Annotated in this window: 44 protein-coding genes (1 of these 44 running past the window's edge); 24 read left to right on the forward strand and 20 right to left on the reverse strand. The window is 53.0% G+C overall.

Annotation, left to right across the window (positions count from 1 at the left end):
* Positions 1-337: 337 nt before the first annotated feature.
* Entirely contained in the window at positions 338-1690 is a 1353-nt protein-coding gene (locus FUA23_RS15010; RefSeq protein WP_147931574.1) for a peptidoglycan-binding domain-containing protein, read from the reverse strand.
* A gap of 325 nt (positions 1691-2015) precedes the next feature.
* Here FUA23_RS15010 and FUA23_RS15015 point away from each other — a divergent pair, with 325 nt between their 5' ends.
* Positions 2016-3086 carry an App1 family protein gene (locus FUA23_RS15015; RefSeq protein ID WP_147931575.1) on the forward strand — a complete coding sequence of 357 codons (1071 nt, stop codon included), beginning with the start codon at positions 2016-2018 and terminating at the stop codon, positions 3084-3086.
* Between the two features lie 145 nt (positions 3087-3231).
* Here the strand turns inward: FUA23_RS15015 and treS are convergent, their stop codons facing one another.
* Positions 3232-6522, reverse strand: coding sequence for a maltose alpha-D-glucosyltransferase (gene treS / locus FUA23_RS15020; RefSeq protein ID WP_147931576.1), 3291 nt, complete (start codon positions 6520-6522; stop codon positions 3232-3234).
* 404 nt (positions 6523-6926) lie between these two features.
* Here treS and FUA23_RS15025 point away from each other — a divergent pair, with 404 nt between their 5' ends.
* Positions 6927-7754, forward strand: coding sequence for a hypothetical protein (locus FUA23_RS15025; protein WP_147931577.1), 828 nt, complete (start codon positions 6927-6929; stop codon positions 7752-7754).
* A gap of 189 nt (positions 7755-7943) precedes the next feature.
* Entirely contained in the window at positions 7944-10847 is a 2904-nt protein-coding gene (locus tag FUA23_RS15030) for a CHAT domain-containing tetratricopeptide repeat protein (protein WP_147931578.1), read from the forward strand.
* On the opposite strand, the gene ribA is transcribed toward FUA23_RS15030, so the two are convergent.
* Positions 10840-11472, reverse strand: coding sequence for a GTP cyclohydrolase II (gene ribA / locus FUA23_RS15035; RefSeq protein ID WP_147931579.1), 633 nt, complete (start codon positions 11470-11472; stop codon positions 10840-10842). The genes FUA23_RS15030 and ribA overlap by 8 nt on opposite strands.
* 178 nt (positions 11473-11650) lie before the next feature.
* On the opposite strand from ribA, the gene FUA23_RS15040 reads away from it, so the two are divergent.
* The gene (locus tag FUA23_RS15040) at positions 11651-12172 is read left to right on the forward strand and encodes a C40 family peptidase (protein WP_147931580.1); all 522 of its coding nucleotides are present in this window, start codon (positions 11651-11653) and stop codon (positions 12170-12172) included.
* On the opposite strand, the gene FUA23_RS15045 is transcribed toward FUA23_RS15040, so the two are convergent.
* On the reverse strand, positions 12169-12660 hold the full coding sequence (locus FUA23_RS15045) for a DUF4174 domain-containing protein (RefSeq protein ID WP_147931581.1): 492 nt from the start codon (positions 12658-12660) through the stop codon (positions 12169-12171). The genes FUA23_RS15040 and FUA23_RS15045 overlap by 4 nt on opposite strands.
* Before the next feature lie 178 nt (positions 12661-12838).
* Here FUA23_RS15045 and FUA23_RS15050 point away from each other — a divergent pair, with 178 nt between their 5' ends.
* Both FUA23_RS15050 and FUA23_RS15055 read left to right on the forward strand, forming a co-directional pair.
* Complete coding sequence (locus FUA23_RS15050; protein ID WP_187271075.1) at positions 12839-13390, forward strand: class I SAM-dependent methyltransferase; 552 nt, start codon at positions 12839-12841, stop codon at positions 13388-13390.
* 369 nt (positions 13391-13759) lie between these two features.
* Positions 13760-16594: a TolB-like translocation protein gene (locus tag FUA23_RS15055; RefSeq protein WP_147931583.1), complete on the forward strand. Its 2835-nt coding sequence runs from the start codon at positions 13760-13762 to the stop codon at positions 16592-16594.
* Here FUA23_RS15055 and FUA23_RS15060 read toward each other — a convergent pair whose 3' ends face one another.
* The 8 genes from FUA23_RS15060 to FUA23_RS15095 all read right to left on the reverse strand — a co-directional run bounded on the left by FUA23_RS15060 (position 16595) and on the right by FUA23_RS15095 (position 25918).
* Complete coding sequence (locus FUA23_RS15060) at positions 16595-17314, reverse strand: LytR/AlgR family response regulator transcription factor (protein ID WP_246144246.1); 720 nt, start codon at positions 17312-17314, stop codon at positions 16595-16597.
* A 28-nt stretch (positions 17315-17342) separates the two neighbouring features.
* The gene (locus tag FUA23_RS15065; protein ID WP_147931585.1) at positions 17343-18518 is read right to left on the reverse strand and encodes a metallophosphoesterase; all 1176 of its coding nucleotides are present in this window, start codon (positions 18516-18518) and stop codon (positions 17343-17345) included.
* A gap of 88 nt (positions 18519-18606) precedes the next feature.
* Positions 18607-20181 (reverse strand): sensor histidine kinase, encoded by a 1575-nt coding sequence (locus tag FUA23_RS15070; protein WP_187271077.1) that lies wholly within the window; start codon positions 20179-20181, stop codon positions 18607-18609.
* Positions 20182-20323: 142 nt separating this feature from the next.
* Positions 20324-21127: a hypothetical protein gene (locus FUA23_RS15075; protein ID WP_147931587.1), complete on the reverse strand. Its 804-nt coding sequence runs from the start codon at positions 21125-21127 to the stop codon at positions 20324-20326.
* A 96-nt stretch (positions 21128-21223) separates the two neighbouring features.
* Entirely contained in the window at positions 21224-22477 is a 1254-nt protein-coding gene (odhB, locus tag FUA23_RS15080) for a 2-oxoglutarate dehydrogenase complex dihydrolipoyllysine-residue succinyltransferase (protein WP_147931588.1), read from the reverse strand.
* 1676 nt (positions 22478-24153) lie between these two features.
* Positions 24154-24906, reverse strand: coding sequence for a hypothetical protein (locus FUA23_RS15085; protein WP_147931589.1), 753 nt, complete (start codon positions 24904-24906; stop codon positions 24154-24156).
* 95 nt (positions 24907-25001) lie between these two features.
* A complete protein-coding gene (locus tag FUA23_RS15090) occupies positions 25002-25379 on the reverse strand; it encodes an SET domain-containing protein-lysine N-methyltransferase (RefSeq protein WP_147931590.1) in 378 nt (125 codons plus the stop codon).
* A 53-nt stretch (positions 25380-25432) separates the two neighbouring features.
* Entirely contained in the window at positions 25433-25918 is a 486-nt protein-coding gene (locus FUA23_RS15095; RefSeq protein ID WP_147931591.1) for a regulatory protein RecX, read from the reverse strand.
* A 96-nt stretch (positions 25919-26014) separates the two neighbouring features.
* Here FUA23_RS15095 and FUA23_RS15100 point away from each other — a divergent pair, with 96 nt between their 5' ends.
* Together FUA23_RS15100 and FUA23_RS15105 are read left to right on the forward strand one after the other, a co-directional pair.
* Entirely contained in the window at positions 26015-26839 is an 825-nt protein-coding gene (locus FUA23_RS15100; protein WP_147931592.1) for a mechanosensitive ion channel family protein, read from the forward strand.
* A gap of 232 nt (positions 26840-27071) precedes the next feature.
* Entirely contained in the window at positions 27072-27890 is an 819-nt protein-coding gene (locus FUA23_RS15105; protein WP_147931593.1) for a mechanosensitive ion channel family protein, read from the forward strand.
* A 59-nt stretch (positions 27891-27949) separates the two neighbouring features.
* Here the strand turns inward: FUA23_RS15105 and FUA23_RS15110 are convergent, their stop codons facing one another.
* Positions 27950-28663, reverse strand: coding sequence for a pseudouridine synthase (locus tag FUA23_RS15110; protein WP_246144247.1), 714 nt, complete (start codon positions 28661-28663; stop codon positions 27950-27952).
* A gap of 319 nt (positions 28664-28982) precedes the next feature.
* Between FUA23_RS15110 and FUA23_RS15115 the strand changes: the two genes are divergently transcribed.
* Both FUA23_RS15115 and FUA23_RS15120 read left to right on the forward strand, forming a co-directional pair.
* A complete protein-coding gene (locus FUA23_RS15115; protein ID WP_147931595.1) occupies positions 28983-32186 on the forward strand; it encodes a DUF7619 domain-containing protein in 3204 nt (1067 codons plus the stop codon).
* A 92-nt stretch (positions 32187-32278) separates the two neighbouring features.
* Positions 32279-32623, forward strand: a complete 345-nt coding sequence (locus FUA23_RS15120) for a hypothetical protein (protein ID WP_147931596.1) — start codon at positions 32279-32281, stop codon at positions 32621-32623.
* On the opposite strand, the gene FUA23_RS15125 is transcribed toward FUA23_RS15120, so the two are convergent.
* Positions 32620-33696 carry a Fic family protein gene (locus tag FUA23_RS15125; RefSeq protein ID WP_147931597.1) on the reverse strand — a complete coding sequence of 359 codons (1077 nt, stop codon included), beginning with the start codon at positions 33694-33696 and terminating at the stop codon, positions 32620-32622. The two genes, FUA23_RS15120 and FUA23_RS15125, sit on opposite strands and share 4 nt — an antisense overlap.
* A gap of 184 nt (positions 33697-33880) precedes the next feature.
* On the opposite strand from FUA23_RS15125, the gene FUA23_RS15130 reads away from it, so the two are divergent.
* Both FUA23_RS15130 and FUA23_RS15135 read left to right on the forward strand, forming a co-directional pair.
* On the forward strand, positions 33881-35389 hold the full coding sequence (locus FUA23_RS15130) for a M20/M25/M40 family metallo-hydrolase (RefSeq protein WP_147931598.1): 1509 nt from the start codon (positions 33881-33883) through the stop codon (positions 35387-35389).
* A gap of 60 nt (positions 35390-35449) precedes the next feature.
* Complete coding sequence (locus FUA23_RS15135) at positions 35450-36502, forward strand: MBL fold metallo-hydrolase (protein WP_147931599.1); 1053 nt, start codon at positions 35450-35452, stop codon at positions 36500-36502.
* A 75-nt stretch (positions 36503-36577) separates the two neighbouring features.
* On the opposite strand, the gene FUA23_RS15140 is transcribed toward FUA23_RS15135, so the two are convergent.
* Entirely contained in the window at positions 36578-38401 is a 1824-nt protein-coding gene (locus FUA23_RS15140; RefSeq protein WP_147931600.1) for an aminopeptidase P family protein, read from the reverse strand.
* 283 nt (positions 38402-38684) lie between these two features.
* On the opposite strand from FUA23_RS15140, the gene FUA23_RS15145 reads away from it, so the two are divergent.
* On the forward strand, positions 38685-39020 hold the full coding sequence (locus tag FUA23_RS15145) for a monothiol bacilliredoxin BrxC family protein (RefSeq protein WP_147931601.1): 336 nt from the start codon (positions 38685-38687) through the stop codon (positions 39018-39020).
* 128 nt (positions 39021-39148) lie between these two features.
* Positions 39149-39958 carry a nucleoside phosphorylase gene (locus FUA23_RS15150; RefSeq protein ID WP_246144249.1) on the forward strand — a complete coding sequence of 270 codons (810 nt, stop codon included), beginning with the start codon at positions 39149-39151 and terminating at the stop codon, positions 39956-39958.
* Between the two features lie 21 nt (positions 39959-39979).
* Here FUA23_RS15150 and FUA23_RS15155 read toward each other — a convergent pair whose 3' ends face one another.
* On the reverse strand, positions 39980-40819 hold the full coding sequence (locus FUA23_RS15155; protein ID WP_147931603.1) for a hypothetical protein: 840 nt from the start codon (positions 40817-40819) through the stop codon (positions 39980-39982).
* Between the two features lie 786 nt (positions 40820-41605).
* Between FUA23_RS15155 and FUA23_RS15160 the strand changes: the two genes are divergently transcribed.
* The 3 genes from FUA23_RS15160 to FUA23_RS15170 all read left to right on the forward strand — a co-directional run bounded on the left by FUA23_RS15160 (position 41606) and on the right by FUA23_RS15170 (position 44217).
* On the forward strand, positions 41606-42058 hold the full coding sequence (locus tag FUA23_RS15160) for a hypothetical protein (RefSeq protein WP_147931604.1): 453 nt from the start codon (positions 41606-41608) through the stop codon (positions 42056-42058).
* A 98-nt stretch (positions 42059-42156) separates the two neighbouring features.
* Positions 42157-42942: a hypothetical protein gene (locus FUA23_RS15165; RefSeq protein ID WP_147931605.1), complete on the forward strand. Its 786-nt coding sequence runs from the start codon at positions 42157-42159 to the stop codon at positions 42940-42942.
* Positions 42943-43065: 123 nt separating this feature from the next.
* Positions 43066-44217 carry a Gfo/Idh/MocA family protein gene (locus FUA23_RS15170; protein ID WP_147931606.1) on the forward strand — a complete coding sequence of 384 codons (1152 nt, stop codon included), beginning with the start codon at positions 43066-43068 and terminating at the stop codon, positions 44215-44217.
* A gap of 129 nt (positions 44218-44346) precedes the next feature.
* Here FUA23_RS15170 and FUA23_RS15175 read toward each other — a convergent pair whose 3' ends face one another.
* The 3 genes from FUA23_RS15175 to FUA23_RS15185 all read right to left on the reverse strand — a co-directional run bounded on the left by FUA23_RS15175 (position 44347) and on the right by FUA23_RS15185 (position 48021).
* A complete protein-coding gene (locus FUA23_RS15175) occupies positions 44347-44772 on the reverse strand; it encodes a Dabb family protein (protein WP_147931607.1) in 426 nt (141 codons plus the stop codon).
* A 209-nt stretch (positions 44773-44981) separates the two neighbouring features.
* The gene (gene htpG, locus FUA23_RS15180; RefSeq protein ID WP_147931608.1) at positions 44982-46868 is read right to left on the reverse strand and encodes a molecular chaperone HtpG; all 1887 of its coding nucleotides are present in this window, start codon (positions 46866-46868) and stop codon (positions 44982-44984) included.
* 136 nt (positions 46869-47004) lie between these two features.
* A complete protein-coding gene (locus tag FUA23_RS15185) occupies positions 47005-48021 on the reverse strand; it encodes a glycosyltransferase (RefSeq protein WP_147931609.1) in 1017 nt (338 codons plus the stop codon).
* Positions 48022-48113: 92 nt separating this feature from the next.
* Here FUA23_RS15185 and FUA23_RS15190 point away from each other — a divergent pair, with 92 nt between their 5' ends.
* From FUA23_RS15190 to def, 7 genes are all read left to right on the forward strand, one after another.
* On the forward strand, positions 48114-48902 hold the full coding sequence (locus tag FUA23_RS15190; RefSeq protein WP_147931610.1) for a DUF1206 domain-containing protein: 789 nt from the start codon (positions 48114-48116) through the stop codon (positions 48900-48902).
* A gap of 216 nt (positions 48903-49118) precedes the next feature.
* On the forward strand, positions 49119-49781 hold the full coding sequence (locus FUA23_RS15195; RefSeq protein ID WP_187271079.1) for a TetR/AcrR family transcriptional regulator: 663 nt from the start codon (positions 49119-49121) through the stop codon (positions 49779-49781).
* Positions 49782-49888: 107 nt separating this feature from the next.
* Entirely contained in the window at positions 49889-51226 is a 1338-nt protein-coding gene (locus tag FUA23_RS15200; protein WP_147931612.1) for a TolC family protein, read from the forward strand.
* A gap of 124 nt (positions 51227-51350) precedes the next feature.
* Positions 51351-52523 (forward strand): efflux RND transporter periplasmic adaptor subunit, encoded by a 1173-nt coding sequence (locus FUA23_RS15205; RefSeq protein WP_147931613.1) that lies wholly within the window; start codon positions 51351-51353, stop codon positions 52521-52523.
* 181 nt (positions 52524-52704) lie between these two features.
* Positions 52705-56205: an efflux RND transporter permease subunit gene (locus FUA23_RS15210; protein ID WP_147931614.1), complete on the forward strand. Its 3501-nt coding sequence runs from the start codon at positions 52705-52707 to the stop codon at positions 56203-56205.
* A gap of 180 nt (positions 56206-56385) precedes the next feature.
* A complete protein-coding gene (ruvX, locus tag FUA23_RS15215) occupies positions 56386-56781 on the forward strand; it encodes a Holliday junction resolvase RuvX (RefSeq protein ID WP_262713712.1) in 396 nt (131 codons plus the stop codon).
* 48 nt (positions 56782-56829) lie between these two features.
* Positions 56830-57384 (forward strand): peptide deformylase, encoded by a 555-nt coding sequence (def, locus tag FUA23_RS15220; protein ID WP_147931616.1) that lies wholly within the window; start codon positions 56830-56832, stop codon positions 57382-57384.
* A 68-nt stretch (positions 57385-57452) separates the two neighbouring features.
* Here the strand turns inward: def and FUA23_RS15225 are convergent, their stop codons facing one another.
* Positions 57453-57671 carry the 3' end of a DUF2461 domain-containing protein gene (locus FUA23_RS15225; protein ID WP_147931617.1) on the reverse strand. Its footprint extends 474 nt past the window's final position, so 219 of the gene's 693 nt are visible here — the last part of the coding sequence; its start codon lies off the right edge, out of view; its stop codon occupies positions 57453-57455.

Here is a 57671-nt window from a genome sequence, read left to right on the forward strand (position 1 = left end):
GAGTATCAATTTACACGCTGATGGACCCAGTAAAGCTGGTGTTAAGCATAAACGAATGCGAGCGATGTGGTCCGATAAGGCCCGTGATAAAGTTTTTCTAGATAGTATGCGTTAGCCCTGCCCCCGGCCCCTCTCCTCGGGAGAGGGGAGACGAGACAGGTGGCAAATTCGTGATAATAGTGCATTTGGTGATACACGCTGGAAACCTCACCCCAACCCCTTTCCCGACACGCTTCGCCTCAGGCTTAGTGGAGAGGAGCTATCCGGAAGAAAACGCTCTGCGTTTAATGGTGAAAAAACGCCGAAGAGGCTAACAGGCAGATAACAGGCCCTATGCTTAAAGGAACCGGTCAAGCTGTGCCCCAACAAGGTTTTGCAGCATGGCGCTGGAGAGGTCCCGCGCGTCGGTAGCCGAGAGGCCTTTGTCCATGTAGTAGTCCTCAAGACGGACCTGAGACTGCTGATAGGTGAGGCGGAAAGCACTGAAGATTTGAGCGTGCAGAGGATCCTCGGTAGCCCATTCTTCGAGGTTGGTCCAGATGGTAGTAACCCAGTTGTTGATGCGACTGACGGCAACGGGAGTGAGTGCCTGGGTAGCATTGGTCAGTTCACTGCGCTGTTGTACGAGTTGGCGGGCGCGGGCGTCGTTGGCCATCCCCGCCGAGAGGTCTTCCACGACAGCCAGTAGCGTACTCACTTCGGGCCACTTGCTGATTCTTTCGGTGTTTCCTGCCGGGGCCAAAGCCATTTCGCTCAGTTTGCGGTACTTGCGGATTTCGGGCATGTCGTCCCAGGCCGCTTCGTAGGCAGCGGTTGTGCCGGGGCCGTAGTAGCCATCGATGCTGCCCGCGTAGTAACCCTTCTCTTTGAGGACGCGCTGCAGTTCTGCGGAGCTGTGGCGTTTCGTTTTGCCGTCGATGGCGGGCAGGTTGAGGGTGGGGGAGGAGGCCGGACTCGGCAGACCGGTTGTGGCCGCCGGAGTAGCCGTTGTTGTCGGCGTTGCGGCGGGGGTAGCCGGAGCGGGTGCCGGAGAATAAGCTACGGGTGCGGGAGTGGCCTTACTTCCGTAGGTAGCAGGGCTTGCTGTTGGTTCCGGCGTCTCGGGAACGGGGGCTTTAGCCGTAAGGTCGATCGGGATCAACGGTTTCTTGATTCCGGTCTCGAACTGATTGATGGGAATGAGGCGAACGTTATTGATCGTTTTTACAAATGCATCGCTGTAACCAAGTTCACGGATAGCGGGCAGGAAGCTTGCGGCCGTTCGTGCATCCGGGTAGATGCCGGTTACGATTTTATTCACCCCGTCTACCGACTCGACGAACAACTGGCCGGCACGCTCCAGGGTGGGCCAATCGATAGAGCGGTCTCCTGAATGCAGCGCGATCTGAATCACCGTAACCTGCTGGCCGGTGCTAAGCGGCAGGGCCAGAGCCTGGGCGTTGCGGAAGCCGTTGTTGTTCAGGGACGCTGCGGTAGCGTTGGCTTTTGCTACATCGGAGTACTGGCCAACGTACACATCAACGGTATTATCGGCGCCTGCTGCGCCGTAGACGAAGCCCTGGCCACGCAGGCTCGTAAAGTCATCGGCTTTCACGTCGCGGAAAGTCCCGACTTTGATGGTGTACAGGTTCTGAGCAATCAGAGATCCGGTAAACCCGAACATGAGAAGGAGAAGGAGAAGTCTTTGCATGGTATCAGTTGTAAAGTTCTGGTAGGTGAACGCTTCTTGTAACGTTTGGGGTTGGGGTGTAGTATTTTTAAGCCAATTAGCTGTACTGTCTGAGGAGTCGGATGGGCGCAAACCCGATTGTCGCATAACTCCCTCCCAGCCTCCCCACACCGCGGTACTTGGGAGAAGCAATCGCGACAATCTGGTTTGCGCCCGAATCACATTGCAGCGATTAGATGTTTTTTGTGGCAAAGAAATTTAGACTTCTATCCTTACATCTGATATACTGCCAGTTCATTGTATAAGCCCAACCAAACCCCACCCTCCACCGGCCCGTTATCCCAATATGCCCCTGAAAAACAAAATAAGCTCCCTCGGAAAAATCCTTCATCGCGAATGGGATGAAGTTGTAGATCGCCTCGGTTGGGGCAACGACAAACCCGTCTCGATTGCAAACTACACCGGTTTCGGCCGCGAAGACTACCTCTACCTCACCGGTCGCGTACTGCGCGACCGGGGCATCCGCCGGGAGGAACGGGACAGCCTGTTGGACAACGTTGTCAACAATTTTAAACGTTTCAACAGCCGCGAAATTCCTGGCGCAGAGGTAACCATCACCTGGGGCGAGCACGAGTTTCAGCGGACGACCGACAGCGAAGGCTACTTCCACGTCGAGCACCACTGCCCGCCGGACGAGCACGTCCACAGCGACCACGACTTCTGGCAGGAGGCGGAGATCAGGGTGACCAGCATACCGGGAGAGGAAATCTCCGAGGTTGTCTCACACTCCGCAGTTGTAGTGCCCCAAATCGCCGAGTTCGGCGTCATCAGCGACATCGATGATACCATCCTGCAAACTGACGTCACCAGCCGGCTGAAGTTGAAAACGATGGTACACACCCTGCTGAAGAATGCCGGCAAACGCCGGGCTTTCGACGGCGTATCCGATTTCTACCAGGCACTCTCTCTCGGTCCCGACGGAGAAGGCTACAACCCGCTGTTCTACGTCTCCAATTCCCCCTGGAACCTGTTCGACCTGCTGCTCGATTTTCTGGACCTCAACCGTTTCCCCCGCGGACCGGTGTTGCTGCGCGACTTCGGCCTGCCGGCCGAAGACACCATCGCCAACTACAAAACGCACAAGGCGGACATGGTGAACAAGATCCTGTCCACCTATCCCAGCATGCCGTTCATCCTACTGGGGGATTCCGGAGAGCACGATACCGATATTTACCTGGAAGCCGCCAGGAACAATCCCGGCCGTATTCTGGCCATTTACATCCGCGACGTGATGCACGAAAGACGAGCACAGCGAATTGAGAGCCTGATCGAGGGCATTAGCGATATCGAAGTGCGTCTGGTGGCGACTTACGCTGAGGCTGCGGAGCATGCACGCAGCAACGGGTGGATTGTGTAACGAATGCTTATAGCCTCGCGCTTCAGCAGTTTGAAATTACAAGGGCGCGACCACCCGCAAACTTTCTTTGCACCTGCGGCCGCGCCCCTGTTTCTTTCTCCTTCAGTAAACATCCCTCGGTTAAAATGGGACTGTTTTGCCCGGGTTAATACTCCAGGAGTTCCAGCAGGCCACGGAGTGGCACTGTCACCTGGCCGGGACGGTAATTGAGATCGTACCGAAGCTCTTGCAGCGCTTTCTCGATCCGGAAAGTATCGATGAGGACTTCAAGATCGGCTTCATCGTCGGGCAGGAGGCGTGTTCCTTCGGTTGCCTTGCGGTAAGCGGTAAGGAACTCGGCCGAGAGGTAACGGTTGGCGGTGCGGAGCCAGTCCTCGAGGTGTTCAGCGGTTTCTTCGCGCACGCCGGGCGCGATGTCTTCGTAGACGAGACCGCCAGCGTAGCTGATGCTGCGCATCAGGTTCGCGATGTCCTTGGCCGGGCTGCGGCGCAGCCGCCGCTGACTGTAGCTACGGTCGGGGTCGCCATCGAAGTTCTGGATGATGAAGTTCTCGTCGGCCAGAGCAACCTGCATCAGGGTAAAGTCACCGTGAATGCGGATTTTGTCCGATTCTATTTTATGGTCGAAGACGCGTTTAAGTAACTCATGGATTCGACCTTCGAGCGCTACTACGGCTTCGCCGAGTCCGGTAGCGTCTTCGTCCAGCTCAGGCAGGGTCTTTTTCAGGAGGTCGATAGTCGCCCGAACGTCACCTTTCAGTCCGGCGTAAACGCTGCGCTGATAGTGGAGGCTGAGGGCTTCCTTTTTGAAGTTCTTCTCGGTTCCGTCCTTCACGATGAGGTGGTAAGACGCCAGCGTGCGGCCAAGCTCTGCCATTTTAGTGATGAACAACGAGCCCAGAAGATCCTGAATGGTTTCGGGCATGTCCTGGTACATGATGTTGTCAGTGACGGATACTTCATCGGGTTTTGCCTGTGGGGCATCCTGATTGGGCTGCTGCAGGCGGGTGATCACTTCTTCAGCAAACCTTTGGATATTATTTTGGACGTAATCCCATGCGCTTCCGTTGCTTTCGTAGCGTTTTTCAAAGATGCCTAGGGTCGCGTACATACTTTTACGCGGGGAGAAGTGTAGTGTTCCCACCACTTCAGGCGCGTTTCTGTAACCGCGGTTAGTAAGCAGTTTTTTGACCTCCAGGTCAGGAACGATTTCAGCGTCCACCCTGCGGTAGAACTTGATATTGTAATCTTTACTTTGCAACAGCATGTACTCCGTTCCGGAATTCACGAGGTTGGCGTCCTGGGCGCCGATGGTGGTGATGCTGTCCTGGGCAATGAAGTCTACTCCTTTCAGCTCCCCGAAGTCTTTGAGGCCGGCAACGAGTCCCCGGCGATACTCTTCATCGTAGAGTGCGTCGAGCAAGACAACTTTTGTGTCACCAACTTCTACCATGGCCAGTACTTCCTCCCGCGGAGCATAGTCTACTTCTTCGCGGAAATTGTGGAAAGCCAGTGGCAGCTGAACCAGTTCCGGCAAGCCCTCGAGGTAGGAGAGCTCCATTAACAACCAGCCGAAGTGGCGCTCGCCGTTGGTTTGCATGCGGTAATCGAAAATTTTGACGGCTTCGAGTTGCTCGGAGCGGGCTCCCACCCAGGCTGCGGAATGCAGGTACGCGGGCAGTACTGTTTTCTCGAGGGTACGCAGGTTTCCTTTGCTGAAAAAGTCATCCAATTCACCCGTCACGAGGTTGGGGGTTGTGAGGTCCCGCCTGTCGATGCCTCCGCGGTTGGCTGATTCGATCTGTAGCCAGTAATAACCGTGGCCGGCCAGCGTGATCTGGTAAAGGTCGCGTCCGATGTCGTTGAAGTACGTCCGGCCAAAGGCTTCCTGTACCTTGCTGCCTTCAAATTCGCTGAGGTCGAGTTGGGCCGATTGGGGGTGGCGGCTCAGGTTGATGACTACTACAACTTTTTCTTCTTCGTACTCGCGCGTGAAGGCAAGGATGCGGCCATTGTCCGGTTTGATCCATTTGATAATGCCACGACCGAAGACCTGGAAGTTTTTGCGCTTCGCGAGTAGCTTTTTGGTCCAGTTCAGCAGGCTGTTGGGGTTCTGCTGTTGCCGCTTCACGTTTACCCACCGGTAACTGTACTCAGTGTCACGGATTACGGGCATGTAAAGGCTGTGGGGGTTAGCATCGCTGAAGCCAGCATTTTCGTTGCCGTTCCACTGCATTGGCGTCCGTACGCCGTCACGGTCTTTGAGGTAAATGTTGTCGCCCATCCCGATTTCGTCTCCGTAGTAGAGAACTGGAGTACCCGGCAGGCTCATCAGCAGGACGTTGAGGAGCTTGATCTTGTCGAGGTCGTTGTCCATCAGTGGTGCCAGCCGGCGGCGGATGCCGACGTTGATGCGGGCCGTTTTGTCGGCGGCGTAGACGTTGTTCATAAAGTCGCGCTCCTCTTCGGTCACCATCTCGAGGGTCAGCTCATCGTGGTTGCGCAGGAAGGTGGCCCACTGGCAGTTTTCGGGTATTTCGGGGGTTTGGTCGAAGATGTCAGTGATGGGGTGGCGATCTTCCAGCTTCACGCTCATATACATACGGGGCATGAGGGGGAAGTGGTAGTTCATGTGGCACTCGTCGCCGTCGCCGAAGTAGCTGGCGCTGTCTTCGGGCCACATATTGGCTTCGGCGAGGAAGAGTACGTTGTCGTAGTTGTCGTCTACGTGTTTGCGTAGTTTTTTGAGGTAAGCGTGAGTTTCGGGCAGGTTCTCTCCGTTGGTACCTTCGCGTTCGAAGAGGTAGGGGATGGCATCGAGGCGGAAGCCATCGATGCCCATATTCATCCAGAAATCGAGGATTTCGATGATTTCGCGCTGTACGTCGGGGCTGTCGTAGTTCAGGTCGGGCTGGTGACTGAAGAAGCGGTGCCAGTAGAATTGCTTCGCCACGGGGTCCCAGGTCCAGTTGCTGGTTTCGGTGTCGGTGAAGATGATGCGGACATCGGGCCATTTTTCATCGGTGTCTGACCAGACATAGTAATCGCGTTCGGGAGTCCCGGGCGCGGCGTTGCGGGCGCGTTGGAACCATTCGTGCTGATCGGAAGTGTGGTTGATGACGAGCTCGGTAATGACCTTGAGGCCACGATCGTGGGCGGCTTCCAGGAAGCGCTTGAAGTCATCTACGTTACCGTAGCGTTCGGCTACGCTGTAGTAATCCTGAATGTCGTAACCATCATCACGCAGCGGGCTGGGGTAAAAGGGAAGCAGCCAGATGGCGGTTACACCAAGCTCTTCCAGGTAGTCGAGTTTTTGTTCCAGGCCTGCGAAATCACCAATTCCGTCGCCGTTACTATCGTAGAAGCCCTTGATGTTGAGTTCGTAAATGATGGCATCCTTGTACCATAGTGGTTCGCGACGGTAATTATTGGTCATAACTCGGATTTGCTTGAAAGAGATTAAACTGCCGTAAAAACGTGAAAGGAAGGCAGATGTGCAACTCAAGACGAAAATGATTGCTTTTTTTGTTTGCTGGGCACAGGCAACTATAGCATTGATCCAGGAAGGCTTTCCGGGCGCGGCCGCAGGTGCCGGGTGACGTTTTTGGAGTACGCACAGGCAAGCAGGGGAAGAAGCTCCGGCGCTACACTAACGGACAGTTTTGATTTGCCACTTCACCCTCCGCCCTCTCCGGCAAGGTTTGCTTCGAAGTGTGCTCCGGTGCAAAACGTTGGCTATTTTGTGGCGAGCGTTTTGGTCGGCCCGGGATGGCCAGCCGTGATCCCAAAAGCTGATGTTTATCAGGCCACCTTTCGCGTAATACCCGTAAAGAACAGACAATGGAATTTCAACTGAAGCCGATACTGTCCGAGATAAAGGAATTGTATTCGAAACCAGCATCCCCCGAACGGTTCAAAGAATATATTTCTAAACTTCAGGGAGGTACGAAAGGGGATCTGGCTTTGCCCATCTCAGGGTTCAACCCGATGGCTAAAAGTCACGTACTCGAAAAGATTACCGAATTAGAGCAGTTGGACGCCGAAGGCCTAATGGAGGAGGTAATCGCTGAATTCAACGAATCAATAAAGTCGGAAACCTGGCCGTCGTCCGGGCCTTTCTCTGTTTCTGCGCACCGTAACGGTGCGGGGAAGCAACCGGTCAAATCCGGTTTGCGGCGATCAAAAGATGAAGTGTTCATCGTCGTGCTCAACCTGGCGGATGACCTGAAGGGTGGGTGGACAAATCACTATTCAACGGATTTTGACAGTAAATTCAAACTGAATGCACTCGTGAGTCGGAATTTTTGTGCCCCCTACTTTTGGACGAGTGAATCTTATTCGAAAGCTACGATCAGAAAGAGAACGCGGGAGTACTTAAGCAGAACGCTTTACCGACTCAATAACCCGCAACCGAAGACCCTTACTGAGCATCTGGTGCAGGAGGTTTTCGTAGCTGGAAGGGCAGGAGAAGCGCATAAAAGTTGCAACGAAGCGGGTGTTTCGGGGACAGAGGCCTTTTACCTGAAGAACAAGGATTCGGATGAATACGGTAAGATCTTCAACTTCTTCTACGGCGACGAAGGCGCCGCTAGTTTGGGGCTCAGAACCTATGGAATCGGAAAATGCGATGGGTACGACTACGCAAAACTGGTTTCACGTAGAACTTAAGCAGCGCCCTGAGATGGGAATGCAGTGGCTTCTACGCTGCTCAAGACCTCTCCGCTCTGCCGGTTAAAGGACTCAGCTTCGATGAATTGAGGATCCGTCCATTGTTTTCTAAAAGCTACCCTTGCACCTGCGGCCGCGCCCCGGGATCGAAAAAAACCTACCTTAGAGGTATCATCCTTACCTCTGTATATGCTCGCTTTACGTCTGTTCGCCTGCTCGTTTTTGCTATTTGCGTCCTTTTTTCTGACCGCACAGCCGGCGGACAGCGGAAAAGAAGAGCACCTTGCTGACTCCGCCCGGGTAGCTGGGTTTCAGCGGGCGCTTGCCTGGTATAAGCAAGATAGCTTTGCGATGAGCCGGGCGGTGGTCGACTCTTTGGCTCACGACGCAGCGGGTAACCTGATCGTGGACAGCCTTTCGGGCCTGGCTTATCATTTGGCGGGGATGAGTTATTACCAGACGTACGATGATATCAATGCTGTCCCGCAATACATCCGGGCTATCCGTATCCGTGATGCGTGTTTCGGAGCGCCTCACATAGATCAGGCGCATACGCGCTACAACCTGGCGAACTCGCTGCAATGGTTGGGGCGGCCCGATACGGCGACTTATCTGTTGCGCGAAGCCATCGATATCTATGATCAACTGCCCCAAAAAGACACGACCAACTGGCTGCGCAGTCTGAAGCTACTCGGTGTGATCGCGCAGGAAAATAACGACCGGGAACTGACCCGGAATACCATTTTAGCGATGGTCAGTCTTCTGGAAGAGTTCAGCCGGCCTACTCCCATAGATCAGTACCAGATGTACTATGATGCCGCTGATGCATTTGAGTATTTGGGGCAGCGGGAAGATGCTATTCTGTACGCCGGGAAAGCCGCTGCTGCTGCCCGGCTACTGGCCAGCCCCAGCCAGGAAGCAGACGCTGTAAACATCGCAGGGAATAACCATCGGAAAACGGGTGCGTACCCGGCTGCCCGCAAGGCGCACCTTCGTGCGCTGGAGTTACTTGGTAAGGAGGCGGAAAAGCCTTCGTCTTTTCACATCACTTACAATCACCTCGCTCAGGTAGCGCTCGCCGAAGGAAAGCATCAGGAAGCTCTGGATTTCCTGACGGCGGCTGCCGCTTACCCCTCTAACCCGGAGTTCCCGGCAATGGCCGCCGACTGGCCACTGTTGAAGGCGGCTGTGCTGGAAGCGATGGGTAATGACGACGCAGCACTGAATCAGTATGAGGCAGGAATGAAAGCATTGGCGGGAAACGGAGTGCAGGGCAACGAAGGTGCTCTGAGGATGGTTCCTGACAGTATAATCGACCTCCATTTTGCAATCAACCTCTATACCCGCCGGGCAGACCTTCACGCCCGTAACGGGCGTTTCGAAGCCGCGCTCGCTGACATGGAAGAAACTTTTCTGTTGCAGGATCGCCAGCGCGAAGGGGTGTCTTCCGACGGAAGCCGCTACGCCCTCAGCGCCGAAGTGTGGCCCTGGTACGACCGGGCAATCGGCCTGCACTACGACCTCTACAAAAAAGACGGAAGCGAAAGCCACCTCTGGCAGGCTTTTCGCCTCAGCGAAAGCGCCCGTGCTTACAGCCAGCTCGCTGCGCTTGGCCGCCAGAAAATGGCGATGGGCCGCAGGGAACAGGACCTGCGCCGGAATATCGCCCGGTTGGAACGTGCCGCGGTAGCTAACCCCGCTCTGGAAGTGGAGCGTGCCGAACAGCAATTGCGGCTTGAGTTACTATTGCGTACCGAATACGGTAAAGAGGCACCAACTCCCGCTCCGCCGGAGAAGGATGATCTCGTTGCCTATCTGGGCCGGCACCATGCCGGCCTGGTGGAGTATCACTTGGGCAAAGAGCGGGGATTCCGGTTTTACCTGCGCCCGACGGGAGAACTGGAGGTACGTTTATTACCACCGGCTGATAGCCTGCGTCAACTGACTGAAGACTGGATTGCTGCCATATCGGAGAGCGCCTACCAGATTAAAAGCCTGAGAACTGAAGCAGAGCAAAACGCTCTTGACCGAAAGTTCCTGACGTACGGTAAGGTGCTTCATGATTATCTGATCCCCGAATCGGAAGCTTCCGGAGACGCCCCGGAACAGTTCGTTCTGGTCCCGGATGGCGCTCTTCATTTCTTACCTTTCGCTGCGTTGCCGGCAGGAAACCCCGCGGTTCCGGTAGACTACGGAAAATTGGAGTACCTGGGGGATCAGGTTGAGTTGCAACTGGCATTTTCGGTTCGCTACCTCCTGGAGCTCGAATCGAAGCCCGCCGGAGAGTTCTCAACTGATCTGCTGGCTTTTGGGCCTTCTTTTCGCGGAAGTGCTTCAGCAACGGAACTGAGCCAGGCCCGCGGTGCGCGGGCCGACCGGGTGCTGGTTACCTCAGAAGGGGCTAATCTGCCGGGGTTGTTACCCCTGGCCAACAACCGGGCGGAGGTAGAAGCCATCTCGAAGCTGGTACCCAGAAACAAAGTCTTTCTCAGTGAAGCTGCGACCCGCCAGGCTTTTCTGCGGGAGTTGGGTGATCAGCGCATCCTGCACCTGTCCAGTCATGGAATGGTGAATGCAACAGACCCCAATCTTAGTTTCATTGCTTTCTCTCAATCCGGTGATCGGGTGGCGGAGAATGAATTATTGTTTTTCAACGACCTGTCTTTCCTGCCTCTTAACGCACAGCTGGTCGTACTCTCGGCGTGTGAAACGAGTCTTGGTCCGGTAGTTCCCGGCGAGACAGTGCTCAGCCTGGGGAATGCCTTTGCTGCAGCCGGAGCAGAGAGTACGCTGAGCAGCCTCTGGCAGGTGGACGATGCTGCGACGGAACAATTGATGGTAGCCTTTTACCGCAACCTTGCGGATGGCCATTCGAGAGCAGAAGCTCTGGCGACAGCTACGTCTGAGGTGAGGGCAAGCCAAACCTTTGCGCATCCGTATTACTGGTCGGCAATGGTTTTGCACGGAGCCTCCGGCCCGGTAAAAATCGCTAAACGGCGTGGATGGTGGGTGGCATTCCCTCTGGTGCTCGTGTTGCTCTCGGCACTGTTTGTAGTGCGGATGAATCAGAAGGCGAAGAAACGACCTACTTGAAAAGGTGGCCCATTGAAAACTCTTTAGTTCTGAGGTAACTACGGTTTTCTTTGATGGGGTCAACGATAATGGGGAGACGACGAACAACTTCGACCGGGCCTTCGCCGAAGGCTTCCAATTTTTCGGGGTTGTTGGTCAGGAGTTGGATTTTGCTGACGCCGAGGTCGGCCAGAATTCCCTGCGCTACCTCATAATGGCGGGCGTCGATCTCGAATCCCAGGTGCACGTTGGCTTCGATGGTGTCAAGACCGGTATCCTGTAATTGGTAAGCTTTCAGTTTGTTGATGATCCCGATGCCGCGGCCTTCCTGACGGAGGTAAACCACAATACCCTTACCTGCTGCGGCAATGCGCAGCGCCCGGTTGAGTTGTTCGCCACAATCGCAGCGCTTCGATCCGAATAAGTCTCCGGTAATGCACTCTGAATGAACCCGGACAATCACCTCGGTATCGGGGTCCATTTCAGGATGAACCATCGCAATGTGCGGAGCGTAGGCATCAGGGTCCTCGGAATACGCAATCATGCGGAAGTCGCCGTAGGGGGTTGGAATGATGGCCTCTGCACGGCGGGTAGCCGCAGCAGCAGAAGTATCGGGTAGCAGTATGGGGTCGCCGTGTTCGACCATGGAGGAATAGAATCTTTCGTATGGGAACGTTCAAGTAGGCATGCGGTTGCAGCCCCGGACGAATTAGGTCACGAAAGAAGTAAACTGATGCCCGTCGTATGCCGGTTAAAATGTCGTTAAGTTCAATACCTTTAGCCGCCTTTATAGTGTTTATAAATGCACATCCGATCCAATATTCATGAAGCATTTTTCCCTCTTTCTTTTCATTCTTCTGCCGGTCCTGTTTACAGGTTGTGGTCTTTTCAAGCCAGTTGACTCTACTGGCGGAACCCGTTCGCCGGGATCTTCGGGCTCCGCCTCCGGCGGAGCAACTGCGTTCATTCGTGCCGATATCGTGGACCACGCCAAAGAGTTGATGGGCCTCCGGTATAAATACGGTGGGAATAAGCCGAGTGAAGGCTTCGATTGTTCCGGCTTCGTGCTTTACCTGTACCAGAATGCGGGCATAGACATCAACCGGGTTTCGCGGGATCAGGCGAAGCAGGGCAAGTCGGTTCCGCTCAGCAAGGCCCGGCCGGGGGATTTGGTTTTCTTCAAACGGAACGGCAAAGCCGTTCATCACGTGTCGGTGATCGTGGAAACAGGCATCAACAAACTCATCGTTGTTCACGCGACTAATAGCGGAGTGATCCGGGAAAACATTCTGGAAAGCCGGTACTGGGAGCCAATGCTCTATCAGGTGCGGGACATTCTTGATTAATAGTTCCGGCGAATCTCGGCGGTACCTGATTTCTTGTTTGCGATCTGGCTGCGGTTGCCTTTTCCCCGTATTTCGGCTGCTCTCATGGGCATGGTGTCGATGAGGTTCATCAGTACTGATGGCGGGGTGATTCGGTTGCGGGCGCGGAACTTCTCGTGCCCGTCCAGCCCTACGAGCACCAGCTCTACCTGAAATTCTTCGGCGCCAAACTTCTGGTACATTTTCTGCGAGGCAGCCTGGTCAAGGAACCGGCCGGTGTTCTCGAACTTACCATCGGGCGTAATAAACATGAATACGACATTACGCTCCTCCAGTTCGTCGACCTGGCCGTAGAGAAGTTCAACTTGCCGCTGAAAGACCGGGTCTTCGGGAGTAGGCGTAAACAGGAGTACCACGCGTGATTTCCAGCGGTAAGAGTTCAGTGACTGCGCATCGAGTGGTACTGAAGAGCAAAGGGTCAGAAGGGTGAAAAATAATAAAGCTTTCATGATGTTGCAACGTATATGAGTGTGTACCGTGTTCGATTTCAGTTAGTTGTGTTTTTTTTTGCGCGGACGCAGGATGCAAAGAATGGATTTTTGAGAGCAATGCCGTAGTTTGGACTTTTCTCAGGCTCATCCCCCGCCGGTACCGTAAAAGGATGCCGAATCACATAATTTCATTCCCTTGTCTACATTCTCATTTCTTCTTGAAGGTATTCGCAACCTCCGCACCACCGGCACCTTTACGCGCAGCAGTACGGCGTTGTGTGAAGCCGCCATTGACAATATCGATTTCGGGACCGCGCGGGTTATCGTGGAACTCGGAGCCGGCGATGGGGTGATAACCGAACACATTCTTAAAAGGTTACATCCTGAAGGGAAGGTGATCGCCTTCGAAGTAAGTAAAGACCTGTGCGATGATATGCGGGCGATTGGTGATCCGCGTCTGGTTGTGGCGGAAGACAGTGCCGAGAACATCCGGCACTGGCTGGATCAGATTGGGGCCGATAAAGCGGACCACATTGTATCGGCGATTCCGTTTGCGGCCCTACCGGAAAACCTGGGCAAAGCAATCGTCCTCGCGGCAAAAGATAACCTGCAGCCCGGCGGATGCTATAACCAGGTACACTACAGTCTTAAAACCAGGGCTTACTACGAAGAGGCATTCGGGAAGGTAGAAACCCGCCGGGTTTGGGCGAACCTGCCGCCAGCCTGGGTGCTTTATTGCCTTCGCTGATTGGGTTGAGCGCCTCTGGCGCGATCTAATCGCGCCAGAGGCGCTCAACCCATCCGGCTCGCGAGGGGCTGAACCCAGCCTTTTCTTTCCTGCACGTGTAAGCCTAGCCCTGACAGCTTGAGTTAACGAAATATCAAATATGATCCACTAAGGTTTTAACGGGCGCTTAGCTTAGCGTGGGGTGCAGAACTCCGCGCAGCGGTTTCGGAACCCATGGTTTCGTTATTCACCCGATGAGCAATCGCGCCAGAGGCGCTCAAACCGGGTTCGGACAAACAGCAGGCACGCAAACGTAGATTGATCCGACGGGGTGTCGACGTTATCCCTAAACATTGTTGTTACTTTATCCCCAAGTACATTGCCGATCTTATGCGTCCGTTTCTTTCTTTGCTCCTCCTTACCATTCTCAGCACCTGCGTCAGCGCCCAGATCGGGCTGCACCCGCCGACGATCGACTTTCAGCAAATCCGGAGCGACCACGCTCGCATCATTTTCCCGAAAGGATACGAAACACGCGCAATGCGCGTGGCTTCACTGATCGATGAACTGCAGGCGAACCACACCCGCAGTATCGGTGAAAAAATATTCGATGTAGACCTTATCCTGCAAACGGCAACCACCGAGATAAACGGCTACGTAGGGCTGGGCCCTTTCCGGTCCGAGTTTTACGCTACGCCACCCCAGCAACTCAGTTTCCTGAGCAATACGGAATGGTTGGACTTGCTCACTATTCACGAGTACCGTCACGTGCAGCAAAACAGCAACGAAAGGCGGGGAATCACCAAGCTGTTCTCGTGGTTGCAGGGCGAAAATGGCTGGTCGGTATTCAGCTTCCTGGCTACGCCTAACTGGTTCAGTGAAGGCGATGCCGTAGTCTACGAAACGGCCCTGAGTGGCGCAGGCCGTGGCCGTACACCGGCATTCAGCGCAACCCTGCGGAGTCTGCTGGACGAGGACATCATCTATCCCTACGCAAAATCCCGCAACGGCAGCTACCGCAGCCTGGTGCCCGATCACTACCGCTACGGGTACAGCACGCTTACTTATGCGCGGGAACGCTTCGGTAACGACGTCTGGAAGTCTGTCCTGCACGATGGTGCAGCTTACAAAGGTTTAATCTATCCCTTTGGCCGCGCGCTGAAAAAGAAAACGGGCTATAAACCTGCCGCTTTGTACAAGGCTGCGTTGCTCGACCTGAAAGCCAAACAGGACAGCGCACTGGCTGCCCGTGGCCCTTTGGTGGAAGGCGTTGCCTTCGGCGATGCATCGGAAGAAATAAGAAACTATAAGTTCCCGGCCATCAACGATGAGGGGAGGGTAGTGGCTTTACGCACAGCCTTTAAGCATACTCCCGCCCTGGTAGTGGTAAGTGCCGAAGGAGAGAAGGACGAAAAACTAACGTCGGTCGGTATCCAGCGGGAGCCATATGTGCACGTACGGGGCAACCTGGCCGTCTGGATGGAAAACCGGGTAAATCCCCGTTATACCAACGAGCGCTTCTCGGAAATAATCCTGTACGACATGAAAAGCGGACGAAAAAAGCAACTGACCGAAAAAGGGAAGTATTTCTCTCCGTCTCTCAGTTTCGACCGGCGGCGCATCGTGGCCGTCGAGCACGCTCCGCTGGAGGGGCCTCCGGCCATTGCTGTGCTCGAGAGTAACACGGGAGCGGTTGCAGCAAAATTCAAAGTTGACGCGCAGTCGGTTTCCTTCCCGCGCTTTTCTCCGGACGGAAAGACGGTTTATTTCTACGATGTCGGCTTTGATGGGGTTGCACTTCGCTCGCTGGAACTGGAAACCGGAAAAACACGATTGCTGGAAGAGCGAAATCACGAGCCCCGGGATTACCTGCAGGTTACCGGAGACGGCAACCTGATAATGAGTAGCGGCCGCGACGGAGTCGATAATGTCTATCTGCTGGAGCCGGAAACGGGCCAGCGCCGGCAACTAACCAATCTTCGTATCGGCGGCGCTTATCCTTTCCTTTCGCCGCAGGGGTACCTGTATTATGCCGAAGCAACTCCCAAAGGAGAGCGATTGAGACGGTTGGCCCTTCGTGAGGAAAACAAATCGAACTCCGCCTTACGTGTGGTCTCTAACCCTGCCGGCCCCAACATCTTTGAGCGCCCCGCCGCTTTCAGCGCCGAAACAGAAAATCTTACCCAAAACGTAGTGCTGAAGGATTATCCGGTAAGTGATTTCAACGATAAGCTCGGGGGCGTGAAGCTGCACAGTTGGTCTTTCAACGGAAGTTACGTTAATCCTGGCTTCGAAGTGGCGGCAGCGAACGCTCTGAATACCGTCGGCATCGGCGCGGGGGTGTACTACAACATCGACGAACGGCGAACCTCAACGGGCTTAAACGTAGACTACGGAGGTTGGTATCCGGTACTCAGCCTGGGGGTGAATTCTTCCGGCCGGACGTACAACACACTAGACGCAGGAAGGGACACATTGATTCTGCGCGGCTACGATTTCAACCAACAACGATTCAGCCTCGGCGCACGCGTGCCGCTAACGTGGATCAGGGGCGACTTTCAGTCGCAGCTGACACCGGCCTTATCCGTAGGATATGTGACCACGTCAGATTCCGAACTGACCGAAGCACCGGATGGATTTTCAGACCTCAGTTTTTCGGTGAGTGGGAGTTACCTGCACCGTACCGCTTACCAGCAGGTACAGCCGCGCGCAGGAGTAGCCGCCCGCCTTGCTTACGCCTCGGTTCTGAGCGGGACCGACGGGAGCCGTTTGTTGTTTCAGAGTTCACTGTACCTGCCGGGTCTGTTCCCGACGCACGGTTTCAAACTGGATTTTGACGTGCAGGCCGAAAACAGCGCCAATACTTACAGCTACCCTAATGCCTTTAATTACGCGCGTGGCTACGGCCGGTCGATCAACGACCGGGTTGTACGCATCGGAGCTAACTATCAGCTGCCGCTCGCCTACCCGGATTTTGGTATTGCGGGGATAACCTACTTTCAGCGCATCCGCCTCAATGCTTTCTACGATTACAGTCGCCTGGCAATAGAAGACGTAACGCTGACAAGGCCTGACGTCAGCTCGGTGGGCGGACAGCTCTATTTCGACAACGTCTGGCTGAACTCTGCCCTCATCACCGTCGGGGTGCAGGTAGCATATTTGCCCGATGCGTTCCCCGGGCAGGCGAAGACTGATTTCAGACTTCTGTTCAGTGGCGGGTTCTGATCATCCCTTCACCCACTCGCGGACGGCGTCGCGTTGCAACTTGCCTACGGGGAGAACCTGGGTGTTCTTCATGACCAGTTGGTTGCCTTCCAGATAATCGACCAGGGCTTTGCGGACGACGTAGCTTTTGTGTATTTTCAGGAAATCGGCGGAGGGGAGTTCTTCCATCATTCCGCTCAGGGTCCGGGTGGTGAGGAGAAAGCTGTCACCGGTCCATATTTTTACGTAGTTGCCGTAGCTTTCGAGGTAATGGATGTCGGCCAGTTCTACCCGCCGGTACTGGCGGTCTACCTTAACGAAGAGGTGATCTTCCCTTGCCTCTGTCCCTTCGCTGGCACCTGCGGCCCCGCCTAATTCAGACCTCACTTTATTGACCGCGCGCAAAAAACGGGTAAAACGAAAGGGTTTGAGGAGGTAGTCGCTCACCTGCAACTCAAAGCTCTCGATGGCGTATTCCTCGAAGGCGGAAGTGATGATTACGCGTGGCTTTCGTTCGAGCGTACGCAGGAAATCGAGTCCCTGCAGTTCGGGCATATTGATGTCCAGGAAAATAAGGTCGACCTCTTTTTCACTGAGCAGACTGTATGCTTGTGTGGCCCGGTGGCAGGTGCCAACGATGGTTAAAAAGTCAAGGTCTTTGGCGTAAGCTTCTATTATCTGATGCGCCAGGGGCTCATCGTCGATGATCAGGGCAGAGATGGTGTTGGACGTGGAAGACAAGGCGAAAATATTTGCTGGCTTAAAACTACTACTTTAAGGCTTTTCGGCTGCCATCTTCCCGCAAACGATAATAGTCGGCTCCTTCAATCAACAGGCCTTCTGATGCGCCGTGGGGCCAGTTCATCTCGTGATCGGAAGGGTGTTTTACGTCGATGGCTATCACTTTTCCTTCGAAGTGCGTTTTTACCCGATGCTGCAGGGTGTGCCCGACGATCACATCTTTGGCCCCAAACTTATCCAGCGCAGCGGTCACTTGCTCCTGCTCGAGATTTTCTTTGAAATAGCCCCGGTACCAGCAGGGGCCGGTGCGTCCGGAATGCAATAACTCATGTTCGTCGCCCTCCGCGCGGGGAAAATAGGCGCGGCGGTATCCGGAGCGAATGATGGTGTTAACCTCTCCGATGCTGAGTTCAGACTCGGCAAAGTCGGGGTGTATCCCTCCGTGAACGAAGAGGTGGCCGTTGATCCGCTCCAGCGCATTTTTGCTTTCCAGCCACCGGCCGATGTAGGAGTCTGGCCCGGTCAGGTCGTGCTGTTGCCGGTTGAGGAAGGAAGCGATGTAGGTGTATTTTTCCGACGCTGATCCCGTGTTACCGTGCATGGCCTTGAGCTCGTGGTTGCCGATGATGAAGTGAACCTGCCCACCGTGCTGCCGGGCTGCTTGCTCGAGGTAGTGAATGAACCAGAGGACTTGGGTAACGTAAGCTCCACGGTCCACAAAATCGCCGGGGAGTACAAGATGACCGTTGCCGAAAGTCCACTTCAGGTTTGTATCGATAACGCTGTGGTGGATCAGGAAATCGCGGAAGGCGCGGTAGTTGCCCTCGATGTCCGAAATGGCGAGGATGGAACTACCGTCGTTGTAAACCGCCGGAGGGGTAGTGAATTGTGCCGCAAGCGAAACCTCAAACTGGCTGGAATCGGGGTTGTAAAAGGTGCTGGCAATTGGCGCACCGATGAGACTGTGGGTTTCGGTTTTCAGCTCAAAACCATCGTCTCTGTTTCCCTGAACGTGGTGTATGCTTACGGTAGAGTCGGTTTCGTAGAATACGTATGGGCCATCGTTGTGCCAGTCCATGAAATACTGCTGGGTGCCATAGTTTGCGGTAGCGCCCTGAGACAAACCGAACAGGATGAGGCAGGGCAGGATGACCGCCAGGGTAAGGAAGATGTGCTTCAGGTAGCGGAGTATTCGGGCTTTCATTTGTTGGAGGTTTCGGGGTTCAGGAAGTCTGTTACTTCGTAAAGAAGTAATGCGTTTTAACGGTTTGTCTGAGGAGGGGTACTGAGGGCTAGAGGAGTTGCTCGTCGAGGTTAGGGACGAGTTCTTCCAGGCGGAGTTCTTCGTGCGGCGGAAGGCCATCGCCCCGGAGGTTTAACCGGACAGCGTATTCATCTGGCCGGGTATCGGTGCTGATGTCGTACCCGTCGGGGTAAAGCAAATCGAGGCGGCGGTGCAGGTTCTCGAGCCCAATGCCACCGGAGCGTACTTTTTGCGAAGCTTCGGGCTCTACGGAGTTGCGGCAGTAGAAGGAAATATCTCCGTTGATCTCCGTCAGTTTGAGTTCCAGAAAGCACTCGCCCACGGCCGGTTCGATGCCGTGCTTGAAGGCGTTTTCGACGAGGATGATGAACAGCAACGGCGGGATTTTGAGGTCGGGGTTTTCCATATCGACGGCAAACTCGATATCCGCGTCCTGATAGAGGCGGATACGCTGCAGGTCGAGGTAGTCTTTCAGGTACTTGACTTCCTCGCGGAGCTCAACGCGCTCCTCTTTGGCGCGGTAGATGACATAGCGCATCAACTCGGAAAGCTGCAGAACAGTATCGGGCGTCTCCGGTGCCTGCTTGAGGCTGAGGGAGTAGAGGTTGTTGAGGGTATTGAAGAAGAAGTGGGGGTTGACCTGCTGCTTGAGCAGGCTGAGTTCAGTGTCGGTCTTTTCCTTTTCGAGCAGGGTGATGGTGCGCGTTTTGCGCACCCACTCGAGCAAAAGAACCACCGGAATGGAGAAGATGAGGAAGCCGGCAGCCATGGCGAAGTTCTCGGGTGCGATGATCCCACCCTCAAAACCTGAAGTATGAATGCCCCAACTACGGACCAACGGAAATAAACGGGCGTAGGCCGCATGCACGGGCGCAAAGGCCAGGGTGGCCGTAACGCCACCGACGATGTAGTACAGCAGGCCGCGCTGCTGAAACAACTTACGGTAGAGGAATTTATGGTGGATCTGAAACAGGGCCAGGTAAGGCAGGTAAACCAGCAAGACCTGAAGGACCGCGACGAAGAAAATCCCGACGGCCACAAATTCATTCACGTACCTGATGGATCGGTCATAATGCTCAGTTTCCGCCACGGAAATCATCGCCGCCAGCACCGAAAATATCCCGATGATGACGGTGGGACTGAGGTAACGACCGATACGCTTGCGGAGGTTGGGGAGCCATGAGTTTTCAATAACACCGTGCAGGACCGTTGCGGTGCCAAGCAGAGAAGTACCGATGGCCAGGGCACCGATTATCGCATCGTTAGCAGATCCGATGAACTCGGGTATTCCTTCCATGAAAATCTCGGCCAGGAGCGCTAGAAACCAGGGGTAAATTCCGAAAATGAAGATCCATAAACCCCGAAAACTCCACTTACTCATTTGCGATTTGAGGCGGGCACGCAGCTGAACGAACCAGAAAGTGGGCAGGAAAATAACAGAATAGCTTATCATCCTGGCCAGAAAATTCGGCAAAGACGCAGGCTCCGACTCTAAGGTCAGGATCAGGCAAATAGCCGTAAACACCGTCGCAAAAATCCAGAGGTCGCTTTTTAGAAAAAAGCTTTCGACCCGGTCGTATGTTTTCTTGATTGGTGGCAGCATGCTCATCCTTTTCCGTAAAGTAGTATTCTTTGAACTTGCTACAAAACAACGCCAAGACTTAGGTCGGTCCAAAAAAGACTGATGTACGGACGCAGGGACGTGATGAACGACCAGAGACTTGATCCACCAGAACCGGGCAGTATCAGAATGTTACTAGCAACGAGGTATCCCGCAACACCTGAACGGTGTCCCGGTAGACCATCGTGTCGATCTCAGGGCTTGTCCCTGCTGTATTTTGCCAGCGGCGCAGGTATACTGTACGCTCTAATGGCCTGTTTTGAGGGGCACAGGCTCCTGTTTCGAAGGACGTACCGGTGAACAAACTCCCGGAAGAGATATGGTAATATGGCTCGGGGTACGAAAGATCCCGCAGGCTGAAGATACTCTGTACTGTACTGTCGGGGCCGGGAGGGTTCGTAAGCTCAACCCTCAGAGACAGCGAGGCAGCCTCAGTAATAACGGATGTTTCGTTGTAAGAAACCGGCGGTTCCGCAGCTGTAAAGTCGAGAAGGTGTGCCTGGTAGTAGATGTCGTCCTTTGCCGGGTCAATGACAACGTAATCGCACTGGGAGGGAAGAGGAGCCGACGGGGGGTGAAGTTTGAAGTAGTTGAAGCGGTAATACTCCTGTTTTTCATCAGCGATTTCCTGAACCGTAAGCCCCTGATTGTTTGCCTGGTTGGAATAAAACCCGATCTCCAGTCGGTAGGCACCTTCATCATCAAGGGTGTCGGTTACGGTTTCGTACTGGAAGCCGAAGCCGGAGTGAGCGGTCAGGATCCAACCGCTGAGCGGTTCGCCGGTCTCTTCATGGAATACTTTGCCTTCCAGAATAAGGTCAATGGAGCCTTCTGCTGGCATCATGTCGTCATCGGTCGCGGCAGGGTCACAGGCGGTGAGGAAAAGAATGCTGAGCAGGAAAATGAAATAGCGCATGGTGTTTTTCATGAGTTGATGTTGTGAGTTGAAGGCATGCATAAAAAAAACGTCCCGCTCAGAACATAATGTCTTGAGCGGGACGTAAGTGCCGGAGCTAAACCTGGCTTAGAGGCCAAGCAGCAACAGGGTAGGATCTTCGAGCAACTTGATGACCTTTACGAGGAAGGTAACCGAGCTGGAACCATCGATCACGCGGTGATCGTAGCTGAGGGCGAGGTACATCATGGGGCGGATTTCCACCTGTCCGTTGACCGCTACCGGCCGCTGGATGATGTTGTGCATACCCAGGATCGCGCTCTGCGGCTGGTTGATAATCGGCGTGGAAAGCATCGAGCCAAATACACCACCGTTGGTGATGGTAAAGGTTCCTCCGCTCATTTCGTCCATCGACAGTTTATTGTCACGGGCACGAACGGCGAGGTCTTTCAGGTTCTTCTCGATGTCGGCGAAGCCGAGGCTTTCGATGTTGTTGATGGGCGGTACAACGAGGCCGGTTGGCGTGCTTACGGCGAAGCTGATGTCGACGTAATCGTGGTAGATGAGGCTTTTGCCATCTTCACCGATGTGGGCGTTCACATCGGGCATCTCCATCAGTACCTGGGCGCAGGCTTTGGCGAAGATGGACATGAAGCCGAGTTTCACGCCGTACTTGGCTACGAATTGCTCCTGTACGCGTTTGCGCAGGGCCATTACTTCGGTCAGGTCTACCTCGTTGAAGGTAGTGAGCATGGCCGTTTCGTTTTTGGCGCTTACCAGTCGGCTGGCGATGGTACGGCGCATCCGGCTCATTTTTTCTACCCGTTGCTCGCGGCTGAATGCGGTAGCGGGTTTGGGCGCGGGCGCAGGTGCTGGGGCCGCTTTTTGAGGAGCAGGGGCCGGAGCGGGGCTGGTTGCTGCCTTCTGGGCGTCGTCTTTGGTGATTCGTCCGTCGCGGCCGGTTCCGTTTACTGAAGCGGCATCTACGCCTGCTTCGCGGAGGATCTTACCAGCGGCGGGGCTGGGCGTACCGGTGGCGTAGTTATCTGTTTTGGCTGCCGGCGCCGCTTCTGCGGCGGGAGCGGGGGTGCTCTCCTGAGGAGCGGCTTCGGCGGGTGCCGAATCTCCTTCACCTTCAGGAGCTGCACTGGTATCGATTTTAGCCACCAGAGCTCCGATCTCCAGATCGTCGCCTTCGGCAGCTACATGGATGATGCGTCCGGCAGCTTCTGCCGGAAACTCCAATGTAGCCTTATCAGATTCAAATTCACAGATCGCTTCATCGCGCTCAACGTATTCACCGTCGGCTTTTAGCCATTCGGATAAGGTAACTTCGGTCACCGATTCTCCGATGACAGGAACTTTCATTTCGACAATGCTCATGATCTGTGTGGTTTTTTATAGCAACAGGTTGACGGGTAAACGCCTCTTTGCACGGGAGGTTTAGTAAAGTGTGCTGAGGTACTGTTGTTAGGGCAAATGTCGCTAAAAAATACAATACGACTTTCAACTCTTGCTTACAATTTGTCTTCAGCTTACACGAAAGTGGAAGATGTACTGGCAATTTTCACGTTCCCGTGCTCAGCCAACCCTTATTGCACCTGCGCCGCGCCCGTAGTATTGCTTCTGTGCTATTAAAAAGGGCTTTCCCCGTATTGGAGAAAGCCCGGCTTTATAGTGGTATAATCTTATGGTTTTACCCGTATCGAAATATCAGTTTTACCTGAGCGGAAAATACTGGATTGCTTCGTACGATTTTGCTGTAAGGGTAGGAGTCGAACCTACAAGGAGCGGTTAGCCAAAAAAACGCTGCTCTAAAAGAGCATGCCCTTGCGGAGCATCGGTTTTGTGGTTTATCCCTGGCTCTCCACCCGCGAGACAAGCGGGCATGGCTGCCAATTTCATCACCTTACAATTTTAGAAATCAGTGTTCCGGCGTTCCGGATTCTGATTTCTTTTTCGCTGTAGAGGCAGGAGTCGAACCTGCAAGGGGCGGTTAGTCTTGAACCCTTGCTCCGAAGAGACGCGCTCCTGCGGAGCAATAGGTTTCATGATTTGTTCCGGATTCCCCACCCGCGAGACAAGCGGGCATGGCTGCCAATTTCATCACTCTACATTTTGAAGGCCAGGCGTCCTGAGGACGGAAATTCCGGCTATCGGGTTTTCAAAATTCCGGTTTCCAGCGTTCTGGTTTTCGGGACTCTGATTTCGCTGTAGAGGCAGGAGTCGAACCTGCAAGGGGCGGTTAGTCGTGAACCTTTGCTCCGAAGAGACGCGCTCCTGCGGAGCAATAGGTTTCATGATTTATTCCGGATTCCCCACCCGCGAGACAAGCGGGCATGGCTGCCAATTTCATCACTCTACAATATGCTGGTCGCAGGTTTTGAGCCTGCAACCAGGCTTTTGCTGTAAGGGTAGGAGTCGAACCTACAAGGAGCGGTTAGCCAAAAAAACGCTGCTCTAAAAGAGCATGCCCTTGCGGAGCATCGGTTTCATGGTTTGTTCCTGGCTCTCCACCCGCGAGACAAGCGGGCATGGCTGCCAATTTCATCACCTTACAATTTAAGAAGTCAGTGTTCCGGCGTTCCGGATTCTGATTTCTTTTTCGCTGTAGAGGCAGGAGTCGAACCTGCAAGGGGCGGTTAGTCGTGAACCCTTGCTCCGAAGAGACGCGCTCCTGCGGAGCAATAGGTTTCATGATTTGTTCCGGATTCCCCACCCGCGAGACAAGCGGGCATGGCTGCCAATTTCATCACTCTACAATTTAAGAAGCTGGTTTGTCGCTTCCTGGATTAAAACAACACCGTTGTGTCGTTCTTGCATTGGCAAAGATGCAATGATTTGATCTTAATGTACAAGTATTTTCAATAAAATTAGTTAATATTTATCATTTGTTCAACTATTTGATTATTTGCGCGTGTTATTTCAAATTTTAGATCGTTTGGTGGGGTGAAACTTGAAGATTTGCGAAAGCAGGGCAGCAAAAAAGCCCGAACCACCCGTGGGGAGGGTAGTTCGGGCTATTATTGAGGCCGGCAATGGCGAAAAAGTCGTGTTACCTATTCAGGTTTTGCCGGGCCGTAGAATTCGTATATGGGATTGCTACTGGAAAGGCTGTAGTCCTGTAGCCCTTCTTCCGGTGTTTTGGTGAGAATACACTGGCCGGCGGCGTTGACGATGCCGATGTATTGTTGGGTGTCGGCTGTCTTCTCGTTTTCTGAAACGATGGCTTCCACCATCTCTACGATCTGGGGGCGTTCGCTGCGTTCGAGGTTGCTCAGTTCCGGGATTTGAACCAGTGTGAGCGATTTGTCTCCCCGTACTTTACTGATGAAAGAAAAATCCTGGGGCTTCATTTCGTCTGATACCACAGCGGTCATCACTTGATCGAGCTGGTAAGAGACAGCGTCGATGCTTTCGTCCGTTTCGGTTACCATTACGCGCATGTCTGCATTGAGCAGCTCCTCACGAGGGTCAATGGTCCTGGTTTTATCGATGATGGTACTAATAAGGATAAAGCCGGCAATGATGAAAACGCCGGACCACATCCACTTGGGCGATTTTACCCGGCTGCCCAGTTCCCGTCCGATCATGTGCATTTTATCGGAGAACTCACCGCTGTCGTAAGTACGCTTGCAGCGGGTGCATTCTGCAACCGGAGTTTTTCCGATGGGAAAAAAAGGAATCCACATGATGTGTGCATAGCGACCGAAGATGGACATGTTTTGGTTCTCGACCTGCTCGCAGTAGGGGCAGGGAATATCTTTGACCTGGAAGTTGCCAAGAAATTTTGCGCGGGTACCGTAGACCATAATAGAAGTGTGGTTTTGAGTGTAATTTAAAAGGTGTTATTTTAGTTATTTTTCACTTTTATGGTGTAAATGTACGATGTGAATTACTAAAACGCTCATTTTTCTTCGAACCAGAGTGTCATGTCGGGGGCTCCGGTGCGGTAATTGGTGGTGATTTCTGTTCCGGAAGGAATGTCCTGCAGCGCGAAGAACCTGATTTGTTTGAAGTCATAGTCGAGCTCAAACTCTGCATTCGCTGCATCTGAGTGGTTGTAGAGGGAACCGTAACCGAGTGCAATCGCTGCGCGATTGCCGTCCCACTGGAAATAGTAGTCGTGAAGGTGGGTTTCGTGGATCGTCTTACGGTCTTCGGCCGAGAGCAAAATCACCGGAGCAAGTTCGATGGTCGTTCCGGCGGGGATCTCGGCGCCGGTGAAGACGCCCCGATCACCGAGTTCGCTGGAGGAGATGTAGAGGAAAGGTAGGGATGACATATCAGAAGGTGGTTTTTGGAGTTCATTTCGCCAATTACCAACCAACTAACGAATCAGAGTTCGAGCGTATTGATCAATTCCCAGGTCAGGTGCGATTCAAACCCTCGCTGAAACATGTAGTCAGCGAGTTTACGCCGGCGAAGGTAAGGATGAAGACCTTTGCGTTCCAGACGGTCGCGGCGCAGGAGCTCGCGTTCCATGACGGCCATATATTCCTCGTCTTCAATTTCCGTCAGGCCTTTCTTTATGCAGTAAGCAGATACATCCCGCTGTTTAAGTTCACGGGTGATTTTTTGTCGCCCCCAGCGCTTCATCTTAAAACGTCCGCGGGCAAAGGAGCGGGCAAACCGTTCTTCATTAAGGTAGTTCTCCCGGATGAGTTCGCAGATTACCTCTTCGGCAAGATCTCCGAAGAACTGAAGCTCCCGCAACTTTTGCCGCACCTCTTTATGGCACCGGTCCTGATAGGCGCAGTAATCCTGCAAAGCATCCAGTGCCTGCTCGTAGGTGTAAACAACCTTTTTTTCTTTTGAGAACAATTTGTAGGTATTGTTTGCGCAAACATACAAAACATAAATCGAACACCGGCTGGTGCGCTCCGTTTCTTCGGAAACCGATAGTTAAAGGACAAACCTATGAATATTCAATTTTCCGAGTACTGGGATAAGTACGAACCTATCTTTCTGGAGATAGGTGTTAAGGTAGTCGCCGGAGTTTTTATCCTGATTGTAGGTTTCTGGCTGGTCAATTGGTTGGCGCGGCAGGCGAGTGGCCTCATGGCAAAACGCCATGTGGACCAAAGCGTCGCGGGTTTTCTAACCAGTTTTGTGAAAATTGGACTAAAAATCTTGCTGATTCTATCGGTTGCTGGAATGCTCGGCGTTCAAACGACCTCCTTTATCGCAATCCTTTCAGCATTGTCTTTAGCGGTCGGCCTGGCGCTTCAGGGAAATCTGGGGCATTTTGCGAGTGGTATTTTGTTACTGACGTTCCGGCCCTTCAGGGTCGGTGACTTCGTTACTGCCGATGGGTACTCCGGTACAGTTAAGGAAATTCAGGTGTTCAATACTATCCTGACCACCCTGGACAACAGGCTCGTAATCCTGCCCAACGGTAATGTAATGGGCAACGCCATAGAAAACATGACCGCGCAGGGAACCCGTAAACTCGACCTCACCTTTGGCATTGGTTACGGAGACGACATCGATAAAGCCCGGGCAACGATCCGTGAGATCATCGAAGCGGCTCCTATGGTAGAGCAAGCGCTGCCTATCGAAATTTACGTCAGGAAGCTAAACGACAGTAGCGTAGACTTTGCTGTTCGCTTCTGGACCAAGAACGAAAATTTCTGGCCAGCCAACTGGCATGTTACCGAACAAGTGAAAAAAGAATTCGATAAAGCAGGAATCGGTATTCCATTCCCGCAAATGGATGTTCATCTTCACAAGGAAGCCAGCTGAACAGGCAAGCCATTTTATTAGATTGATGTATCGCCTCTGATAAAGGAAGCGGGCTGAAAAGAACAACTTTTCTCCTGCCGGAAGACAAATATTTTATTTTTTTAACTTTTTACCGTGTCTTTTTAACAACTCTTCCGTCACAGAACCGAACGACTGAAATACGGGGCTTCTACCCGTGTTTTTTCGGTCTCATACACTTTTATCACAAAATCACCCACATCAATTACTAAAGATGGACACTACTTTTATTACCGATGAGCGCATGGACCTCATCATGTCTTACGCCGTTAAAGCAGCCGGTGCACTGGTTGTTATCATCATTGGCTTCTGGATCGCCAATAAGCTTGCGAAGATCGTAGGCAATCGCATGAAAAAGAACAACGTCGACGAGACAGTGACTCCGTTCATCCAGTCCTTAATTGGTACTGGCCTGAAAATTATGGTGATCCTTGCCGCCGCAGGTATGGTAGGCATCGAAACCGCCAGCTTCGTAGCCATTTTTGCTGCACTCTCTTTCGCTATCGGCTTTGCAATGCAGGGAACCCTCAGCCACTTCGCGGCTGGTGTTATGCTGCTCTTCTTTCGCCCTTACCGTGTCGGAGATCTCGTTACCATCGGTGGCGGTCAGACCGGTACTGTGAAAGAACTCGGTATTTTCAACACTATCCTTGCGACCCTCGATAACAAGCGCGTAATCGTACCGAACGGCACTGTTTCGAGCAACATCATCACCAACATCAGCGGCCAGGGCGTAATCGGTGTTGAACTGACTTACGGCATCGGCTACAACGACAGCATCGATGCTGCCCGCGAAGCTATCCTTGCCGTAGGCAAAGAGTGCCCATGGATTCTGGAAGACCCGGCACAGGGTGTTGTAGTAGCTTCTCACGGAGACAGCTCTGTCAACCTCGCTACCCGTCCGTTCTGTAAGAGCGAGCACTACTGGGATACTTTCTTTTACATGCAGGAAAACGTTAAGAAGGAATTCGACAAGCGTGGCATCAGCATTCCTTTCCCACAAACAGATGTTCACCTGCATAAGGTAGCATAATCATCCGAAAATCTGAAATCGGGAGTACTGAAGCAACTGCTTCGGTGCTCCCGTTTTTTTTAGCTGAAGTGCCGGATCATTCGTACTTCCTCTTCGCTGAGGTAACGGTAGAATCCGCGGGGAAGGTCCTTTTTGGTCAGTCCGGCCAGGTATACCCGGTCGAGCTTCTCAACGGTGTAACCGAGGTGCTCGAAGGCACGACGGACAATACGATTCCGACCGATATGAATCTGGAGGGCGACCGTTAGCGGATCGCCCTCTTTTGCGTAGCGGACCCAGTCTACCGACATCGGCCCGTCCTCGAGTTCGTAACCGATTTCCATCTTGGCCATGTCCATTTTGCTGAAGGGCCTGTCCAGGGTGGCATGATAGATTTTACTGACTTCATGACTCGGGTGGGTGAGGCGCTTAGCGGTGTCGCCATCGTTGGTAATCAACAGCAGGCCGGTGGTCATGCGGTCTAGCCTGCCGACGGGGAAAAGGCGAAAGTTTTTCAGGGCGGGTTCGTCCAGCAGATCCATTACGGTGGTCCGGTCGTGCTCATCGGAGGTGGTCGTGATTACGTTTTTAGGCTTGTTCAGGAGAACGTAGACAAACTGTTCGTCGGGGCTTACAACTTTGCCTTTGTAGCTGATTTCGTCGCCTTCCTTTACCTGATAAGCAGGGTTGGTTTCTGTTTCTCCGTTTACCTTGATCTTACCTTCTTTTACCATATCTCCGCACTGCCGTCTGCTGGCAACCCCCGAATGAGCGAGGTATTTGTTGAGACGCATTCCGACAATGGAATCGGCCGACCTTTGCAGGCCGGGAGGAGTGGCCGAGTTACGGGCTTGAGATCGTTGGAATCGGCGGGGAGCTTTCATAATCAGGGAGTCAAAGAGTCAATTAGTCGGGCAAGGTACTGCTTCACTGCCTGACCTGTTGTCTGTTTTGTTTTATTTGGGCGCGATCGCAGGTGCAATGAAGGCTGTTCCGCAACCAAGGACTCGAAAGTAAAATTTACTTGTAATCAAATTGATCATATATTTTAAATAATATCCAATTTGGTTGTATTGTTGTAGGTGTTGTAACTTGCAGAACAACCCGTACATCATGAGAACTTTTACCCTGTTTATTCTTCTGCAAATTTGCCTGTCTCCGGTCCTTTCGGCTCAGTGGGAAGCCATAGACAATCCGGCGGGCGTCACGGCCCGCAATATTGTCGACCTCGGCGAACGGCTCCTGATCGCAACACCGGACGGGCTTTATCAGAGCACCGACAGTGGCGAAAACTGGACGCGTGTTTTTACTGGTGCGTTGGAAAGGGGGTTGGTCAGCGACTTAATCGCCGATGGCGAAAACGCCATCGTTCGCGTCGAAAACGTCGAAACCGGAGAATACCAAATTCTCACTACCAACAACGGCGGTGCTGCCTGGCGCCACGTCACTTTGTCGCCTTCCATCAATAGTCTCTATCGGGGGATGATCTACAACGGAGAAACCATCTTGTACCGAAGCAGTCAGCAGACCTATGTGTCTTACGATGGCGGAGTAAACTGGACGTCTTTGCTCAATAATTTTCCGGCCATCCCTGGTGTTTTTTACTCAAAGGACGGAACCCTTTATGTTACCACCACAAACGGAAAACTCTTCCGGTCCGACGATCCGCAAAACGAGGGTTGGGAAGAATCTCCCTTCCCTCTGGCGTCCTCCTCTTCCTCGGTAGATTTAATGGTGAGCGGAGATACACTACTCACCGCAGTATTTAACGGCCCCGTTTATTACAGCCACGATGGCGGCCAGAGCTGGGCCGAAGCAACCGGTGTCACGGAGTTCGATCCTAACTACGAAGGGTTCTGGCAATCCGGAGACACTTTCTACACGACCAACGATGGCGATTTGTATCATTCCCTTGACGGAGGAATTACCTGGGCGGCAACGACCGGGAACCGTGATTACCTAAGCGATGTGCAGCCGGTTGAAAACGGCTTGATGCTCATTCGTAGCTCAAAAGTATACCTGTCTGAAGATGAAGGCCTGACCCTGACGGAAAAAATTACTGGTTTTGATGGTAGCACAATTTATAACTGGCAGGCACAGGGCAACGGTATCACCTACTTCGATGAAGACGGACATCTGTTTCACGCTACGCTGAATGATCGCATTTTCTCCACTGATTCCAGTCTGGAGTTTCAACTTACAAGAATGGACGAAATGCTGGCTGCGCCCGACGATTACGTCTACTACGTTGGCGAGTATTTTTCTACTTCCCAAACCAGTAACGTCGTTCGGATATCTCCTTCCGGCGAACAAACAGAAATTTACACGGCTAACAATCAGCCATGGCTTGCCAGCGATCACCTCGAATACGCCGATGAGAAACTGTTCTATTTCGGAAATGCCGGGATGAGGGCTTTCTCTGCGGACCACGGTGAAACCTGGAACCAACCTACCGATCTTAATACCCGGGGGTACAGCGATTATGCCAGGTTCGGCAATGCTGTGTTTACTATCACCGGTAACCTGATCGAACGGAAACTGGACGGAGAGGACGAATGGGTAGACGTAAGTTCGGAATCTCCGATGGCGGGCATCGACCTCGGCACGAGGTCCAACGCATGCCGCCTCATCAGTACCAACGAAGCCCTGTTCGCGCTTCTGTCGCCCGGAGAACAGGAATCCTACCGGATTTTTGTCAGTAACGACGGTGGAGACACCTGGCAGGAAACTGCTACCAGCCTTCCCGAAATCATATACCCCGTCAACAACGCACCTCCCGGAGTAAAGGAAATCGTTTCCATTGGTGGCTATCACATCATGGCTGCCCGTGATGTTGGCGTAGCCGTTTCTGCAGATCAGGGACTCTCCTGGACCATCTACAACGATGGCTTGCCAACCGACCGCGTCGAAGAACTCCAGATTGTCAACGGCGTGGTGGTGATTTCAACTTACCGAAACGGCTTCTGGCAACTCAATCCCGCAAACATCCAGCTTCGGGGAGTTGCCGGAATGGTCTATTTCGACGAAAACCGCAACGGCGCAGCCGATGCGGACGAACCCGGAATCCCCAACGTGAAGATGCTGCTGGAAAACGGTGAAGACCTTGCTTTTACCGACAATACGGGGAACTATAAAATGCTCTTCCGCAACGACGGTGCCTTCGGCCCCGAAATCGATAATCCCTACTTCGTAGTGGAACCGGCAAGCCGAAATACCTCCGACGGCGGACCACAGGACTTTGGCTTGCAACTAACAGAGGACGTCAACGATCTCAAAGTCAGCCTGACTACCGACAACGTTCACCGCCCCGGCTTCAGCAACCGCTATTACGTTAGGTACGAAAATCTTGCGGCAGCATCCGGCGAAGTCAGCCTTACGGTTATGTTCGATCCCTTGCTCATTTACGATGGAGCCAGCCTTGCTCCCGATGAAGTTGTAGGTAATACCCTCACCTTCAATCTTGGCGAACTGGCTCCGCTGGCTACCGGGCAAATTGTCCTTGATTTCACCGTCCCCCGCACCGCAGTGCTTGGAACGGTGATAAGCTCCGTGGCCACCATCAGTAGTGCCGAGGATACCGAGTTTGCTCCGGAAGATAATACGTCTGAGCTCACCGATGCACTCGTTGGTTCCTACGATCCCAACGATATTACCGTCGATGAAACTATTCTCGCTCCTTCGATGGCCAGTGCGGGGCAGGTGCTGAATTACCGGATTCGTTTTCAGAATACCGGTACCTATCCGGCAGAGACGGTGGTTGTCCGCAACGACATCGATCCCGGATTGCTGCTGGGCAGCATCAAAGATATCGCAACGAGCCACTCCTACGAGATCGAGGTAGAAAACGACCGGACGCTGGCGTTCGTCTTCAACAATATCATGTTGGCCGATAGCTCCCGCGATGAAGCCGCCAGCCATGGCTACATCACGTATTCCATTCTCGTTGACGAGGATGTCGCCGTTGGCGACAGCATCCTGAATCAGGCTGCTATCTACTTCGATTACAACGACCCCATCATCACCAATGAGGTCGCCACGGTGATCGAAATCCCGATCGCTACCCGGGATCCGGCGGTGCAGTTGGCTGGCCTGTTGTATCCCAACCCGATCCGTAGGGGCGAATCATTGTCCTTCAGAATAGACAGTCCGGCGGGAACACTTACGGTCTGCGATCAGTTGGGCCGGCGGGTGAAGCATCTATCTGTTTTTCATCCGAACACCCAGCAGCTGACTACACGCGACTGGGAGCCGGGTGTCTACTTCATCAATTTTGCGAGTTCCGCCGGTAGGGCAGGGATGAAAGTGATTGTGAAATAAAGAAAGTTGTCCATGTTTTGGGGCGCGGCCGCAGGTGCAATGAACGTTTAAGGGGAACGGTACCTTCGTGAACACTCTTTTAATCTTTGAAGATGAAGTCTTTTGCAATACACTTCGTGCTGTGGTTTCTCCTGGAGGTGGCTCTGCTGCTTTTCTCCCTTATGCTGTTCGTAGGCTTGGTAATGGGCTCTGGTCCGGGCAAGCAGAGTCTGTCTGCGGGAGGTCTGATTGCCTGTGGGGTTCTCATCACACTTATGGCCGTACGGCTTTACCAGGCGGGGCGGAAAACCTACCTGAGCGATGAAGTTTCTCCAGTCTGTCGGGTGTTGGCTTTCTTACTGCATTCCGGTGTGCTTGTCTCCGGCCTGTATTTTACGCTCATTCTGACGATGATCCTGATGGGCTCCGGCACCAGCGCCGGAGAGCCGCTGCATTAGCGCATGAGGAAGAGGTGGTAGAGGTCTTCGTTGACAAAGTAAGTTCCACCGCCCAGTTTTTCTTTACGCAAAATTCCGTCCTTGGCTAAAGTATTCAGATAATTAGATGCCGTCTTGCGGGAGACGCCCAATTCATTTTCTACAAATTCTATTTTCGTGTAAGGATGCCTGAAAAGGTTCATGAGGAGTTCGTGCGAATAGAACTTGTATCCTTCGCGAAGTTTCTGCTTCATATCCATCATTTGTACCTGTAAGGACTCAATCAATTGAATCGTATCTCTAGCGGTGATGTATATACCGTCGATCATGTAGAGCAACCATTCTTCCCAATTGCTATTCGTTCTTACTTCCTGCAACAGCCGATAGTAATCTGCCTTATTCCGAATGATAAAGCTACTTAGGTAAAGTGTGGGGAAATCCAACAAGCCAGATATGATGAGGTACAGGATATTGATGATTCGTCCGGTCCGTCCGTTCCCGTCGTAAAAGGGATGAATGGTTTCAAACTGATAATGAATGATGGCCATTTTTACCAGCGGGTCGTAGGTACGGAAATTATCGTCATTGATCAGCTTTTCCAGTTCCGCCATCAGCGATGAAATTTCGTCGAAAGATTGGGGTGGTGTATACACCACCTCATTCGTTCGCGCATTGAGGAGCGATGTGCTGGGTGTCGTACGGAAACCGGCATGGTTTCTTTCCAATACTTCCTGAATGGCAATAATGTCGTTATTGGTAAGTAGTTTTTTGGAGGAGATTAAACGGCACCCCATTTTCAGAGCCTCCACATAATTTTGAACTTCTTTGGCTTCACTGGATGGCAGTTGCTTGAGGTTGAGCTCTCCCTTAAAGAGTTCGTCAAGAGAGGTAATGATGTTTTCAATCGCGGAACTGTCCTTTGCTTCCTGGATGCCCAGCGTATTGATCAATATGGATTGGTCCGGAATGGTACGGGCAACTCCCTTAAGTTCAGCAAGGGTCGCTCTTGCCCGTATAAGCGCACGCAGAACAGGTTTGCTTTCGAGATCTGGCGAACTTGGTATTTTATCAGTGGGCCAGGTATAATGGGGCATTTCATTATTTTAAAACAAATATATGGGTAAAATATTGCAAAAACAACCCGCATGGCACGTTTGGTGAGTAGCTATTACCCGTGAAAAAGACGTGTTGGGTAAAAAAATGAAAAATCTACACACGATTAGTGTTGATTTGTTTGTAAATTTGTTTTATAATATTGCGAGGTAAACGTTAGATTGTATGTTGAGATTTCTACCTGTCTTTTTCTTATCCCTTCTCTGCACCTGCGTCAGCGCCCAGAAAACGCTGAACCAACGGACGCTGGAAAGCCTGGACGCCTACCAGGCATTTCTAAGTATCCCGAACGACGCACGGATCGAAGGTCAGTTAGAGCCCAACCTGGTTTGGCTCGAAACGGAATTTGGTAAACGGGGCTTCAAGGCTGAAAGGCTGAAAAACGCAGGCCTTGACTTGCTGCTGCTTAGTTACACCATCCCCGATGCCAGAGAAACGGTCCTTTTCTATGGTCACGCAGATGGCCAGCCGGTAGACGTGACGAAGTGGGTACTCAGCCCGCCTTTCAAACCTGTTTACGGGAAGATGGAAACCGGTGCCGACGGCACCATCAACTACGCTAAAGTTGCAGAACTGCCAGCCAAACCAGAGACCACCGATGTGCGCATCTTTGCCCGGTCCAGCTCCGACGCTAAGGCTCCGATCATGCTTTTTCTCGTCGCCTGGGACCAAATGATCGCCGACGGGAAAAAGCCCAATTACAACGTAAAATTCATCGTAGACCCGATGGAGGAAGCAAGCAGCCCCGACCTCCCTGGGGCAGTAACCACCCACCGTGAAGCGCTCGCTGCCGATCATCTGATTATCCTCGACGGGCCGGTGCATACCACCAACCAGCCCACGCTCGTGGGCGGTGCGCGTGGCATCGCCGGCGCGCGGCTGACGGTTTACGGCCCCAAACTCGCCCAGCACAGCGGCCACTACGGTAACTATGCCCCGAACCCCGCCTTGCGCCTCGCCCAGCTGTTGGCCGGAATGAAAGACATCAACGGCCGGGTTACCATCCCCGGTTACTACGACGGGATCGAACTGGACGCTGAAACCCGCGAAATGCTCGCCGCAGTACCCGATGATCTGCCCGCCATCCACGGCCGTATCGGCTTTCGATCGCCCGACGGGGTAGGGGGAAACCTGCAGGAAGCGCTCCAGTACCCAAGCCTGAACATCAAAGGTTTCAAAGCCGGCTGGGTCGGCCAGGCCGCCCGCACCATCATCCCCGACAACGCGGTGGTGAATATGGATCTGCGCCTTGTTAAAGAATCCGACGGCGACCGCCTGCTCGGCCTCGTGCGCGACTACATCAAAGCCCAGGGCTACCACATCATCCCCGAAGGCCGCGAACCCACCGACGCCGAACGCGCCACCTACGACCGTCTGGCCAGCTTCGGCGGAAAAACCAGCTACGCCGCCTTCCGCACCGACCTGAACGGGCCGACCGGTACCTGGCTGCAAAGCGCGCTGAAAAACACTTTCGGTAAAGACCCCGTACTGCTCCGCACGATGGGCGGCTCGGTACCAATCGCACCTTTCGTTACCACCCTGGATGTACCCGCCGTGGTACTCCCACTCGTGAACCCGGACAATAACCAGCACTCGCCCAATGAAAACATCTTGCTGCGCAATTACTTCTCGGGAGCAGAAACCCTGTACGGGGTGCTGACCGAAGCATTGTAATCAATCAAATAAAGTCTGTTCCTGCCAACCTTTCAGGGCGTTACCCCTTTTAGGCAGAATATGGAGTATAAGAGCAATCCCCGGTTGGCGTTTCATTCTTCTGCCCCCGCCGGTTGGCGCGGCAACCCCTTTGAGGATAAAGAGTTCAAGTATGTGAAAAATGCTTACCGTCCGGACTGGAAGTCTGCCGTGAAAATGGTGCTCAGCGGCAACCCCCAGCGCGAAGAAAAGAAAGCAGATACATGGACTCCTGAGGTTTCTGCCGGGGTGACTTACCTTGAAGATAGAAGCCGTGACTGGATCGTGTGGCTGGGCCACGCTTGTTTCCTTATGCAATTCAACGGGCTGCGCTTCCTGACCGATCCGCAACTGACGGGTATGCCATTTATTCCCCGTCGGGTGAGTCCGCCCTTCAGCTACGATGACATCCGGGGCGTAGACTATCTGCTGCTTAGTCATGATCATCGGGATCACGTAGACAAAAAATGCATCAAGGCGATTTGTGCCAACAATCCGATCCGAAAAATTCTTTGCCCCCTGGGCCTCTCGAATCTCATTGGCTCCTGGGTCGGGAAAACTCCCATCGAGGAAGCGGGTTGGTACCAGATTTTCGATACACCGGACACCGGCTTACGGATAACTTTCCTGCCGGGTCAACACTGGTGCCGGCGTGGCCTCACCGACTTCAATCGTTCGCTCTGGGGCAGTTTCATGCTGGAAGTCGGCGACGGGGGCGCGGCCGCGGGTGCAAAGGAAGTTGAAGAGATAAGACACACCGTTTACTTTGGCGGAGATTCCGCAAAGACCGGTTACTGGGCGGAGATCGGTGCCATGTTCCCGGCAATAGATATTGCAATACTGGGGATTGGTGCTTATAAACCCGATTATATTATGGAGCCGGTACACGCCAATCCGCTGCAGGCTTTCGGGGGCTACCAGGACCTGAAGGCAACCTACTGGTGGCCGATGCACCACGGCACCTACGATCTCAGCAACGAGCCTGCGAGTGAACCGATCCGTTGGGCCGAACGGTTGATGGAGGACGCAGGACTGAGCGCGCAATTGCTTCAGCCTGCAGTTAATGAGCCCTACCTGTTGGAGTCGGAGCGGTAAGCAAAAAAGACGGGTTGCACTTTTATTCAAAGCGCAACCCGTCTTTTTGCTGATTGTCCGAATAGAGTGTTCCTGTTACAGAGCCTTACAGCTTTCCAGTAACCAGTCTAATTCTTCCCCCTCAACGAGCGGGCTGACGCGTTCCAGTACCATTTTGTGGTAGTCGTTGATCCAGTCAACGTGGTAACGAAGCAACATGCCCTGTTCGATCAGTGACCGATCAATGGGGAATAAAGTGATGGTCTCGAATTCGAGCCAGCCTTCTTGCGAGGCTTCCCGAATAACGACCAGGTTTTCCGTCCGGATGCCGAACTCTCCGTCCTTATAATAACCGGGCTCGTTACTGAGAACCATGCCCGGCTCGAGCTTTTTCTGGCCTGATGGCGACTTCGGGTTGGTCAGGATGCCTGCCGGGCCTTCATGAACGTTGAGGAAGAAACCTACTCCGTGGCCGGTTCCATGCCCGTAATTCATCTGGTTGCGCCAGAGTGGCCCGCGCGCGAGTACGTCCAGCTGAACACCGGTAGTTCCCGTCGGGAACTTCGCCACGGCAAGGTCGATGTGGCCCATGAGGACAAGGGTGAATGCTTTGCGCATCTCCTCTGTTGTTTCGCCGAGGGCGAAGGTGCGGGTAATGTCCGTTGTACCGGTATGGTACTGGCCTCCGGAATCGATGAGGAGGAGGCCTTCGGCCTCCAGCTTCGCCGAGCCCTTTTCGGGAGCCCGGTAATGCACAATGGCGCCGTTACCTGCATAGCCTACGATAGCGGGGAAACTATCCGTAACGTAAGATGGGTAGGTTGCGCGGAGCGCGGTGAGTTTGCGGGCTACTTCGGCTTCGGTAATTCCTTCGGGGACGACCTCCCCGAGCCAGCGGCGCAGCCGCAGCAACGCGACTGCATCGTGGGCCATGGTGGTGCGCAGGTGCCCGAGAGATACTTCGTTCTTAATTGCTTTCCAGCCGGGAACCGGGCTGGTGTACTCGGTCGTGCTGTCTGCGCCGGCGTGCATCGCCAGGCGCGCGGAGATGGTTCCCGGGTCGATGCCGATGTCCGCATTCAGTGCATTCAGGCGACGGAGGTAACTGCTTACTTTGTCGTAGCTGTGGACGGTTAGTTTCTGGCCTGCCGGCAGGCCCTCGGTCCAGGTAGAGAAACCGGGGCGGGCGGTGGCGAAAATCGCATGGTCTCCTTTGCTGCCGATAACCAGGTAGGCCACACAAAGGGGATTGAAGTCAATGTCTGAACCACGAATGTTTAGCAGCCATGCTACTTCATCGAGTGCCGATACGACGAAGTAATCGAGGTTGCGCTCTCCCATCCATTGTTGGAAACGTTGTAGGCGGGCTTGCCATGATTCTCCGGTATAATCCGGGGTGTGCTCGAAAACAGGACGACCAGGAACGGGAGGGCGATCTGACCAGATATTGCGGATAAGGTCTTCGTCGAGTGTAAATTTCAGGTCCAGCTTTTCGAGTTTACGGCGCATAGCGCGGCTGGCTCTCAGGCTGGTTACGCGGCCGTCGGTGCCAACGGTCTGTCCGTCCATGAGGGTTGCTCCGAGCCAGTTTTCGATGGAGACTGAATCTGGCTGGCGGCTTTTCATGAGTTCTATGCCTGTACCTTCCAGTTGGGTATTTGCCTGAAGAAAGTAGCGGCTGTCGGTCCAGAGTTTTGCTTCGTGGAGGGTGACTACCAACGTTCCGGCGGATCCGGTGAAACCGGACACCCACTCGCGGGAGGCCCAGCGGGGAGCGGGGTATTCGCTCTGGTGGGGGTCGGTGCTTGGTATAATGTAGGCGTCGATTTGAGCTTCGAGCATTGCCCGGCGGAGAGCGGCTAGTTTTTCGGTCGTGGTCATGAGGGCAATATAGTCTGTAACCGATAAAATTGTCAGCATTTTTTGGGAAGTATTTCCAGCCTGACTCGACCTCTGCAGTTATGAAAAAGGGAGTTTCCGGCAGAAGAAGAATGCTGGTGGAGCAAACATTGCCCGTCAATTTGCTTTGCACCCGCGACCGCGGCACGGAATCCGGAAGCTGTGCTCCGGAAGCGTCGCCCCAATTCAAAGCGGCCTGCTGCCGGTCAATCAAACGCCGGGTTAAGCCATTCTCCCGATGTTAGTGCTGGTCGTAAAAACTATGCGGCTCGCCTCGTGTTATGACGAATAAACCACCCCAGCTATGTTCCATATTTTGCACACGAACGAAGATGTCGATGCCGCGCTAAAAGCGAGCAACGAGAAACCCGTTATAATTTTCAAGCACAGTTCCAGTTGCCCTTTCAGCGGGGCAGCTCAGATCGAAGTGGCGCATGCTAAGCACGATCTGGACATTTACGGATGTGTGGTTCAGTACACCCCTGAAGTTAAAAAAGAGATAGCAGACCGTCTTGACGTCGAGCACGCCAGCCCTCAGGCGATTGTAGTGTACAAAGGAAAGGCCGAAGGACATTTTTACCGGTCCGAAATTAAAGAGCGTGCCCTCAAGAACCGGGTGGCCGAATTGACCGCCCGGTAATCAGGTCTCAACGCTCACGCTTTCTTTACTGAATCATTGCTTTTAATCTCAAAAAATACTTAGTTATCAATCTGCCTGAATCCGAACTCATCCTTCGCTCCAACGGAGCACTTTACCACCTTAACCTATTGCCTGGTCAGGTCGCCGAAACGATAATCACGGTCGGTGACCCCGAACGGGTACGAGCCATATCGCGCCGCTTCGATAAAGTAGAACTGAAGGTGGAAGCCCGCGAATTCGTAACGCACACGGGAGAGTTGGACGGCAAGCGTATAACGGTCATTTCCACCGGCATCGGCACGGACAACATCGACATCGTATTCAACGAACTGGACGCGCTTTTCAATATCGACCTCGAACGCCGGATAATAAAGGATCAGTTAGTTTCTCTGGACTTCATCCGGTTGGGAACAAGTGGCTCTTTTCAGGCTGATTTGCCCCTCGATAGCTTCCTGCTGTCTGAAGCAGCCCTGGCTAACGATGGGCTGTTGCCTTTCTACCTTTCCGGCGGCGAGCCCGACGAAGCCGCCATCAACCTGTTTGAATACCTGGAGGACGGCAGGGTCCAGTTGCCCGTTCCTGTCCTGATCGTTCGGCCTGAACTACCTCCTGCTTTTGCTTCCAGCAATTTAACGCGTGGAATAACCATGACTGCTTCGGGCTTTTACGCGCCACAGGGGCGTTCGTTACGTTTGCAGTCCGGGCTGTCTCCCGAGCTTTTGAGCCGTATGCGCAGCTGGGAATACAACGGGACGCGCATAACGAACATCGAGATGGAAACATCGGGTATTTATGGATTGGCCACTGAGCTTGGCCACCGGGCCGTATCGGTATCCGCACTTTTGGCCAACCGTGCGTCTGGTACGTTCAGCTCGCAACCGACCAAAACAGTAGAGCGATTGATAGATAAGGGACTGGAATTGATTCTGCAGGGATAGATCGACTGCAGTCTGCACCGTCTACTCCAAAAGGGGGAAGTACCGGTTGAGCCACAAAGCCAGGCTCCGGGCGGAATTGAGCAAAGGGTGCTGGAAGTGGGCTATTGTATTTTGCTTGATGCGCTGTTTTACCTTACTCAGGTTCTCAAGGGTGTCGATGGTTTCGAGTTGAGACATCAGCGTACGTTGAGGAATGTTTTTGTTGCCAAGATCAGCAATGATTTGCCGGTATTCGAGTATGAATTTGATCTGCACGTCCGAAAGGAATTCAGCCAAAAAATCAGGAAGGAACTCCAGCGCAAGAACATTCAGTTTTTTGCTTAGTTCTTTGTTGACTTCTCCTGATGTTGTCAGTTTTGGCATGTCGGGGAGTTGGCCTCCGTACACAGAACTTTGGTGGTAGTAATTGACGTGAGCTGCCAGTAGCGGACCGTCGTTTGCTACCTTGACCGAAATCTGGTGGTACCAGTAATAATCCCCCGAACGATGGCGCATTGGGATGAGGCTACCCGCTGATGCGCCCTCTTGAACGAGTTCCGGAGAAGAGAGTGCTACCTGATACATCGCTTTTGCGTAATTGACATAGGCAAAAAGCCACGAGGGGTGAATTAGAGTGAATACCTCTTCGTACTGTAAATCCAGAATACCAAAATGACGGGCGGTATTGTGCCGCCACGTAATCCTTGGCTCGCTACCCAACAAGAGTGTGAAGTAACACGCAAAGGGGTTGGCTTGCTCCATGCAATTACGCTGGATCTTGTGGAGGTAGTCATTGTCCTTGACAACCGTGGGGTCTATGTCAGGAAAGATATCCGAAATAATTCGGTTGAAATCAAGCTGATGAGTGTCTTTGGACGGCATAAGAGAAGATATAGGTTAACCTAATCTCCGGCAGGTGGGACCAGAGAACGAATTAATGCTCGGATAAAGATTGACTGGCAGGCTTTACTCAGAGGAGTTTACCTCCCGACTTCAGCAATGGATGCAAGTGGTAACAACCAAATATAGCGAAGTTTGACCAGAAAACAGTGGCGTTTCCGCTACTGAAGGAGGAGGTTTGCCCTTGCTCATGATAGGGGAAAAAGAAAAAACGTTTTGGGCAACAGCCCAAAACGTCGAGAAACACTATGAACAACACTTTAAAATAGATAGATAATTGGACGGGGTCCAACTATTGTTCTAACATCCTGTTTTCAAGGAGAGGTTAGTAAATGGTTTTTTTAGGGTGCAAAGGTCTATTTTTGAGTTCTCGCAACCACTATTAAAGAATGCAAAAGCATGAAACAATTCATGCTCCTACAATTTGAGTTACAAAGGTAAAATCATGAGGGGCGAGATAACCGGGGGGGGCATGTCCATTAATGGACATTGGTCGTTTTTTTGCGGCAAAAAGGCTAATCCATATAAAGTCTAGATAAAACCTGGTTGTTCGGTAGAGACCACCTTGCCGCCGGGCGTCCGTAAGGTAGGATTAGTGGTAGCCTGCTGGGCCGAATGATCACGTGAGCGACAATCTGGTTTGCGCCCGGAGTCGGTTGCGGGCTTAATTGCATTTTGGGCCACTGCTCGGTTACGCTCTGCGCACAAATCCTGAAGACAATACCCTGCCGAAAGCAACGTTTTAAGGCTGTAAACTATCCATATTACATGCGTTTCTTCCCCCGTATTCTTGTTCTTCTCATTTTTTGCTGTGTGTCGCTCTCTGCTGTTGCTCAAACCAATTATGAGGAAGCCATCGGCTCGTTCGTCGATGAGCATAACGCCCGTGTTTCGATGCGCAACTGGGCCAAAACGGAGACTGCACCCGTAAGCTTGCGCATCAACGATCGTAACGAACTGGAAGCATTTGTTGATAACGAAAGCAGACTTCGGATCACCCTGCAACGCGATGTCGCAACGGATATGGATGAACTTTTCCCTTACAATATCGATTCGGCCCTGATCATAATAACCAACGAAACAGTAGTGATCATTGATCCGGTGGAGAAAATCCATTTTGCCCTTTCTTTGAATCAAGAGCCCCGGCTACCGGAAATCAGCGCTGAACCCACCTTGTTATTTGAAGGTTTCGGACTGACCCGCAACTGGGCGAAAATGTAACCGGAACCGGAAAATAAAGCACTGGTCGGGCTCCATTGATATGGTTTTTAGAACTAAGCCTGTGGGGCCTCCGTTCATGCGGATAAACCCCTTCTGCAATGAATCAGCGCTCTTCTCAGTATCTGGCCCTTGCAAGTATGCTCGTTATGCTTGCTTTGTACGCTCTGAATGCTACCGGTAACTTCGGCCCTAACCCCATCGGTACAACTTCCACGGCTACAAGCCCACTCATCGTTCCGGCTCCTTATGCTTTCGCTATTTGGGGGCCGATTTACATCGGTTTGGTCGTTTTTGCGGTATTCCAATTGGTCAAAAACAGAAACGACCATCCTGCGTGGGTTTCGTTCCGGTATTGGTACGCGGCAAATGTTGTCGCCAACGGTTTGTGGCTGGCCGCCGCTTCGTACGACTGGCAATGGCTGTCGGTTGGCATCATCATTTTCATGCTGATTTCATTGTTTCGGATCAACCAACTATTACAAGTCATTGAGTCTTCCGGCGCTAAAATTACTTACTGGTTAGAGCATTTCGTCTTCAGCATCTACTTTGCGTGGGTAACGCTGGCAACGGTGCTCAATGTAGCTTCCGCACTGAAATTCTACAAATGGAATGGCTTCGGTGTCCCGGAAGTAACCTGGACTATAATCATGATTGTCGTGGCCGCATTCGTAACCGGATACACAAGCCGCCGTTACCGGGATGCAGCTTATGCAGGGGTTGTGGTCTGGGCTTTCGTCGCGCTTTCTATCAAGCATTGGGGGGCGCAAACGCAGGTGCTCAGTTACGTTGGAGGAGCAGTAGCTGTGCTGTTCGTCGGGCTCATATTCTGGCTCCTCAGCGGACGATCTGCTGGAAAAAACAACGGGCGGGTCGAAGCCGGATAAGGGTCTGGATGTAGTAAAACGTGGTGTATTATTCTCGGCCCCTTTTCCCGGTAACCGAAATATACAGAGTAGATTAGCATTGAAAACTAATAACCGTAGTCTTAAGTCTTTCAAGCAAAATCTATGTACAGTTCTATTACCGCCGGTGTTGCCGGCACTGGTTTTATCGGCCCCGTTCACGTCGAAGGCCTGCGCCGGCTCGGTGTTCGCGTCAAAGGAATTTCCAGCGCCACGCTCGAATTGGCCGAAGAGGCCCGCCAACAACTAAACCTCGAGCACGCTTACCCCAACTTCGAGGCGATGCTGGAAGACGACGATCTCGACGTTATCCACCTCGCAGTACCCAACGTACTGCACTACCCGATGGTGAAACAGGTGCTTGCCGCAGGCAAGCACGTGATGTGCGAGAAGCCACTCGCCATGACCTCCGAACAAGGTAAAGAACTTGTCGAACTCGCTGCCGCAACCAACCTCAAAGCCGGAGTCAACTACAACCTCCGTTTCTACCCCATGAACCTGGAAGTAAAAGACCGCCTGGCCAGCAATGACGCCCGGATCTTCTCCGTCGTTGGCGGCTACCAGCAAGATTGGTTGCTCTACGACACCGACTACAACTGGCGCGTTCTGGCGGACCAGGGCGGCGCGCTACGCGCCGTTTCCGACATCGGTACCCACTGGCTCGACCTTGTGCACTTCACCACCGGCCTGGAGGTCGAAGCGGTTCTCGCTGACCTGACCACCGTTCATACCACCCGTCGCCGGCCAAAGGGCGAGGTGAGCTCGTTCAACAACGAAAAACTACGCGACGAAGACCTTGAGTCCATCCCCGTCACTACCGATGATTGTGCCAGCATTCTCCTCAAATTCAAGGGTGGGGCCAAAGGGCAACTCTTCGTTACTCAGGTGAGTGCAGGGCATAAAAACCGCCTCACGTACGACATTGCTACCCAAGACGCCGCCTACGAGTTCAACAGCGAACGCCCCAATGAACTACTGGTGGGCCGGCGCGACGCTCCGTCGGAATTTCTGCTCAAAGACCCGGCCTTACTGACCGGACTGGCCAGCCCCTACGTCAATTACCCGGGCGGACACAACGAAGGCTTCCCCGACACCTTCAAGCAATGCTTCCGCTCGTTTTACAACGACATCCTTGCGGGTGACGCCCCAACCGGCGAACCTCCGCACTACGCCACGTTCGAAGACGGACTCCGGGAACTGGTCATTTGCGACGCCATCATCAAAAGCCACGAAGAACAAGCCTGGGTGTACCTGTAGGTGAGAGGGTTAGCAGAGTATAAAAAACCGGAGTACAGAAATCAAAGGACAGAGGGAATTGGTAACTCGCCCTTGCTGTTCTTCCTGAACGGCAAACGCTGCGTTTTCACTCTCTGACCTGATGCATTTCTACCGTGTCCAGTAATCAAGGACGAGCACGTCTTTCAGGTGGGGCTTGAGGACCTCCACAAACGCAAGGTGGTCCGGATGAGGCAGGTAAACCGCCCGGTCCGCTTCGCTTTTGAAAGTCACAAAAAAGAGGTGGGTGTAACCTTTGTCCAGGCCTTCCGGGCTGTTGTTGATGCCCCATTCGTAATCGTGGATCTCCGGGATCTTGCCGGGCAAAGCGGCAAAGGCCTCTTCCACTTCCTGTACACCAGCAGGGTAGCTGTCTTCGTTGAAGGAGAACAGTACGGCGTGCCGCAGCAATGAATCGGGCGTATTCGCTTTCATATCTACAGAAAGATCGGTGGTGATTTGGCTGGTCGTCTCTTCCGGGGCCGATTCGGAGCAGGCGAGGAGGAAGAGAAAGGGAAGTAATGTGAGGTAGCGCATACGCCAAAGGTAGTTTTTCCTGAGACATAAAATTACCCCCGTGGTCCACAACATCGTTTTTAGGAATTGAGAAAACAGACGTTGTCTATGGCTTAGGTGCAATAAAAAAGCATTCAACATTCAGCTTTCAGGTCGTCATTAAAGACCGTTTGAAAGCCGAACATTGAATGCTTTTGTAATTGTGCCGTAAGGCAGCGGAAAGCCCGCGCTTACTTCATCATCTTAACCGACCGGTCTACGAAAGCCTTGAGCTCTGCGCCGGAAAGCAACTGCTGGCTCAGCAGTGCGAGTTGGTAAAGGTGGGTAGCGTTTTCGGTGCGAGCCGCTTCATCCTCATTGTTCAGGATCTGATCCTTCACGATCGGGTTGTTGGCGTTCACAACGACGTTGTACATATCGGGGAACATGGAGGTGTCCATGCCCTGAAGTTGCTGCATTTCTTTCATGCGGCGCATGAACTCATTGCGAACGATCTGAACGGGAGCGTCTGTGGTATCCAGCGGTTTCAGTTCCACATTGCCTTTTTCACCCACAACGGTGGTGAAGAGATCCTTGACCGTAGTCTGCTCCTCTTCGTTTAGCAGTAGCTCCTTCTCTTCATCTTTCTGGACGAGTTGATCAGGAGTTGCTGAGTCTACGCGAACGAAGGTCATACCTTCTTTCTGCTCCAGGCTCTGGATAAAGGGAGCATCGATGGCGTGCTCCAGCTTCAGGACATCGTAGCCGCGCTCAATGGCACCCGCAACGAGGGTGTGCTGACGGTCCTCATCGGCAGTGTAAATGCCGATGACCTTGTCGTGCTTATCGGTTTGGTTTTCCGCAATCCGCTCTTTGTACTCTTCGATCGTAAACTTGCGGTTGTCCGTGTTTTCGAGGAGTACGAATTTCTTAGCACGGTCGTAGAACTTCTCTTCGGAGATCATACCGTACTTCACGAATACACCGAGGTCGGCCCATTTTGCTTCGTAGTCTTCGCGGTTGTCTTTGAAGAGGCTGTTGAGTTTTTCGGCTACCTTCTTGGTGATGTAGCCGGTGATTTTTTTCACGTTGGTGTCGGCCTGAAGGTACGAGCGGGAAACGTTCAGCGGAATATCCGGGCTGTCGATCACACCGTGGAGCAGAGTCAGGAACTCAGGCACGATTTCCTTCACGTCGTCGGTGACATACACCTGGTTGCTGTAGAGCTGGATTTTGTTACGCTGTAACTCGAGTCCTCCGGAAACCTTCGGGAAGTAAAGGATACCCGTGAGGTTGAAGGGGAAATCGATGTTGAGGTGAATCCAGAACATGGGCGGCTGGCCCATGGGGTAAAGCTCGCGGTAGAAGTCCTTGTAATCGTCGTCCGTGAGGTCGGCAGGGTTCTTTTTCCAGAGTGGTTCAGGGTTATTGATAATGTTGTCAACTTCCTTTTCAACCTTTACCGGTTCGGGCTTCTCTTCGCCTTCGATTACTGCTACGTCGGATTCCTCGTAAGTGGTCTCGGTTTTTGTTCCGAAACGAATAGGGATGGGAAGGAAGCGTGCATACTTGTTCAGCAGGCCTTCGATCTCACTGTCCTCGAGGTACTGTACACTGTCGTCGGAAACGTGGAGGATGATGTCGGTACCACGGAAGTCGCGGTCGCCTTCACCGATTTCGTAGCTGGGGTCACCTTCACAGATCCAGCGGACGGGCTCGGCGCCGTCTTTCCAGCTCAGGGTATTTACTTCCACCTTGTCGGCTACCATAAAGGCAGAGTAGAAACCCAGACCAAAGTGACCGATGATGCTGGCGTCTTCCTGGTATTTGTCCACGAAGTCCTGAGCGGAAGAGAGGGCAACCTGATTGAGGTATTTCTCAACTTCTTCTTTGGTCATACCGATACCGCGGTCGCGGATGGTCAGTGTCTTGGCCTCCTTATCGATCATGATGTCGATCGTGTCTTCGCCGATATCGCCTTTGAACTCACCCTTGCGGTTCAGGGTCTTGAGTTTGCTGGTGGCATCTACTGCATTGGAGACAAGTTCACGAAGGAAAATTTCCTGGTCAGAGTACAGGAATTTCTTAATTATGGGGAAGATGTTCTCGGTCTGTACCGAGATGTTTCCTTTTTGCATAGTTGAATTAGTTTTGATGGTGGGTGGTATACTCCGACCCTGTCAACCGCAAAGGTTGTTCCAGTCATTATTTCCTGACTTTTTGACCGGACGCAGCTACTGTTGGTAAGTAGCCGGCACCGGCCCACGCAAAGCATCAACGCAGGGAAAGAATTTTGTCGAGGTCCAGGTCTTCCTGTTCCGGCACGGCAATGCAGCCAATTCTTCTGGCTTCCCGTTTGGCGAGGTAAACCTGCTCGGTCTGACCGGGCGTAGGCACCAGTATCAGTTTTTTGCCCGTCGTTACTGCGTAAACATCCATTAGTGTGCTGTAGCCTGAGCGGCAAATGATGTGTTCTGCGGCGGGTAAAAGGCGGCTGAGCAGGGCAGCATCCGCAAAATCATAGACGGTAATATTATTCGGTAAATCAGGAAGGTGGTTGGCTGAACCAGGCAGGCCTCGGACCAGAACATGATTGCCGGGCACCGTGGAAAGTTGCGCAACGACGATGGCTTCCAACTGTGTTCGCATGGGTTCAGGGCCGGAGAGCAGCGCCATCACGGTGAGTACTGAAACTCCTCGTTCTTGTTGTTCGGCCATCCCTGCTGAAAGCCGCGAAAGAGGCCCGATGTATTGTACGTGGCCATAATTGCGGCGACCGGAAAGCTGACCGCTGACGCGGTGTTTCGCCTCGGCAAAATCGGGCACCCAGAATTCATCGAAGCGTTGCAGGTAAGCGCGGTAAATCCGGGAGACCAGCCGACTGTTTGTAATCGGGTGCAGCTGGTGGGTCAGAAAAACGGAGCGTGTTCGGGGGACGTAGCAGCCGAAGCGGTTGTCGGATACAATCCGGTCGATCCTCAGCTCCTGAACGAGCGTCGCACAGCACCTGCGTTCGCGCCAGATGGTGACCATCCAACGGGGAAATTGCAGCGCTACGTTGAGCGGCATGGATCGGGTAGGGTAGGTAACGTTATAGCCGGGGAGTTCGTAAACTTTCGTACCCGGACGTTCTGACTCGATGAATTTTTTGGCGCGGCCGCAGGATGCAAAGAAAACTGCTTCGCCGGCTTCCTCCAGGGCATTTGCCAGGGCAAGGCTGCGGGAGGCGTGGCCCAGCCCCCAGTCGAGGATGCATAGCAAGGTGCGTTGGCCGGGGCGGGAAGGAATCATGGCTGCAAATTTAAGGATTAAAGCCACCCACTAAGGCGCACTACGAACAAGGTCGATGGCCGCCGCGCTGAATACAGAAACAACTGCCCCGGATGAAGCTATCGGAAAAATCTCTTCAACGCCTCTTTGCGGGCGGTCATGTCGCAAAAGGATCGATCTATTTTCTTGTCGGTACGTTCGCCCTCGCAACCGTCATCGGGGCCGCGCGCAGTTCTAACGGCCCCAAGGCGATCATCGACTGGGTAAGCGGAAATCCTTTTGGACAGCTGATCCTGGGGCTGTTGGGGGCTGGCCTGGCAGCCTACGCGCTTTGGCGTTTCTACCTGGCTGCTTTTGATCCGGCGGAAGAAAGTGACGATAATAAAGGAAAAGTGAAACGCATCGGTTGGGTGGTGAGCGGGCTGGCGTACGCAGGGCTCGCCGTCTACGCCTTCCAGCGTTTGATCAGCAATGGTGGTAGCAAGGAAACAAAGAAAGACCTCATCGCAGCTTTGCTCGAACAATCATGGGGGCACATTGCGGTAATCGTCATCGGTGTTGTGGTCATCGGAACGGGGTGTTACCAACTCTACCGCGCTGTAACGGACCGGCACATGGAGCAAATCAAAGAGTTTGAGTTGAACGAAGAAAAGCGGATGGCCTTCCGCGATGCCGGCCGGGTAGGACTGAGCGCCCGTTTCGTCGTTTATGGCATCATGGGCTACTTCCTGATACGAACCGGACTGACGTCCGATACCGGCAAGTTTCGTGCGCTGGGGGAAGCACTCTCTTTCCTCGAAGGCGGAACGGTGAGTTCCGCTCTGCTGGCTCTGGTGGGTACGGGACTGATGGCGTACGGACTTTTCATGTTCGTGAAAGCCAGGTACGGAGTACCGAGTTGAACCGTGGGCAGGTGGTGGTGCCCGTTATTGTAACCCCGGTAGGAGCTGATGTTTTTGCACAATTAAGGGAGGATAGCCTGCTGATTTGTATCTCAGGCAACATTGTCCGCTTTCACTCCAGCGGGTGCGTTCCGGGCTGAAGATTGTCTCATGCTTCCGGTGAATAGATCCGGAATGCAAGCAGGACGATTTTTTTTGAAAAAAACTCAGGAAACTTTGAAACCATCTAAAGTTTCCAGCGTTCTTTGCGCCGTGAACGAACTCAAAAAGAACAAACAGGGCCTGTTCAGGGCCGCATCCTCTATGTTCAGGCGCTTGGGCATCAAGAGTGTCAGTATGGACGATCTGGCGCGGACGATGGGTGTTTCCAAAAAGACATTGTACCAACTCGTTACGAATAAAGAGGAGCTGGTGATGATGATAATGGAAGAGGATTTCAGACGGGACATGGAGGTTTTTGCTGACTGCCAGAACACATCGCATGATGCCATTGATGAATTTCTGAGAACCAGCCGCTACTTCATTCATGAGTTGCGGGAGATTTCGCCCGCAGCGGTGCATGACCTGCAGAAATACTATCCGGCAATCTGGAAAGGGATGGTACGCCAGCACCACGTGGCATTTGAACAGAAACTGGTTCAGAACATCGAGCGTGGAATGGAAGAAGGCCTGTACCGTAACAACATCGAGCCTGAGGTGATCGCTACGCTTTACTCCGGAATGATGATGGTTGCCGTAGACCGGCAGGTATTCCCGAATTACGACCGCCCGCTTTCAGAGGTCATACGCCAGATGACGGAGTATCACTTTCAGGGCATCGTAAATCAGTTTGGCCGCGACCGGCTCGATCAGTACCTCGACAAGAAAGCTTTAAAATAAAAACAGACAGAGAGCAACCATTCGAAGACTCACTAAGTTTTGCGGATGAAGTAGCCCCTGTTCCCCTCAGCCCCCACCAAATCAACTAATACATAATTTTTGATCCGATGAAATATTTTACCAGGCAATTGCTGCTGATGGTTGCTCTGATGAGTGGTCTGGCAAGCCTGTACGCACAGTCAGAACCGCCACCGGTATTCAGTCTGGACGAGGCCGTGGCCTACGCCATGAGCAACAACAACTCCATCCGTAATGCTCAGGTCGATATCCTGGACGCCGAGCAGAACGTAAAAGAAAGGTTGAGCACCGGCCTTCCTCAAATCAACGGTTCACTGGATTTTACGCGCTACCTCAAAGTTCCGCAGGTTCCACTGCCTGCTGCCTTCACGATGGGAGACCCGAACGCACCAGAGTCTATCTCGTTTCAGTTGAAGAATAGCTTTACGGCCGGCCTGAGTGCCAGGGGGATGATCTTTGACGGGTCGTTCTTTGTAGGCCTGCGTGCAGCCAGGGCCAGTAGTGATTACTTCAACCTTCAGCTGGAAAACACCCAGCGGACCGTACGGGGGCAGGTCATTCAGGCTTACTTCCCAACACTGCTGCTGAAAACCAATGTTGCGATCCTGGATAACAATATCAGTAACCTGACGAAGCTCAAAGACGAGGTGTCTGCTCAGTACGATGCCGGTTTTGTAGAACAGCTGGATGTAGATCGGCTGGTCCTCAGCCTCAACAACCTGCGTAGCCAGCGCGACCAGGTAGCTCAGCAGGCCGAGAATGCCCTAAGGGCATTGAAGTTCACCCTGAACTATCCGCTGGATGAGCCGCTTCGTGTGGAGGACGACCTCGCCAAACTGGAAACGGAGATCGACGCTGCTTTGCTGACGTCTGACATTCCTTACCAAACCCGGCCTGAATTGCGCTTGCTCGACAAAACGATCGAGCTTCAGGGGCTGAACGAAGAACTGCAAAAAGCAGCTTACCTGCCAACTGTATACGCCAATCTCGCCGCGCAATACGTGTACTCCGGCGATGACTTCAAGGATGGATTTTGGGCTCCCACTGTTCTGGTGGGTGTTCAGGCCAACATCCCTATTTACGACTTCGGTGGCCGCGCTGCGCGCGTGGAGCGTGCGAAACTGGCGACCCAAAAGGTGATCAATCAGCGCAACGATCTTCACCGAAGCATCCAACTGGAAGTCTTGAATGCCCGAAGCACCTTTACGGCCAACTCTGACCGGCTGCAGGTAACCAAAGATAACCTGGCCCTTGCACAGCGCATCTACGATACGACCCAAATCAAATACCGTGAAGGTGTGGGTTCGAGCGTGGAAGTAGTGCAGGCCGAGCAAGCACTCTACGAATCGCAAGCCAATTACCTGAACGCACTTTACGAAACGCTGGTGGCGAAAGAGGACCTCTTCCTCGCCCTTGGCCGGAATTAGTAATTAGCCGGCAGGGTACACAGTGCCTTACGCTCATTGCACGCCCGTCGCTTCAATTCTACCCCCATCGTGCAGCAGCCCTGCTGACTGTACTCTCCCCCCCATAAAATCTCCATCTTCCCCGATGAAAACTATTTATAACTTTCTTCCCCTGCTCCTTTTAACCTTCCTTGCATCCTGCGGCAGCGCCCCCGATGAAACTGTCCCTACGGATCTGCCCGGTAAAAAGGAATTCCTGAAAACTAAAAAGGCTGAACTCCGTGCGCTTACTCAGGAAGTGGAAGCTCTTGAAAAGGAGATTTTCACCGCAGACCCCAGTCTGGCCCCTAAAGGAGCGCTGGTTGCGTATGAAACGGTTACTACCTCGTCTTTCGAAGACTTCGCCGAAGTGCAGGCTACCGTTCGTGCTTCTGAGTCTGCTTTCGCCTCGCCCGAACTCCCCGGGCGGATAGTGAGCATGAAGTTCGAAGAAGGCGATGCGATTCGTAAGGGTGACCTCGTCGCCGTAATCGATGTAGAAAACATCACGACCCAGCGTGCTGAACTCGAGAAAGCGGCGGAACTCGCCAAAGACATCTACGAGCGGCAGCAGCGACTCTGGGACCAGAAAATAGGTTCAGAGGTTCAGTTCCTGCAGGCTAAAAACAACTACGAACGTACCCAGAAGCAACTCGCTACGATTGACGTACAAACCGCAAAGAAAAACGTGTACGCCCCGATTTCCGGAACGGTGGACCGCGTGATGATGCGCCAGGGAGAAACCGCAGCTCCGGGAGCCCCGATCCTCAGTATCCTGAACACCAACAAACTCGATGTGGTCGCGGACGCTTCGGAGGACCTGCTTACCAAGGTGAAGCGTGGCCAGAAACTGAAGGTGAAAGTGCCGGCACTAGACCTGGAATTCATGGGCCCAGTCAGCCGTATCGGTAAAACAGTAGACCCCGCTAACCGGACTTTTGAAGTCGAAATCGACGTGCCGGGAAAATACCTCCGTGAGCTCAAAGCAAACCTCCTTGCGGTAGTAGAGGTGCTCGATTACAGCGCCGAAGACATCATTGTGGTAAGCCAGGATCAGATTCAGCAGGAAATCGATGGCCGCCGCTACGTTTTCCTGGCAGTGGACGAAGGTGAACAGGGTGACATCGCCCGCAAAGTGTACGTAGAAACCGGAGCATCCTTCGACAACAAAGCCGTTATACAATCCGGGATTAAAGTGAACGACCGCCTCATCACCGCAGGATCACGCGGCCTTACCGATGGCCAGAAGATCAGCCTCAGTCAGAACCCGATTCAGTAGGTAGTAAATAGTGGACAGTGCCCGTTTTTTCATCACCCGCATTGAGTAGTAAAATGGCAAAAGCTCAACCTCATAACGCAACAGCCATTTGCTCCACACGATCTGCGGCAGCAAGCCCCACTCTTACCGATAACCACTAAGATCGCAGTAGCGAAGCAACGCTACCAACTACCAACTAAAAATGGAACAGAACAAGAGAACATTCTCATTAACCAACCTTGCGGTAGACAACTCAACGAGTGTCTTCCTGCTCACCATCATGATCTTCATCTTCGGCCTTTATGCCTACGACCAGGTGCCCAAGGAGCAGTTCCCGGAGGTGAAGTTTCCTCAGGTATTCGTAAACACGCCTTACTTCGGTAACTCGGCGGCAGACATAGAGAGTCTGATTACCAGGCCGCTGGAAAAAGAACTTCAGGGCGTAGACGGGGTGAAAACGATTACTTCCACCAGCATCCAGGATTTTTCGGTCATTACCGTTGAGTTCAATGCGGATGAAGACATCGATGAAGCTACCCGCCGTGTAAAAGACGCAGTGGATATCGCTAAACCCGAACTGCCATCCGATCTGGATTCCGATCCCACTATTCTGGAGATCAGCGCTTCTGACTTCCCGATCGTAACCGTAAATATGAGCGGGGATTTTCCTCCCGACGACCTTCGCCGCTACGGTGAGTTTATGGAGGAGGAAATTGAAGACATCAAGGGCGTAAACGACGTACAACTCAAGGGCGTTCAGGACCGGGAAATCGAGATTGCCGTTGATGTACGTAAGATGGAGAGCCTGCAGATCAGCTTTCAGGACATCGAGAATGCCATCGGCAGCGAAAACCTAACGCTTTCCGGCGGTGAGATCGTGAACAACAATGTCCGCCGGGCCATCCGGGTCGTCGGTGAGTTTGAAGATTCCGCGGAGCTGGCCAATACTATAATCAAGAACGAGGGCCAGCGCCTGGTCTACCTGCGGGACATCGCGACGGTGGAGTTCGGTTACGAAGACCCCATCAGTATCGCCCGGGCCAATGCCCTGCCGGTAGTGAGCCTTGATGTGATCAAAAAGTCCGGCGAAAACCTGCTCTCCACCTCCGACGAAATCGTGGAAGTAGTGGCACGGGTCAAAGAACAACTGCCGGAAGGACTTGAAGTCACCTTTTTCAATGATCAGTCAGACAACACCCGCGATCAGGTGGATAACTTGGAGAACAGCATCATTTCGGGGGTGATCCTGGTGGTACTCGTACTACTGTTTTTCCTCGGCCTGCGCAATGCCCTCTTTGTGGGTATCGCGATTCCTCTGTCGATGCTGATGGGTATTCTGTGGATATGGCTCTCCGGTGTGACCCTCAACATCGTGGTACTGTTTGCCCTCATTCTGGCCCTGGGGCTACTCGTGGACAACGGTATCGTGATTGTGGAAAACGTTTACCGGTACATGCAGCTGGGCCGAAGGTCCGACAATGCTGCGAAGTTTGGTGCGGGCGAGGTTGCCTGGCCAATCATCGCGTCTACCGCAACGACACTTGCAGCCTTCAGCCCCCTGGCCGTTTGGCCGGGTATTGTGGGAGAATTCATGAAATATTTCCCGATTACGCTGATTCTTGTCCTCGGCTCTTCCCTGGTTGTTGCGCTTGTGATCAATCCGGTTCTTGCCAAGACATTCATGCGGGTCGATGAGCGGGAAGAGACAAAAAAGGGGCGCATACGCGGGATGCGAAACACGCTTATAGGAGCAGGGATCATGATGATCTTTGGTATCCTTTTCGGGCTGGTGCTTGGCGCCAAGTGGTTCTTTAACCTGATGGTGATCTTAACGATCACTACTCTGGTGTACTACTTCCTCCTGCGCCCGGTTTCCTTCGTTTTTCAGGACAGGTTCCTGCCCTGGCTGGAAGGCAAATACAAGGGGCTCATCAACTTCTCCCTGCGTTGGGGGCGGTCTATCCTCTTCGGTACCATCGGGCTCTTCTTCTTATCGATCTTCCTGATTTCTATCTCCAGGGTAACGGTCGAGTTTTTCCCCTCTGCCGATCCGCTGTACGTCAACGCCTTTGTGGAGTTACCGCTTGGGTCCGACATCGAGGCGACAAACCTCGTCTCGAAGCAACTCGAAACCAAGGTACTTACTTTGCTGGAGCCTTACGGAGACGTCGTGGAATCGGTACTCACTCAGATCGGGGAAAACACTTCGGACCCCAATACGCCGCCCGAACCCGGCGTAACGCCGAACAAAGCCCGGATTACTGTCAGTTTCGTTCCTTTCCGGGAACGCGGAGGTGTGAGCACAAAAAAAATCATGGAAGAAATCCGTGAAGCCGTTCAGGGAATTCCCGGCGCAAAGATCAGCGTGGATAAGAACGCCGACGGCCCCCCGACGGGTAAGGCCATCAATCTGGAAATAACCGGAGAAGACCTGGAAAAACTCATCCCTCTGGGCGATGATATCATCAGCTACATCAACGCTCAGGGAATCCCCGGTATTGAAGAATTGTCGGCCGACGTGAAGCTGGGTAAACCCGAGCTGCTCGTAAAAGTAGACCGCGAAGCTGCCCGCCGCTATGGCCTGAGCACCTTTCAGGTTGCCAGTGCATTACGGACCTCAGTTTACGGTAAGGAAGTGAGCAAGTACAAACTCGGAGAAGATGAGTTCCCGATCTTCATCCGCCTGAAAGAGGAGGACCGCAACAGCGTCGATGCCCTCCTCGACCAGCGCATTACCTTCCGTGATCCATCCAACGGACGAATCACGCAGGTCCCGATCAGTACGGTAGCGAGCGTCGAGTATTCTTCGACTTACTCCAGCATCAAGCGTAAAGACCTGGACCGGATGATCACCATCACCTCAAATGTGCTGGACGGCTACGTCGGAAACGACGTCGTGCCTCAGATCGCCGAAGCAATGGAAGGGTACGATATGCCACAGGGCTTCAATTATGCCTTCACCGGCGAACAGCAACAGCAGCAGGAAGACTTAGGCTTCCTTCTGGGCGCCTTCGTTTTTGCCTTGTTCCTGATCTTCATCATCATCGTTGCGCAGTTCAACAGTATCAGTTCGCCGTTCATTATCCTTACATCGGTTGTGCTTTCTTTGATCGGGGTACTGCTGGGGTACTTCTTCTTTGGCGGAACGCTCTCGGTTGTATTTACCGGTGTAGGTATCATCTCGCTGGCGGGGGTAGTTGTGAACAACGCAATCGTACTGATCGATTACACGACGCTGCTGATGAAAGAGGAGTTGGAAAAACTCGGACTCGAGAAGATTTCCGATCTTGAACTTGACGTAATCCGTGACGCCATCGTAGACGGCGGTTCTACCCGCCTTCGTCCGGTATTGCTCACTGCGATCACGACCGTTCTCGGACTCATTCCACTGGCCATCGGTTTTAACTTCGATTTCTTCAGCTTCATCGCAACATGGGATGGTCGTTATTTCCTGGGGGGCGACAACACTGCCGTCTGGGGCCCAATGGCTTGGACGATTATCTACGGTATGGTATTCGCCACCTTCCTGACCCTGATCGTTGTACCCGTAATGATGTGGCTCATCTACAAAACCCGGCGCTCCATCAAGTCTGGTTTCCGCAGGCTTACGGGGAAGACTGACGGCGGAGCCGTCGAAGCAGAACCCGTAGATAGCGATACTTCTGATTCAGGCTCAGACAGTCATGACCTGATCGTGGAGTAAGGTGATCTACTGACCTGGTTATTGACGGAAGAACTCCGGCTCTGGGCGCGCTGTTTTCAGTTGCACCGGGCCGGAGTTCTGTCGTTTTACATTGCACCTGCGGCCGCGCCTTTTAAAACCAAAGTTGCCACTCAACGTTTCCCTAAGCAGAAATAACAGATTATCAAAAGAATTCTCGCAATAGACTATGGCTCCAAGAAGTGCGGTCTGGCGGCTTCCGACCCTCTGCGCATCATCGCAACGGGCCTGGATACGGTGCCGACCTGGCAGCTTTTTGACTGGCTGGAAAAGTACTTGGCCACCGAACCCGTTGGGGATCTTGTGATCGGAGAAAGTCTGCATAAAGACGGAACACCGAACAAGATTAATGCTCAGATTGTCGGGTTTGAACGTAAGTTCGCCAAACTATATCCGGATATTAATTTGCATCGCCAAGACGAGTACCTAACCTCCAAACGCGCTATGCAGGCTATGATTGAATCCGGGGTGCCGCGAATGAAGCGACGGGAGAAAGAAAGGGTGGATAAAATTGCCGCTACTATCATTCTTCAGGATTTCATGGAATCTATCCGTTAAGGTCTACTTTTGCCGCCGTTAATGATTTGAGACGTAATAAAAAAACACATGATTCTTCCAATTTATGCCTACGGCCAGCCTGTGCTGAAAAAAGTGGCAAAAAATATCTCTCCTGATTATGAGGGCCTGGAACAACTGATCGCAGACATGTGGGAGACCATGGAAAACGCCAACGGCGTTGGACTGGCGGCCCCGCAAATAGGCAAAGACATTCGTCTTTTCATAATCGACAGCGCACCGATGTTCGATGAGGGCGAAGAAGACAAAGGCCTCAAAATGGTATTCATCAACGCCGAAATAATCGAAGAATCGGGTAAAGATGTATCTTATTCCGAAGGCTGCCTCAGTATTCCGGAAATCACCGGAGACGTCGAACGCCCCGAAACCATCGTGATGACCTGGCTCGACGAAAATTTTGAGCCCCACGAGGCTACCTTCACGGATATGAACGCCCGGGTAATTCAGCACGAATACGATCACATCGAGGGTATTCTGTTTACCGAACACCTCAAGCCGCTCAAAAAGCGAATGGTGAAACGCCGGCTGGAAAAAATCCGGAAAGGTGAAATCCATCCTGATTACCGAATGAAGTTCATCAGGTAAAACAGCAAGCCAGGGAGCTTGGAATTAATTTCCGGCTCCCTGGCTTTTTTCTTTCCTGCTTCTGGTTATTACACGATCAACTCGCCGTTGGCATCGGTCGTGAGTACTTCCGTGAAGAAATCGAAAAAAGGCCGGAGGGTCAGCGTTGCTTCGTGCGCCATATCGAGGAAGCCATCGGATAGTACTTCCTCATCCGTGAAATCCCTGCCGGCGTAAAACTGCTTGTACCGCAGCAGGTCGATGTTTTTATGGTCTTTATCGTAACCTCTCGGAGCGGTCTTCAGTTG

This window comes from Neolewinella aurantiaca (genome assembly GCF_008014675.1).
GTDB classification, from domain to species: Bacteria; Bacteroidota; Bacteroidia; order Chitinophagales; family Saprospiraceae; genus Neolewinella; species Neolewinella aurantiaca.

Coding starts and splice junctions, on each gene's coding strand:
- FUA23_RS15010 (WP_147931574.1), bottom strand. CDS start 1,690: ATGCAAAGACTTCTCCTTCTCCTTCTCATGTTCGGGTTTACCGGATCT.
- FUA23_RS15015 (WP_147931575.1), top strand. CDS start 2,016: ATGCCCCTGAAAAACAAAATAAGCTCCCTCGGAAAAATCCTTCATCGC.
- treS (WP_147931576.1), bottom strand. CDS start 6,522: ATGACCAATAATTACCGTCGCGAACCACTATGGTACAAGGATGCCATC.
- FUA23_RS15025 (WP_147931577.1), top strand. CDS start 6,927: ATGGAATTTCAACTGAAGCCGATACTGTCCGAGATAAAGGAATTGTAT.
- FUA23_RS15030 (WP_147931578.1), top strand. CDS start 7,944: ATGCTCGCTTTACGTCTGTTCGCCTGCTCGTTTTTGCTATTTGCGTCC.
- ribA (WP_147931579.1), bottom strand. CDS start 11,472: ATGGTCGAACACGGCGACCCCATACTGCTACCCGATACTTCTGCTGCT.
- FUA23_RS15040 (WP_147931580.1), top strand. CDS start 11,651: ATGAAGCATTTTTCCCTCTTTCTTTTCATTCTTCTGCCGGTCCTGTTT.
- FUA23_RS15045 (WP_147931581.1), bottom strand. CDS start 12,660: ATGAAAGCTTTATTATTTTTCACCCTTCTGACCCTTTGCTCTTCAGTA.
- FUA23_RS15055 (WP_147931583.1), top strand. CDS start 13,760: ATGCGTCCGTTTCTTTCTTTGCTCCTCCTTACCATTCTCAGCACCTGC.
- FUA23_RS15065 (WP_147931585.1), bottom strand. CDS start 18,518: ATGAAAGCCCGAATACTCCGCTACCTGAAGCACATCTTCCTTACCCTG.
- FUA23_RS15070 (WP_187271077.1), bottom strand. CDS start 20,181: ATGCTGCCACCAATCAAGAAAACATACGACCGGGTCGAAAGCTTTTTT.
- FUA23_RS15075 (WP_147931587.1), bottom strand. CDS start 21,127: ATGAAAAACACCATGCGCTATTTCATTTTCCTGCTCAGCATTCTTTTC.
- odhB (WP_147931588.1), bottom strand. CDS start 22,477: ATGAGCATTGTCGAAATGAAAGTTCCTGTCATCGGAGAATCGGTGACC.
- FUA23_RS15085 (WP_147931589.1), bottom strand. CDS start 24,906: ATGGTCTACGGTACCCGCGCAAAATTTCTTGGCAACTTCCAGGTCAAA.
- FUA23_RS15090 (WP_147931590.1), bottom strand. CDS start 25,379: ATGTCATCCCTACCTTTCCTCTACATCTCCTCCAGCGAACTCGGTGAT.
- FUA23_RS15100 (WP_147931592.1), top strand. CDS start 26,015: ATGAATATTCAATTTTCCGAGTACTGGGATAAGTACGAACCTATCTTT.
- FUA23_RS15105 (WP_147931593.1), top strand. CDS start 27,072: ATGGACACTACTTTTATTACCGATGAGCGCATGGACCTCATCATGTCT.
- FUA23_RS15110 (WP_246144247.1), bottom strand. CDS start 28,663: ATGCGTCTCAACAAATACCTCGCTCATTCGGGGGTTGCCAGCAGACGG.
- FUA23_RS15115 (WP_147931595.1), top strand. CDS start 28,983: ATGAGAACTTTTACCCTGTTTATTCTTCTGCAAATTTGCCTGTCTCCG.
- FUA23_RS15120 (WP_147931596.1), top strand. CDS start 32,279: ATGAAGTCTTTTGCAATACACTTCGTGCTGTGGTTTCTCCTGGAGGTG.
- FUA23_RS15125 (WP_147931597.1), bottom strand. CDS start 33,696: ATGCCCCATTATACCTGGCCCACTGATAAAATACCAAGTTCGCCAGAT.
- FUA23_RS15130 (WP_147931598.1), top strand. CDS start 33,881: ATGTTGAGATTTCTACCTGTCTTTTTCTTATCCCTTCTCTGCACCTGC.
- FUA23_RS15135 (WP_147931599.1), top strand. CDS start 35,450: ATGGAGTATAAGAGCAATCCCCGGTTGGCGTTTCATTCTTCTGCCCCC.
- FUA23_RS15140 (WP_147931600.1), bottom strand. CDS start 38,401: ATGCTGACAATTTTATCGGTTACAGACTATATTGCCCTCATGACCACG.
- FUA23_RS15145 (WP_147931601.1), top strand. CDS start 38,685: ATGTTCCATATTTTGCACACGAACGAAGATGTCGATGCCGCGCTAAAA.
- FUA23_RS15155 (WP_147931603.1), bottom strand. CDS start 40,819: ATGCCGTCCAAAGACACTCATCAGCTTGATTTCAACCGAATTATTTCG.
- FUA23_RS15160 (WP_147931604.1), top strand. CDS start 41,606: ATGCGTTTCTTCCCCCGTATTCTTGTTCTTCTCATTTTTTGCTGTGTG.
- FUA23_RS15165 (WP_147931605.1), top strand. CDS start 42,157: ATGAATCAGCGCTCTTCTCAGTATCTGGCCCTTGCAAGTATGCTCGTT.
- FUA23_RS15170 (WP_147931606.1), top strand. CDS start 43,066: ATGTACAGTTCTATTACCGCCGGTGTTGCCGGCACTGGTTTTATCGGC.
- FUA23_RS15175 (WP_147931607.1), bottom strand. CDS start 44,772: ATGCGCTACCTCACATTACTTCCCTTTCTCTTCCTCCTCGCCTGCTCC.
- htpG (WP_147931608.1), bottom strand. CDS start 46,868: ATGCAAAAAGGAAACATCTCGGTACAGACCGAGAACATCTTCCCCATA.
- FUA23_RS15185 (WP_147931609.1), bottom strand. CDS start 48,021: ATGATTCCTTCCCGCCCCGGCCAACGCACCTTGCTATGCATCCTCGAC.
- FUA23_RS15190 (WP_147931610.1), top strand. CDS start 48,114: ATGAAGCTATCGGAAAAATCTCTTCAACGCCTCTTTGCGGGCGGTCAT.
- FUA23_RS15200 (WP_147931612.1), top strand. CDS start 49,889: ATGAAATATTTTACCAGGCAATTGCTGCTGATGGTTGCTCTGATGAGT.
- FUA23_RS15205 (WP_147931613.1), top strand. CDS start 51,351: ATGAAAACTATTTATAACTTTCTTCCCCTGCTCCTTTTAACCTTCCTT.
- FUA23_RS15210 (WP_147931614.1), top strand. CDS start 52,705: ATGGAACAGAACAAGAGAACATTCTCATTAACCAACCTTGCGGTAGAC.
- def (WP_147931616.1), top strand. CDS start 56,830: ATGATTCTTCCAATTTATGCCTACGGCCAGCCTGTGCTGAAAAAAGTG.